Genomic DNA, 57,671 nt, shown 5'->3' on the forward strand with positions numbered 1-57,671 from the left:
TCACGTGCGCGAGCGCCGCAGCGGTCAGCAGATTCGTCGCGCCGGGTCCGATCGAAGTCGTGACCGCCATCATCCGGCGCCGGAAATGGGCCTTCGCGTAGGCGATCGCGCTGTGGGCCATCGCCTGCTCGTTGTGCGCGCGCAGCGTCGGCAATTCATGACGATGCTGGTACAGCGCTTCGCCTATTCCCGCGACATTGCCGTGGCCGAAGATCGCGAATACGCCGCCGAATAGCGGCTCGGTACCGCTACCGTCCTCGGTCGTCACGCGCTGCGCGGCCAGATAGCGGACCAGTGCCTGCGCGGTGGTAAGACGCACCGTGCCGGAGGCCGGCGCAGGCGCTGCCGTCCCGGACGCCTGCGGATCGTGATGCAAGATGCGCTGGTTCATGCAGCCTGCTCCTGGTGAACGTGATGTGGCTTAGTGCCGTGCGTAGCCGGATTGCCGCGCGTTGCGCGCCACGAAGCGATCAGCGCTTCAAACGTCTGTCGCACACGTGCGATGAGTTCGTCGTCGCGGATCGTCCCTGCGAGCCAGGCGTGGCTAGGCTCGTGGAAGATGGTCCGGCCAACGGTGAAGCCGCGGCAGGTCGCCGATTGCGCGGCAGCACGGAAGCCTTCGTTCAACTGTTCAACCGCCGCCGACAGTCCCAGCAATACTACGCCACGGCAGTACGGATCGCGTTCGGCGATCAGCGCGTCGATTGCCTGCCATTGCGCAGCTTCCATGGGCTCGAGCTTCCACCACTCCGGATAGATGCCGATGTTGTACAAGCGTTTCAATGCGCGATACACGGTGTCGGATCCGCACGGCAAATGCGCGTGCTTCGGCGGAATCACTTCGAGCAGCAGTTCATGGCCGCTCGCCTGGGTGGCATCGTAGAGCGCGCGCAATTGTGCTTCCTGTTCGAGCCGTTGTTCGATCGGCTCGTCGGGATGGTATTGCACGAGGCACTTCACCACATGCTCCTGCGGCCACGCAATCAGCGTGGTGCCGATGGAACGCCCGTGATCGAACACCAGCGGTACCGAACCCGGCAGTTCCACCGGTCGGCCGATCCACCAGCCGCGGCCCGTGGCGTCGTTCAACGCATCCTGGCCATAGCGGTCGTCGATCAGTACACCGATGCGTCCTTGCAGGCCGAGTGCGCTTTCGGTTTGCGCAACCGCCTCGACAAAGAGGCTCTTCAACCTCGCGATGCGTGCTTCGTCCGCGCCGGTCTGCTGGGCCAGATCGAAGAACTGGTTGCGGTGATCGAAGGCGAAACCGAGCACTTCGTCCCATTGCTTGCGGGCAGGGGAAACGCGGTGCAGCCGCGCGAGTTTCGCATCGCGATCCGGGCGGCGCATACGTTGCGGATCGGCCTTGGCCTCGCTCAGGAAGTACTCGAGCTCCGCGGGCGTCGGCATGGCCGGGGCGCACCCATGCCGAGAGACGACGAGCGCACCGCTCGCGTTCGCTGCACGCGCGCAAGCCTCGAGCGGCTGATCGCGTAGCCACCCAGACAAAAAGCCGGAGGCAAATGCATCGCCCGCGCCGAGCACATTCAATACTTCGACTTCGACACCACCGTGAATCGGCGCGTCGTCGAGCGAGGCCGGCACATCGCCGTCGATGATCTGGCAACCCAGCGGACCGCGTTTGACGACCAGAGTGGCCGGCGTCACCGCGCGAACCATCGCGAGCGCTTCGATCAGTTCATGCTTGCCGCCGGCAATGCGAAACTCTTCTTCGGTGCCGATCACCAGATCCATCAATGGCAGGATGCGCTGGATGTGCGCAGTGACGTCCTCACTGGCAACAAAGCGGGTTTCACCGTCGGCCTTGCCCGTGAGTCCCCACAGCACGGGGCGGTAGTCGATATCGAGCACCGTGCGCACGCCGTTGCGGCGGGCGTAATCGAGCGCCCTGCGGCTGGTGCGGTTCACCTGTTCGGTGGAAAAGTGGGTGCCAGTAATCAGCAGTGCTTTGGACGAGGCGATGTACGCCTCGTCGAAGTCCGCTTCGTCCACTGCCATATCGGCGCAGTTTTCGCGGTAGAAAATCAGCGGGAAGGTATCGCGATCCTTGAGACCGAGCAGCACGAGCGCAGTCAGGCGCTCATGATCGACGCGCACGTGGCTGACGTCGCAACCTTCCTTGGTGAGCGTTTCGGTGAGGAAGCGTCCCGGATGGTCGTTGCCGACACGCGCGAGCATCGATGACGCGAGCCCAAGCCGGGCGCAGCCGAAAGCGATATTGGCCGACGAGCCGCCGAGATACTTCGCGAAGCTCGTGACGTCTTCGAGCCGCGCGCCGACCTGTTGCGCGTAGAGATCCATCCCGAGGCGGCCGAGACAGATGATGTCGCGGCTGCGGCCCTGCGCAAAGCGGCTGGTGGTGCTGGCAACGGACGGCGTGGTTGTGCTGGTAAGAGCCATGGAATTTCCTGTATGTCCTGGTGCTTGACTGACGACGCGGGCCACACGACGTTGGCACGAAACGAGCGCCGCGTCGAAGGCGTGGCGCAATCAGATCGTCGCGCCTTCGAGTTCACCGATCATCTTCTGCATTTCGGCGCCGCCGGCCATCATGTCGAGTACTTCGTCCTTGCTGATGGTGTCCTTGGTGAAGGTCCCAAGCGACTTGCCGCGATTGAGCAGCGTGAACGAATCGCCGATCGGATAGGCGTGGTGTACGTTGTGCGTGATGAAGATGACCGAGATGCCTTTGGCCCGCGCGGTGTGGATCAGCTTCAGCACATTGAAGCTCTGCTTCACGCCGAGTGCTGCCGTCGGTTCGTCGAGAATCAGCACCCGCGCGCCGAAGTGAATGGCCCGTGCGATAGCGAGACACTGCTTCTCGCCGCCCGACATCGTGCCGATCGGTTGATGTGGGTCGCGCACGTTGATGCCCATTTCGGCGAGCTTGTCACGCGAGGCTGTCGCACAATGGTCGAGATCCATCACGTTGATAAAGCCGAACAGTTTTTTCTGCGGCTCGCGTCCCATGAAGAAGTTGCGCGCCACGGAAAGCAACGGCACCAGCGCGAGATCCTGATAGACGGTCGCAATGCCGAGATCGAGCGCGTCTTTGGGCGAGGTGAAACGCACCGGCTTGCCGTCGACAAGGTAGGTGCCTTCGCTCGGCTGATGCACGCCGGCCAGCGTCTTGATCAGGGTGGATTTGCCTGCGCCGTTGTCGCCGAGCAGGCAATGCACTTCGCCTCGTTTGAGCCGGATCGTGATGTCCTTCAATGCAATCACGTTACCGAAATAACGGCTGACGTTTTCGAGCGAGAGAATGTAGTCGCCCGTGGCCGGCTGCACGGCGGCTGCTGTCGTATTCTGGGTGGTATCCATCGTGAACTCCTCGTTTAGCGGGATGCCGCGACGCGGCTGCGCACGTAGTGGTTAAACAGCACCGCGAACAGCAGCATTGCGCCGAGGAACACGCGGAACCAGTCCGAATCGATGTTCGTGTAGGTGATGCCGATCTGCACGACGCCGAAGATCAGTGCACCAAACGATGCGCCCACCACCGAACCGTAGCCGCCGGTCAGCAGGCTGCCGCCGATCACCGCGGCGATGATGGCCTCGAATTCCGCCTGCAGGCCGCGGTCGGCTGCCGCCGAACCGATATCGCACACTTGCAGCACGGAATAGAGGCAAGAGCAGAAGGCAGTCAGGACGAACAGCGAGATCTTCACACGGCGTACCGGCACACCGACGTTCTTGGCCGCATTGGCGTCGCCGCCCACAGCGAAAATCCAGTTGCCGAATTGCGTCTTGGCGAGGACGAATGCGCAAACCGCGGCAAGTGCGAACCACCACAGAATGACTTTCGGAATCCCAGGGACGAGCGGCAGGCCGTTGTCGAGCATCTTCACGAGACCGATGTGTCCGAGCCAGGTAAACACGCCCTTGAAGGCGACGCCCTGGAACAGCGTATGCGCGATCCAGTCATGCGAGGCGACGTCGCCCACGCCGGAGATGATGGTGCGGTCGGCAAACATCACCGAGAGGGCGAGCGTGAGGCCGCGCAGGATAAACAGGAAGGCCAGCGTCACGATGAAGGAAGGCAGCCGCGTGCGCATCACGAGGTAGCCGTTCAGCGCGCCGAGCAGCATCGAACCGGCGAACGCGAACACGATCGACAGCGCAATCGGCCAGTGAAAATACATCGTAGGCAACGCGACCATCATGCCGGAGAAGCCGATCATCGAGCCGATCGAAAGATCGAACTCGCCGGCAATCATCAGCAGACAGGCGCCGACTGCGATGATCCCAAGATAGGCGGCAACCTGCGACCAGTTCATCACACCGTCGAGGTTGAACATGCCGGAGTTGCCGGCGGCAAGCCCGAACACCAGGAACACCATGACGGTGCCGGCGAGGGCGGCAAATTCAGGGCGGCTCAACAGATGTTTGAACCACGATTCGCGACGCACGCGTTCATCGGCTGAAGCGGTCCCGGCTGCTGCTGCGGCAGCGTCCTGCTCGGGACGGGGATGTTTGGCGTGGAAGGGGTTGGCGACGCCCATTGAAGCTCTCCTTGATGCGCCAGCGGATCGCGTCGTGGCGACGCGTCGCTTGAAGGCGCTGAATGCAAGTGAAGTGCAAGTGAAACCTTGCGAAGGGGAGCGCGTGCGGCCGGGCCAGTGGCGGCTGGCGGCACGCGCTTTCTTCATGCCTGCTGGGACGGTTTCCCGTGCCCGAACTCAATCAAACCTTGCTTAGCGGTACTGACCTGCGTACTTGATTACCTTGTCGATGTTTTCCTTCGTAATGAAGCCCGGACCAGAGCCAATGTTGCGCGGACCGTAGGAGGGGGCGAGACCATAGGTCGACAGACGAGCCTGGAACTTCGGGTTAGCCTGGAGAGCCTGGCGGATCTTCACGGGGTCGGTAGTGTGGTCGTGCTTGGCGATGGCCAGCACGGCGACGGCGATGTAACCCTGCAGGTACGGTTGCTGGTCGATGGCGAACTTGATCGTGCCGTCCTTGATGGCCTTGGCGATGTCGTCGTCAAAGTCGAACGTTGCGAACCAGAGCTTGCCGGCCAGCCCCATTTGCTGCAGCGCCTTGATCGTCGGCGCAGCCGAGAGCGGCCCGAGTGCGAGCACGCCGCCGGTGTCCGGGTGATTGCGCAGATACGCACTCACCTTCGACTGGATGCCAGTGGGGTCCGTGCCTGCATCGAGCGTGGAGGTCTTGAAGTCGACCCCAAGCGCATCGGCAAAGCCGCGGCAACGTTCGAACGACGCCGGGTTGGTCGCGTAGTGGTTTACGCACAGGAACGACTTGACGCCTGCGGCCTTCGCTTTTTCGCCTGCTGCTTTACCTGCCGCGTATTCAGGCTGGCCGATGTGCATGATCGCGCCCAGATCGGCGCTCTGCTGCTCGGTGCCCGAATTGATCGTGACTAACGGAATGTGCTTTTCGGTGACCTTGCCGATCGAGCCCTTCAGCACGTCGTAGTCGGCGATGGTAACGATCACGCCGTCGTAGTTGCGTGCGGCAGCCTGTTCGATCAGGCGGGCCATGTCGGCGATGTCGCCATTAGGCGGGTTGCGGTAGTCGGTCTCGACGTTGAAATCCTCGTCGGCCTGTTTGATTGCGTTCTTGATGGTGTTCCACCACGAATCGGAATCGGGTGCGTGGCTGATCAACACGAAGTGCGCATCGGCCGCGCGGGCCGCGGTTGTGGCGGCCAATCCCGCCGTCAGCGCCAGTGCTGCCACCAGAATCCTCAGCGTTGCCTTGCCATTGCAAAGTCTCATCGTCTCCACCTTTCTCGGTCTTCGTTATTGAAGGGAACGTATGGTGTTTCTTCATACCTGCGAGCCCTCTTCGCGTGAGCACGCATGCTCGCTACACCATCGCTCAGGACCAAGATTAGGCCATCTTTTGCCCACTTGCAATGAAAATTTCATGACAAAGAAAAATGGAAAATATGTTCCATTTGACGATGCGCCTGCCTATAATCGGCAACGTTAGCGTGGTGCGCAGAGCCTTGATGGGGGCCGTTTTGCAGCGCAATAAAGCATCAAAGGAAGAGCCATGGCGGAAGAGAGCACAGAAGAATTGCCCAGCGTCGAAGATTTGATGCAGCGCATCGCGGAAAACTACGACTCGTTGCCGCGTCAGTTGAAAAACGTCGCGACGTATATCGAGCAGCATCGCTCAAGCGTGATGGTGGATCGCACCAGCGACATCGCGGCGAGCTGCGGCGTGCATCCATCCGCCGTCGTGCGGTTTGCGCAGCGCTTCGGCTTCTCCGGCTTCTCCGATCTGCAGGCGGTGTTTCGCCAGGCTTATACGGGGCAGGGCACATCGTCGCCGAGTTATCAGCAGCGCATTCGCAAGCTGATCGACGAGAAGCCGGGTGCGTTGTCCGGCGGTTCCGTGGCGCGCGAATTCGTTGCGGCGTGCCGCGGCGGTCTAGATGAGCTCGAAGCAGGCCTCGACGACGCGCAGTTCGACGCCGCAGTGAAGATGCTGCAACAGGCCGACAACATCTACGTGGTGGGTGTGCGGCGTTCGTTTCCGGTGGCGAGCTATATCGTCTACGCGCTGCAGCACACGCCGAAGCGCGTGCACCTGGTGTCCGGTTTCGGCGGCATGTATCGCGAGCAGATCCGCAGCGTCAGGAAGGGCGACGTAGTGATCGCGATCAGCTTCGCACCGTACGGCAAGGAAACACAGTACTGCTTAAGGGTGGCGCATCATCACCAGGCAAAAACGCTGGTGATCAGCGACAGCCAGTTGTCGCCGCTCGCGCGCTACGCCACCACGCAACTTTATGTGAAGGAGGGGAGCGCGTTCGCGTTTCGCTCGCTCACCAGCACGATCTGCCTGTGCCAGGCGCTGTTCATCGCGCTCGCGTACAAGCTCGAATTGAACGTAGAAGAATCGAAAGACACTGGAGGATACGATGACTGACCTAGCAGGCGGCAAGACAATCGACGTAGCAGTGTTCGGTGCAGGGCGCATTGGCCGGATTCATGCGGCCAATCTCGCGCGGCAACCGGGCGTGCGGCTCAAGTACGTGGTGGACGTGAACAAGGATGCGGCGGCAGCGCTGGCTGCCTTGCACGGCGCGCAGGTCGCGGACATAGACGGCGCGATGGGCGACGCGTCGGTCGGTGCGACGGTGATCTGTTCGAGCACGGATACGCATGCAGACCTGATCCAGCAATCGGCCGCGCAGAAGAAGCACATCTTCTGCGAAAAGCCCGTGGATCTGACGCTCGAACGCGCGCGTGCCTGCGCGCAGGCAGTGGAACGCGCGGGCGTGGTGTGCATGATCGGCTTTCAGCGCCGTTTCGATCCGACCTTTGCCGCGTTGAAGGCGCGCATCGACGCTGGTGAAATCGGCACGCCGGAAATGCTGATTGTCACGAGCCGCGATCCGGGCGCACCGCCGGTTGACTACATCAAGCATTCGGGTGGGATCTTCAAGGACATGCTGATCCACGACTTCGACATCTTCCGCTGGATTCTCGACGATGAAGCTGAGACGCTGCACGCCACGGGCAGTTGCCTGAGCGACCCGGCGATTGCCGACGCGGGCGATATCGATTCGACAGCCGTGACGATTCGCACGAAGAGCGGGCGGCTCTGCCAGATCAACACGGCGCGGCGTGCAGCGTATGGCTACGATCAACGCTTCGAAGTGCTTGGCAGCGAGGGCATGCTGCAGGCCGGCAACGTGCGTCCTACCGAGGTGGTTGCCTATTCGAAGACGGAAGTCTCGAGTGACGTGCCCGAAGCGTTTTTCCTTGAGCGTTACCGCGCGGCGTACGCGGCGGAAATTGCACACTTCTTCGAGGCGGTCACGCAGGGCAAACCGGTTCGCACGACTGTCGCAGATGGCCTGAAGGCGCTTGAACTCGCGGATGCAGCGACGCGCTCGTGGCGTGAAGGCCGGCCGGTGCGTCTCGGGGAGAGTGCATGATGGCGACCACTGCTAATCGCAAACCCGTTCGTGTTGGCGTAGTCGGGCTTGGACGGCTCGGCAAGCGTCACGCGGAGAATCTCGCTTATCGCGTGCCGGGGGCCGTGCTCGTCGCTGCTTGCAGTCCAGTAGAAGAAGAGTTGGCGTGGGCCGCTGAGGCTTTGTCGTCGCCGCGTTTGTACAAAGACTATGCCGCGTTGCTCGAGGATCCTGAGGTCGATGCCGTCTGGCTCGTCACGCCGTCGTCGTTGCACGCGCAACAGATTATCGACGCGTTGCGGGCCGGCAAACATGTGTTCTGCGAGAAGCCGCTGTCGCTGGATCTGGCGGAGTGCGAGCGAGTGCTGGCGGAAGCGGAACAGCATCCGCATTTGCAGGCGACCATCGGTTTCATGCGCCGCTTCGATCCGAGCTATCGCGACGCGTTCGAGAAGATCGAAGCAGGCGTGATTGGCCGGCCGTTCATGGTGCGCTCGCAGAACACCGACAAGAACGACCCCGACGGCTTCTTTGTGCGCTTCGCGCCGACCTCGGGCGGGATTTTTCTCGACTGCACGGTGCACGACATCGACGTGGCTCGTTGGCTGCTCGGCAAACCGCGCGCCAAACGCGTGTTTGCGAGCGGGACGATCGCGTTGCACGAAGGGCTGCGCGAATTCGGCGATGTCGACAACGGCGTGGCGATCTGCGAATTCGACGACGGCAGCCTCGCGATGTTCTACGCGTCGCGCACCATGGCGCACGGCAACGATACCAGCAGCGAAGTGATCGGCACGGCGGGCGCGATGACGATTGGCCACAATCCGCGTTTGAATCGCGTCGAGATTTCGGACGCGAGCGGGATTCGCAACGAATGCACACCGACCTTCTTCGACCGTTTTGAAGACGCGTTCCTGTACGAAGCGCGGGCGTTTGTGGCGGCGGTGCAGGGTGGGGCGTCGGCGGGTGCGACGTTAGCTGATGCGTTGGAGGCGACGCGGATTGGCAGCGCGCTGCGGCAGTCTTTGCAGACGGGGCAGGCGGTGACGTTGTAAGGCTAATAAGGCCCCGGGGTTTGGCTTTGACGACGCGATGCCCGAAAAGGCGCCCCAGCGTGTTCCTGTGATGGTCGTCATATCGGCGCTTCCGGCGTGGATATGACGGCTGCTGTAGAATTTGACCCTCTGTCCGGCGTCGTTCGCGGCGCCTTATCCCGAAGGTCATCGTCGATGCAAATTCAGGTTCACAAGGAAGTCGATGCGCGCGGGCTCAACTGTCCGCTCCCCATTTTGCGCGCCAAAAAGGCGCTTGCCGATATGGAAAGCGGCCAGATCCTCAAGGTGCTCGCCACCGATCCCGGCTCGCAACGCGATTTCGCCGCGTTCGCCAAGCAGACGGGTAATGAAATCGTCGAGGTGTCGACGCAGGACAAGGTGTTTGTGTTTTTGATGCGGCGGCGGTAAGGCGCAGCGGATCGGAGCAGACACGCGAGGATCGACCTACGTCAGAACCGCAGCACTCAAAATAAAAGGCGCCGTGCCCGCGATCCGCGGAGCAACAGCGCCTTTTTAACATCTGCCGCGCGGTTTTCCGCGCTTCTATCCGTCCGCCAGCTTACCCTTCCAGCACCGGCGAGCGAGTCCGCAAATATTCTTCGAAATCCGCAGCCACTTCCGGGTGACGCAGCGCGAATTCCACCGTCGCCTTCAGATAACCCAGCTTGCTGCCGCAATCGAAGCGCGTGCCGTGATACTTGTACGCCAGCACCTGCTCATCGGCGAGCAGCGACTGGATCGCATCCGTCAGTTGCAACTCGCCTCCCGCGCCCGGCTTCAAGGCGCGCAGATGCTCAAAAATCCGCGGCTTCAGCACGTACCGGCCAACCACGCCGAGGTTCGACGGCGCCACTTCCGGAGCCGGCTTTTCGACGATGCCCGACATCTTGATGATCGAATCTTCCCACTCCTTGCCGTCGACGATCCCGTAGGACTTCGTCTCCGAGTGCGGGATTTCTTCGACGCCGATCACCGAGCTGTGATAGTGGTCGAACACCTCGATCATCTGCGCCATCACGGGCGGCTTGCCGTACAGCAAGTCGTCCGCGAGGATCACGGCGAACGGGTTGTCGCCCACCAGCTTTTCCGCGCACATCACCGCGTGGCCGAGGCCGAGCGCCTCGGGCTGGCGTACGTAGAAGCAGTCGACGTGGCTCGGCTTGATGCTGCGCACGAGTTCCAGCAGCTTGTCCTTGCCGCGTGCTTCGAGCTCCGCTTCGATTTCGTACGACTTGTCGAAGTGATCCTCGATCGCGCGCTTGCTGCGGCCCGTGACGAAGATCATTTCGGTGATACCGGCGGCCATCGCTTCTTCGACTGCGTACTGGATCAGTGGCTTGTCGACGATGGGCAGCATTTCCTTCGGGCTCGCCTTGGTGGCGGGGAGGAACCGGGTGCCAAGACCTGCTACCGGAAATACCGCTTTTGTAACTTTTAGCATGTAATTACCCCTGAATCCTGTGGTGGCTACGTCTGTGCGCAGGCGCAGACGTGGAGCGTCAATCAGGCTGGCAGGCGCGCAAGTTGCGCGTTCAGCTTGCCGATGGTCGTTTCGTATTCTGCCAGCCTTTTCTGCTCCTGCTCAACGACTGCGGGCGGGGCTTTCGCAACAAAGCTCTCATTTTGCAGCTTTGCATTGCATTTCGACACTTCGGCGCCCAATCTCGCAATCTCTTTTGACAAGCGTTCGCGTTCGGCTGCGACATCGATTTCCACCTTCAGCACCAGCTTGTCATTCCCTACGATAGCAATTGGCGCGCCATGTGTCTGAGCGTCGAGCGTAGCCTCGTCGGCGATGATCTGCACATCCGACAATCGGGCCAGCGCCTGGGCGTACGGTGCGAACGTGCGCAGGCGTTCCGCGTTGCCGGTTGCGAGCAGAGGCACCTTGACGGCCGGCGACAGGTTCATCTCGCCACGCAGGTTGCGGCAGGCGTCGATTACAGCCTTCAGATCAGCCACCCACTGTTCGGCCGCTTCGTCCAGCTTGCTGGGCTCCGCCACCGGATAACGCTGCACCATGATAGAAGCTTCGCCCTCGGCCATACCCTGCGGGTAACGGTCGGCAAGGGGCGCCACCTTCTGCCACAGCGCCTCGGTGATGAACGGAATCACCGGATGCGCGAGGCGCAGGACCGTCTCGAGCACACGCAACAAGGTGCGGCGAGTGGCGCGCTGCTGCTCCGGCGCGCCGTTCTGGATCTGCACCTTGGCCAGCTCGAGATACCAGTCACAGTATTCGTCCCAGACAAACTTGTATAGGGCGTTTGCCACATTGTCGAAGCGGTAGTCGGCAAAGCCCTTGGCCACTTCAGCCTCGACGCGCTGCAGGTGCGAGACGATCCAGCGGTCTGCCTGCGAGAAGTCGAGGTAGGCGCCCGGGCCGCAGTTGCCCTCGCCGTTCGGACCGCACGCATCGGCGGGCTTGCCGAAGCCGCAGTCGTGGCCTTCGCAGTTCATCAGCACGAAGCGGGTCGCGTTCCACAGCTTGTTGCAGAAGTTGCGATAGCCCTCGCAGCGCGCGAGGTCGAAGTTGACGTTGCGGCCGAGCGTGGCCATCGACGCCATCGTAAAGCGCAGCGCGTCGGTGCCGAACGCGGGGATGCCTTCGGGGAATTCCTTGCGGGTCTTTTTCTCGATCGACGCTGCCTGCTTCGGATTCATCAGGCCGGTGGTGCGTTTGGCGACCAGCGAATCGAGATCGATGCCGTCGACGATATCGATCGGATCGAGCGTGTTGCCTTTGCTCTTCGACATCTTCTGGCCTTCGGCATCGCGCACGAGGCCGTGCACATAAACGGTGTCGAAGGGCACCTTGCCGGTGAAATGGGTGGTCATCATGACCATCCGCGCGACCCAGAAGAAGATGATGTCGAAGCCGGTGACGAGCACGGACGACGGCAGGAACGCTGCCAGTTCCTTCGTCTCGTTCGGCCAGCCGAGCGACGAGAACGGCACCAGTGCCGACGAAAACCACGTGTCGAGCACGTCTTCGTCGCGTTTAAGGGCGCCGGTATAGCCCTTGGCAACCGCTTGCGCGCGGGCGTCTTCTTCAGTCTTGGCGACGAAGATTTCGCCGTTTTCGCCATACCAGGCCGGAATCTGATGGCCCCACCAGAGTTGGCGCGAGATACACCAGTCCTGGATGTTTTCGAGCCATTGATAGTACGTGGTGGTCCAGTTTTCCGGCACGAACCTGATCTGGCCGTTGCGGACCACGTCGAGCGCAGTTTCGGCGATCGACTTGCCGGGATTGTAGGTCCCTTCCGGCGCCGGTTTGCTCATGGCGACGAACCATTGGTCCGTGAGCATCGGTTCGAGCACGACGCCGGTACGGTCGCCACGCGGCACCATCAGCTTGTGCGGCTTGACGGACTCGAGCAGACCGATGGCTTCCAGATCCGCGACCACCTGCTTGCGCGCCTCGAAACGATCGAGACCGCGGTACTTCTCGGGCGCGTTGTCGTTGATCTTTGCTTCGAGCGTGAGGATTTCGATCTGCGGCAGCTTGTGGCGCTGGCCGACCTGATAGTCGTTGAAATCGTGTGCGGGGGTGACCTTGACGACACCGGTGCCGAATTCGCGGTCGACGTAATCGTCGGCGATGATGGGGATTTCGCGGTCGGCGAGCGGCAGCATCACGGTCTTGCCGATCAGGCTGGCGTAGCGTTCGTCTTCCGGATGGACCATGACGGCGACGTCGCCGAGCATGGTTTCCGGGCGGGTGGTGGCAACCGTCAGATGACCCGAACCATCGGTCAGCAGGTACTGGATGTGCCAGAGGTGGCCATTTTCTTCTTCGCTGGCGACTTCGAGGTCGGAGACGGCGGTCATGAGGACCGGATCCCAGTTGACGAGGCGCTTGCCGCGATAGATCAGGCCCTGTTCATATAGACGGACAAACACGTCGCGCACGGCGGCGGACATCTTGTCGTCCATGGTGAAGTATTCGCGCGACCAGTCGATGGAGGCGCCGAGGCGCCGGACCTGGCTGGTGATGGTCGAACCGGATTGCTGCTTCCATTCCCAGACACGTTCGACGAACTTTTCGCGGCCGAGGTCATGGCGCGAGACCTTCTGGGCGTCGAGTTGGCGTTCGACGACGATCTGGGTGGCGATACCGGCGTGATCGGTGCCGGGGACCCAGAGGGTGTTTTCGCCGAGCATGCGATGGTAGCGGGTGAGGCCGTCCATGATCGTCTGGTTGAAGGCGTGGCCCATGTGCAGGGTGCCTGTGACGTTAGGCGGCGGCAGCTGGATCGAGAAGTTTTTCGTGTTTTCCGCGAACGCTGGCGCGGCGTAGGCGCGTTTTTCCCACTCCGGGCCCCATTGGGCTTCGATGTTGTGGGGTTCGAAACTCTTGGCAAGCGTGTTGTCGCTCATTGTTCGTGGTCTGCTGGGATGCTGTGGAATCTTTGATTATAAGGGGTGAGGATGCCGGGGAGGGTTGCCTGCGGCGCCCCGGTTTGGCGGTTCACCCAAACCAGGGCGCCGCAGGCACAACAACCAGCCGAAGGCAAAAACCAAACCTACCCCCGAACCTTATAATGACGGACAAACCGCCGCCGACCCCTGGAAAATGCCCGAACTCCTCAGTAACCTGAACCCCGAACAACACGCAGCGGTAACGCTGCCAAACGAACCGGCACTGATTCTGGCCGGCGCGGGCAGCGGCAAAACCCGCGTCCTCATCACGCGCATCGCGTGGCTCATCCAGCAAGGCCTGGCGTCGCCCGCAACCATCCTCGCGGTGACGTTCACCAACAAGGCCGCCCGCGAAATGATGGCGCGCCTGCAAGCGCTCCTGCCCATCGACACCAGAGGCATGTGGATCGGTACCTTCCACGGCCTCTGCAACCGCATGCTGCGCGCTCACCATCGCGATGCCGCGTTGCCCGCTACCTTCCAGATTCTCGACACCGCCGACCAGCTCTCCGCGATCAAGCGTCTGATGAAGGGCCTGAACATCGACGATGAAAAGTACCCGGCGAAGAATCTCCAGTACTTCATCAACAACGCCAAAGAGCAGGGCCTGCGCCCCAAAGACGTCGACGCTACCGATAACTTCAACCGCAAATTCGTCGAGCTCTACGAGGCCTACGACCAGCAGTGCCAGCGCGAAGGTGTCGTCGATTTCCCCGAACTGCTGCTGCGCTGCTTCGAACTGCTCGCGCACAATCCGCCGCTGCGCGCCCACTACCAGGCGCGCTTCCGGCACATCCTCGTCGACGAGTTTCAGGACACCAACAAGCTGCAGTATGCGTGGCTCAAGCTGCTCGCCGGGCAGACCAATTCGATCTTCGCCGTCGGTGACGACGATCAGTCTATCTACGCGTTTCGCGGTGCAAATGTCGGCAACATGCGCGACTTCGAACAGGAGTTCAATGTCCGTCATCTGATCAAGCTCGAGCAGAACTATCGCTCGCACGGCCACATCCTCGATGCGGCCAATCAGTTGATCGCCAATAACTCGCGGCGTCTGGGCAAGAATCTGCGTACCGATGCGGGCCACGGCGAACCGGTGCGTGTCTATGAGGCCGCCACGGATACCCAGGAAGCCGGCTGGATCGTCGAGGAAATCAAGGCGCTTATCAGCACCGGCACCTCGCGCAGCGAAGTCGCCGTGCTGTACCGGAGCAATGCGCAGTCGCGCACCATCGAACATACATTGGTGAACGCGGGTATCGCTTACCGCGTGTATGGCGGCCTGCGCTTCTTCGAACGTCAGGAAATCAAGCATGCGCTCGCCTATCTGCGTCTGATCGACAACCCCAACGACGACACCGCGTTCTCCCGCGTCGTCAACTTTCCGACTCGTGGCATCGGGGCGCGCTCGATCGAGCAGCTCGCGGACGCCGCGCGTCTCTACAACTGCTCGATGGCCGCGGCGGTTCCGTACGTCGCCGGCAAGGCAGGGTCGAGTCTGGCCAGCTTCGCCAATCTGGTCGGCAAGATGCGCGCGGAAACGCAGCAGATGAGCCTGCCGGAAACGGTCGAATATGTCGTGCGCGCGAGCGGTCTGTCGGAGTTCTATCAGACCGAGCGCGAAGGTCAGGACCGCCTCGAAAACTTGCAGGAACTGGTCAACGCGGCCGCAGCGTTCGTCAGTGAAGAAGGCTACGGTCTCGATACGCCGGCGCGCTCCATTCCGTTGCGTCCGGGTGCGACGTCCGCGCCGGAGCTCGTGGCGGAAACGGACGACCCCAACATCGTCGTCCTCGATGCGCCGGACGTCACCGACCCCGCGCAAAACCCCGACACGATGACGCCGCTCGCCGGCTTCCTGTCGCACGCGTCGCTGGAGGCGGGCGACAACCAGGCGCAGGCGGGCCAGGAAGCCGTGCAGTTGATGACGGTCCACGCGGCCAAGGGCCTCGAGTTTACCGCGGTGTTCATCACGGGCCTTGAAGAAGGCCTGTTTCCGCACGAGAACAGCGCGATGGAAACCGATGGCCTTGAAGAAGAGCGTCGTCTGATGTACGTTGCGATTACGCGTGCGAAGGAGCGGTTGTACCTGTCGTTCGCGCAGAGCCGGATGCTGCATGGCCAGACGCGCTACAACATCCGCTCGCGTTTCTTCGACGAGTTGCCGCAGGAAACGCTCAAGTGGCTCACGCCCAAGGTCGAGGCGGGTTCGCGCTGGGGTGGCCGCTCCGATAACGCCGGCTATGGCCGCGACTGGTTTGCGCGGCCGGGTTACACGGGCCCGTCGTCTTCGACCTCGGCGCCGCTGCCGGCTTTCGCCAATGAAACGCGCGCGGCCGAAAGCGGTTTCCGGGTCGGCCAGCAGGTGTTTCACACCAAGTTTGGCGAAGGCACGATCATCGCGCTCGAAGGCGGTGGCGCCGATGCGAAAGCGCAGGTCAAGTTCAAGCGGCACGGCGAAAAGTGGCTGGCGCTCGCCGTCGCCAAACTGCAGGCGGTCGAATGAGCGCGGCGCAAACCGGAGCGGCGGGCGGTCGTCGTCCGCTCGGGGTGATGGCGGCGTTGCCGCAGGAACTCGGTGATCTGGTCGAGGCGATGCGGGCGGAGTCTGGTGTCCGTACGGTCACGCATGGGCGCCGTGACTATCACCTCGGCACTGTGCATGGCGCGCCCTGTGTCGTGACACTGGCGCGGATCGGCAAGGTGGCCGCCGCGGCAACGGTCAGCGCGCTGATTCATGCGTTCGATGTCGACGCAGTGGTGTTTACCGGTGTCGCTGGCGGCGTGGGGCGTGAAGTGCGGATTGGCGATGTAGTTGTCGCCGATACTCTGGTGCAACACGATCTGGATGCGTCACCGTTGTTTCCGCGTTTCGAGGTGCCGTTGCTCGGCATCGCGCGGTTCGCTGCGGATCAGGTGCTGGCGGATCAACTCGCGGCGGCGACGGAACGTTTTGTCGCGGAAGAGGGCGAGGCGGTCGCGGCACGCTTTGGCACGCAACTGCCTCAGGTGCACCGGGGCCTCATCATCAGCGGCGATCAGTTCGTTGCCAGCGCGGCGGCTGTCGAGGCGCTGCGCGAGGCATTGCCGGATGCGCTCGCGGTCGAGATGGAAGGCGCAGCGATCGCGCAGGTCTGTCACGAGTACGGCGTGCCGTGTGCGATCGTGCGCACGGTGTCCGATACGGCGGACGCCCATGCACCCGCGTCGTTTGCTTCGTTTTTGACCGAGATCGCCGGGACCTACTCGAACGGTATTCTCAAGCGGTTCTTGCAGGCGCGCGTTTAGGCCTTCCCACCCGCGCCCGCCGCCAGCGCGTCGCGCACCTGCTGCAATGCGCTCGCATCCTCGATAGTCGGCAGGTCGCCCGGATCGCGGCCTTCCGCCAGCGCCGAGATCGCGCGGCGCAGCAGCTTGCCTGAACGCGTCTTCGGCAGCATCGCTACGAAATGCACCCGCGCCGGCCGCGCAATGGCGCCGAGTTGACGGTCGACCGTCGAAACCAGCTCGGCCTCGAGTTTCAGGCGCGCCTTGTCCGCCGCATAACGGTCCGCATCGCGCAACACGACGAACGCCAGCGCCACCTGGCCCTTCAGCGGATCCGCGACACCCACCACCGCAACCTCAGCCACGGCCTTATGGCTCGAGATCGCTTCCTCGATCTCCCGCGTGCCGAGCCGGTGACCCGCGACGTTGATCACGTCGTCGGTGCGCCCGAGGATCGTCACGTAGCCGTCGTCATCCTGGATGCCCCAGTCGAAGGTCGAATAGATCTGCTGGTCCGGCACGCTCGACCAGTACGTACTGACGAAACGCCGGTCGTCTCCCCACACCGTCGACATGCAACCTGGTGGCAGCGGATAGCCGAGCGTGATGACGCCTTTCTCGCCTGTTGCGCAGACGTCGCCGGTCTGCTCGTTGCGCAGCGTCAGGTTGTAGCCGTACACCGGCACGCCCGGCGAGCCGAGCTTCGGCGGTAACGCCTCGACGCCGCGCTGGATGGCGAGCATCGGCCAGCCGGTCTCGGTTTGCCAATAGTTGTCGACCACTGGTTTGCCGAGCGCGTCGGAGATCCACGAGGCCGTGGGTTCGTCGAGCGGCTCGCCGGCCAGAAACAGCGTGCGCAGGCTCGACAGGTCGTACTTCTTCAGCAGTGCCGGGTCCTGCTTCTTGAGCACGCGCAAGCCGGTCGGCGCGGTGAACATCAGGTTGATCCGATGCTGTTCGACAAGCCGCCACCAGATGCCACCGTCCGGGCGGATCGGCGTGCCTTCGTACATGACCGTAGTCAGGCCCGCGATCAACGGTGCATAAATGATGTAGCTGTGACCGACCACCCAGCCAATGTCCGAAGCGGTGAACATCGTGTCGCCCGCGCGCCCCTCGTAGATGTATTCCATGGATGCCGCCAGCGCCACCGCATACCCGCCCACGTCACGCACGACGCCTTTCGGACGGCCGGTGGTGCCCGACGTGTACAGCACGTACGAGGGCTCGTTCGACTCCAGCCATTCGCATGGCACATGCGCGTCGAAAAACTGCTCGCGCAGCGGCTCGTAGTCGACGAGGTAGCTGGCGTTCAGACGCTCCGGTGCAAGCTGCCGGTCGATCCGCAGCACATGCGGCGGCTTGTGCTGCGCGCGGGCGAGCGCTTCGTCGACGAGCGGCGTGTAGTCGATCACCTTGCCGCCGCGCGCGCCGGCGTCGGCGGTCACGATCAGCGCCGGGGTTGCATCGTCGATGCGCGCTGCGAGACTCGGCGCCGCAAAACCGCCGAACACGACAGAGTGAATCGCGCCGAGCCGGGCACAGGCGAGCATCGCGAACACCGCTTCGGGGATCATCGGCAGATAGATCAGCACGCGGTCGCCACGCTTGACGCCCAGCGAGCGCATCACCGCGGCCATGCGGTTGATTTCGGCGTATAGCTCCGCGTACGTGTAGCGTCGCTCGATGCCGGTTTCCGTCGAGACATAGACGAGCGCATTTTGCTGGGCGCGTTCGGCGAGATGGCGGTCGACCGCGTTATGGCACAGATTGGTCCGGCCGCCGACGAACCAGCGCGCAAACGGCGGATTCGAGCGGTCGAGCACCATCTCGAACGGCGTTTCCCAATGGATGCGCCGCGCTTCGTTGCGCCAGAAGTCTTCAGGGGCTTCGATGGAACGGCGGTGGAACTCGCGGTAACGGGTCATCGGCGGCGATCCTTCCTGCGATATGTTGTGAGCGAGCGTGACGGTGCGTGTCCGCACAGCATAGAGCAGGCGTGCAGGCGCGGACAACGCGGGTTCACCATAGGCAGGGTGTTAGCAAACCCGGTGCCTCGATCGCAATGGTGTTTTGCCGGCTCGGCCCGCAAAACGAAAAAAGGCGCCGCAGCGCCTTTCTCCGTCCATCCTCACGTCGCACGAAACTCACGCCTTCGCGCGTTTTCCCTCGACATCGGGCAGGAACACCGTCAGCACGCCGATCAGCGGCAGGAACGAGCAGACCTTGTACACATAAGCGATGCTGGTCGCGTCGGCCAGTTGGCCGAGCACTGCCGCACCGATCCCGCCCATGCCGAACGCAAAGCCGAAGAACAGCCCCGCGACCATCCCGACCTTGCCTGGAATCAGTTCCTGCGCGTAGACGAGGATCGCCGAGAACGCCGACGCCAGCACCACGCCGATCACGACCGTGAGGACGCCGGTCCAGAACAGGTTGGCATACGGCATCAGCAGCGTGAACGGCGCGACGCCGAGGATCGACACCCAGATCACGTACTTGCGGCCAATCCGGTCACCCACCGGACCGCCGATGATCGTGCCCGCCGCGACCGCCGCGAGGAACACAAACAGGTGGATCTGCGCGGCCTGGACCGGCAGATGGAACTTGTCGATCAGATAGAACGTGAAGTAGCTGTTGATGCTGGCGAGATAGAAGTACTTCGAGAACACCAGCAGCATCAGCACGCTCATTGCGAACAGAACCTTGTTGCGCGACAGCGTCGCATGGCCGGCCTGCGCGCCCTTGGCCTTTTTGGTGGCCGGATGACGCTTGTACCAGCGGCCGATCTGCGTAAGCACGACGATCGCAACCAGTGCCGCCACCGAGACCCACGCGATGCTGCGCTGGCCGTGCGGAATGATGATCAGCGCGGCGAGCAGCGGGCCGAGCGACGAGCCGGCGTTGCCGCCCACCTGGAACAGCGACTGCGCGAGACCGTGCTGGCCGCCCGAGGCCATCCGCGCGACTCGCGACGACTCCGGATGGAACACCGACGAACCGCAGCCGACGAGTGCCGCGGCCACCAGCAGAATGCCGAAATTCGGCGCTACCGACATCAGCAGCAGGCCGGCCAGCGTAAAGCCCATGCCGACAGGCAGGGAATACGGCTTCGGATGTTTGTCGGTGTAGATGCCGATCAGCGGCTGCAGCAGCGACGCCGTGATCTGGTAGGTCAGCGTGATCAGGCCGATCTGCCCAAACGACAGCGAAAAGTTGTCCTTCAGCATCGGATAGATCGCGAGGATCAGCGACTGGATCATGTCGTTGATCAGATGCGAGAAGCTGATTGCGCCGAGCACCGAGTACACGGTGCGTTGGGCCTTGACGGCCAGAGGGGCAGCGGTGGGGATGCTTGAACCGCCGGCGAGGGCGTTTTTATCGAGGCTCGTTTCCATGCGCGTGAGAGAGGGGAGAAAGTGAGCGGGCCGGATCCGCTGGGTGACGATACCGTCTGCGCCATATCGTCACACTACGGGGAACTATCTGACGTTTCATGAAGTGTAATGTGGCTTGCATGAAATGTTCGGACAAGTTTTGTCGCGAATCAGACATCAAACGACGTAATGCTGGCACCACGGTGGGGCGATCTGCCGTGCGTCGGTCACAAAGACCGATCATTTGCAATGTTTCGGTGCGTTCTGTCAGGGGGAATTTTGGCTGTGTATAAAGCCGTCGCTGGCGCGCTGTTCATATAGTGGACGCGCAGTGGGGACGGAACACCGCACGACGGCGGCTCTAAAGATTGCTGCCGCTGGTGCCGTAGACCCGAAGAGATAACAAGGAATGCCGGAACCGACCTTTCCGGCTGGTCATACGTGAGGACCAAATATGAAAGCAGTTTCGCTGGGCAGCCAGCCGGGTGTCGGTTTCGTGGCGAGTGATGAACCGGCGGGCGGTCCGTCCGGCTCGCGCGCGCCGGTTGGGCGGCTCAAGGGTTTGTCCGTGAAGGCGACGCTCCGACTGGCTTTCGCCGCGGTGCTGATCGGTACGCTGGTGATCGGGGTGTTTTCGCTGGCGCAGATCAGCCGGCTCAACGGATCGGCGCAATCGATCTACGACCAGGGCCACGTAGCGAGCCGCGCGGCCGAAGAAGCGCGAGGTTATGTGCTGCGCGCGAGCCGTGCGCAGAAGATGCTGCTGACCGCGACGACGGCCAAGGAGCGCGACGAACTCGGCTCGGACATCGACAAGGGTCTCGCCGGCCTGTCGACGCAGATCAACACGCTGCAGCAGTATGTCGATCCCGCCGATGCGGATCAGGTGTCGCAGCAGAAGAAATTCGCCGCGGCGGTCGGGACGTGGAGCGGCCACCTGCGCGATTTCGTGAAGCTGGTGAAGGCACAGCCGCTCGATCTGTCGCAGATGAACTGGCAGGTGGGCATGCAGGATGTGTCCTTGCTGGTGGAGACCGAAAAGCTCGAGAAGATGGTGGACGCGCTGGTCGAGCAGCGCGGCGTGGCCGCGAAGGCGACCATCGACGCCTCGGCGTTCATCTACCACTCGTCGTACGTGACGATGGCGGCGATGACAATCGGCCTGATCGTGCTGGCGTTTGTGATCAGCGAATGGGTGGTGCGACGGCTGGCGCGTCAACTGGGTGGCGAGCCGGTGTACGCGAAGGAGATTGCGAGCCGGATTGCGGCGGGGGATCTGTCGAACCAGATTGCGCTGGCACGCAACGATCATTCGAGCATGCTATCGGCGCTGCATGACATGCAGAGCGGGCTCTCGACGACGGTGTCGGATATCGCGGCGAGTGCTGACGCGATTGCGACGGCATCGGGCGAGATTTCGATGGGTAATCTGGACCTGTCGCAGCGCACCGAGCAGCAGGCGATGGCGCTGGAGCGCACGGCGAGCAGCATGGAGCAGTTGACCTCGACGGTACGGCAGAACGCCGACAACGCCAGGCAGGCGAGCACGCTGGCGAATAATGCTTCGGAGATTGCGGAGAAGGGCGGCGAGGTAGTGAGCCGCGTGGTGTCGACGATGATCGAGATCAACGACAGCGCGAAGAGCATTGGCGACATCATTGGGGTGATTGAGGGCATCGCATTCCAGACGAACATTCTCGCTTTGAACGCGGCTGTCGAGGCCGCGCGCGCGGGGGAAGAGGGGCGCGGATTTTCGGTGGTGGCGGCTGAGGTGCGGAATCTGGCGCAGCGCAGTGCTGGCGCGGCCAAAGAGATCAAGGGGTTGATCAGCACGTCGGTGGAGCGGGTGGGGAATGGGTCGGCGCTCGCGCAGGATGCTGGGAATACGATGGATGAGGTGGTGAAGGCGGTCAAGCGGGTGACCGATATCATGGGGGAGATCTCGGCTGCTTCTGCCGAGCAGAGTTCTGGTATCGAGGAGATTAATCTCGCGGTTACGCAGATGGATGCCGGGACCCAGCAGAATGCCGCTCTGGTTGAGCAGGCTACTGCTGCTGCTCGGGCTCTGGATGATCAGGCTAAGGCTTTGAAGGGGATGGTGGGGAGGTTTAGGTTGAATGGGTGAGGTTGGGGTGCCTGCGGCGCCTTGGTTGTTTTTCTGGCGGCGTTTGCCTTTCCTTGCCACCGCCGTAAAGGCAACGTCGGCCTGAAAGACGGGGCAGGATCTACGAACGCCGACGTTATACGCGAACGCCTACCAGGTTCGCTTTTTCAGCGTATAGCCATACAGGCCGTACTGTGTATTGGTGGCGGGGTCGAAATAAACACCTTGCGTGATACCGTCATCGGTTTCGGTCCACGATTTGCCGTAGTCCTTGCTGGCAAACGTCATGTCGCGTGGCGCACCTTCGCCGGAGGCATCCGTTGCATACACAAGCAGTACGCCACGCTTGCCCACGCTGAGTCCGTCCAGCATCAGACGTGCATCGAAGGTATGGGGTTGCTCGACCGTCTGATTGCGACGGTTTCCCCATGTCGATAGCGCACCGGTCCGGTGCCCGTTGTCACTCAAGTCCTTCCAGTTGCGCGGCGCCCCGAGCCGGGATAGCGCATATATCGCATAGGCGTAATCGGGCGGTACCTGCTCGGACTGTAGCGAAACGACTACCTGATCAGGAAGCTTCACGTCAGGCTCGAACGCGTCGCTATCCCATTTCAGCCGCTCCACAATGCTTTCAGGTTGCATGTCCGCTATTTCTTCCGGCACGTAGTAGGCAACACGCAGCGTGCCGTCCGGACCAAGGTCCACGGCGTCAAAGGTCTTTCGGGGCACGTCGTCCTCGGTTGCGTAGAGCGGAACTGTGATTTCTTTCCATGTACGCCCGCCATCCGCCGTGCGCCAGACGCACGGTCCCCAGCCAACCGCGTATCCCCGGTCAGGATCAAGGAAAAGTAGCTGGCTGATATTCCGGCTTTCCAGCCAGTCGAGTTGCGTCCAGTTCTTGCCGCCATCGCGCGAGCGCCAGAGCTTCGTGATATGCGGTGTCAAGCCATTCTTTGGCTCAGGAATCTTGTAGTCCATCCAGTCCGTGCTGACATACTGCGTGGTCCAGTCCTTCGAATACCACCAGGCCGCATCCTGTCCCGGCTGCTGGAAGTGGCGTGTCAACCCTCCGTCGATGGTGCCGCGAAAAAAGCTAACGGTGCGCCGATTCAGCCGCTCGCTGGAATTATTCATCCATGCTTCGCTAGGCTCCGCGTAGTCCGGGTCGTTCCGCTGACTAACGGGCTTGAACGTGATTACCGGGTCAGCAATCTTGAGACTGATAACCTCGTTCCCATTGATCCGGGAGTCGCCGCCCCCATACGGTTTGTCATTTTTCATGAATGTTGCTGAAATGGTCTGCCAGCCTGGGGTCGTCATGCTGTGATATCCGTAAATTGCGATGGCGGCCAGAAGGCTGCCTAAAATGAGTGTCCTGCGCCTAGGCATCCGCATGTCACTTCGCATCCATTAGCCGCCCGAGCACTTTGCTCACCCGGTCATCGATATCGGCTTTCGCTATGTTCCGTGCGTCCCCGATGGTGTCGCCTGCAACCACCTTGCCGCTGTCCCATACCTGCTCGTAGGTTCGCCAGTCGCCCCATTCTTCGAGCGCGGGGCCACCCATGATTTTCATCATGTCCGGAAGCTGCAAACGGGCCAGTCCGTCATCAAGATAGGCGAGCGGGGGTGTCTTGAATGCAAAGCTCTTGAAAGTATCGCTTTCTAGTTCCAGCTTGTATTGAGAAACCGTCATTTTGAAGCGGCCGTTTCCCGGCGTGGCGTTGCTCATCTGGATTATGTTTCCTTGCATATTTTGGTTGAGCCCATCTTTCATATCCAACTGAAGATATCGCCTCGCAAGAACAGGCTGAAAGCGGTATCTGGACCATTTCCGGTGAACGGATGAAAGCGAAGGAGCCGCACCGCGTGCCGCTATCGGCTCCGCGCTCGCACTCGTCAAGACGCTGAAAGAGTAGAAGCAGCATGAGACATTGGTATCACCGAATCGATCTGATGGAACAGCGCGATCCGACGATGGAGGTATGGACCGCGCATGTAAGGTCGCAATCGTCGCTCCTTCTGGGGGACTAGCGAGAGCCCCGTCGGCGCGGGGCAGCAATCACCAGCACGGGAGCCAGGCGAACGCCTACCAGAGTCGCTTTTTCAGCGTATAGCCGTACAGGCCGTACTGTGTATTGGTGGCGGGGTCGAAATAAACACCTTGCGTGATACCGTCATCGGTCTCGGTCCACGATTTGCCATAGTCCTTGCTGGCAAACGTCATGTCGCGTGGCGCACCTTCCCCGGAGGCATCCGTTGCATACACGAGTAGTACGCCACGCTTGCCCACGCTGAGTCCGTCCAGCATCAGACGTGCATCGAAGGTATGGGGTTGCTCGACCGTCTGATTGCCACGGTTTCCCCATGTCGATAGCGCACCGGTCCGGTGCCCGTTGTCACTCAAGTCCTTCCAGTTGCGCGGCGGGCCGAGCCGGGATAGCGCATAAACCGAATAGGCGTAATCGGGCGGTACCTGCTCGGACTGGAGCGAAACGACTACCTGATCAGGAAGCTTCACGTCAGGCTCGAACGCGTCGCTATCCCATTTCAGCCGCTCCACGATGCTTTCAGGTTGCATGTCCGCTATTTCTTCCGGCACGTAGTAGGCCACACGCAGCGTGCCGTCCGGACCAAGGTCTACGCCGTCGAAGGTCTTTCGCGGTTCGTCGTCCTCAGTTGCTTGGAGCGGAACCGTGATCTCTTTCCACGTGCGGCCGCCATCCGCCGTGCGCCAGACGCACGGTCCCCAGCCAACCGCGTATCCCCGGTCAGGATCAAGGAAAAGTAGCTGGCTGATATTCCGGTTTTCCAGCCAGTCGAGTTGCGTCCAGTTCTTGCCGCCATCGCGCGAGCGCCAGAGCTTCGTGATATGCGGTGTCAAGCCATTCTTTGGCTCAGGAATCTTGTAGTCCATCCAGTCCGTGCTGACATACTGCGTGGTCCAGTCCTTCGAATACCACCAGGCCGCATCCTGTCCCGGCTGCTGGAAGTAGCGTGTCAAGCCTCCGTCAATCGTTCCGCGTAGAAAGCTAACTGTTGAGCGATTGAGCCGTTCGTTGGAATTGTCCATCCATGACTCTTCGGGAACGGCTTGCGCCGCGTTGTATCCTTTGTCCAAATCTACAACGCGATATCGTAGTTCGGGGCTAGCGACCTTTAGTGATATGACGTCCTTGCCACTAAAATGGCTATTTCCGCCGCCATACGGCTTGTCGTTCTTCATGAACGCTCTTGAAATGGTCTGCCAGCTTGGAGTCGTCATGCTGTGATGTCCGTAAGTTGCGATAGCGGCGAGGAGGAGGCCGCCGAAAATGAATGTCCTGCGCTTGAGCGTCCGCATGTCACTTCGCGCCCATCAGCCGCCCTAGCGCCTTGCTTACCGGGTCGTCAATATCGGCCTTCGTGGCATCCCACGCATCGCCGACGGTGTCGCCTGCAACCACCTTGCCGCTGTCCCATACCTGCTGGTAGGTTCGCCAGTCGCCCCATTCCTCCATCGCCGGACCACCCATGATCTTCATCATGTCCGGAAGCTGCAAACCGGCCAGCCCGCCATCGAGGTAGGCGAGTGGGTGTGTCTTGAACGCAAAGCTCTTGAACGTGTCGCTGTCCAGTTCAAGCTTGTATTGAGGAACCACCATTTTGAAGCTGCCGTTTCCTGGCTTGGCGCTGCTCATCTGGATTCTGTTTCCCTGCATATTTTGGTTGAGCCCATCTTCCATATCCAACTGAAGATATCGCCTCGCAAGAACAAGCCATGCTTGCCCAGCAGGGCTAAGCGTCGGAAACAATTTCGCACCATAGTTCGAACAGTAGAAGTAACCGTAGCTGACGTAATAGCTGGGCGGCTTATGCCCGCAGCCGATGTGCCGCATCATGAAGTTGCTATGCCGGGACCAGTCGGAAGAGGTACATTCGGGCTGGATTAGCGTCTGCCGCTGGTGCAGCAGACGGGCAGAGACTTCCTTGTCGGTCCACGGGTCCCAGGACGTGGCGAAGGCTTTTACGCTGGCCCATGCGCTGCCCGCCGTGACCTTCTCGACTGTTTCCGTGTATTCGCACTGCAACGGCCTGTAGTAGTACTCGCAATGTCCGATTATCGAATCCGCAGCAGGTGGGACATGATCGTCACAGGCGGTACGCTCCACGCGGGCACGCTTCGTGTATGACTTCAGCGTCATGTACGATTCCGCGTAACCCACATCCTTGTCTTCATCTGCCATTTTTAATTGCCCTTCAAGCGAATCGAAACGCCTTGGGGGACATGGCTCTGCGCCAGCGACGTTTCGCCATGTTCATTGGTTGTACCTTCGGCAATCAGCTTGCCCTCAGAGAACATCTGATAACGCGTATTGGCGACAGGAACTTCGGACCCGGCCCAATGCGCGACGAAAGCCTCATCAAACGCCCCCGTCGATTCCGGCAATGGCGGAACCGCGGTTGACAGTCTCTGCGCGCCTTTCTTCTGAATCGTAATGACCTTCAGAAAGAGGTCGAACGGGCCGCCTAACGTAATGCTGCCGTCCTTCATGTGGATAAAGGCACCGCCTGATTCGAGGGTGAGTTCCTTCTTCGCGCTGATGCGTACCGTGCCGTTGACGCTCTCCATCGTCAGATCCTGGGAGGCCAGCAGCGACATGGCATCATTCTGTGCCTGCACTTCGACCGGACCCTTTGCCGCAAAAATCCTGGCACCGAACTTCTGCGCGAACAGCGAAATCTTTTCACCCGCTGCGACCGTGAAGCGTTTCAGCACGCTCCAGTCGGCGTTCTTCCCGGCTACAGCGTTGATGCTGTCCTGCGCCGCGAACTGCACGCCGCCGGCCGCGACAACAGCCGCCGATGCCGGGGTGCTCATCAGCAGACCCGGCTTCTTCAGCCCGTCGAGATATTCCTTCGTCTGCTGCTGCGCATCAGTGTCGGCAGGCTCTGCCTTGGCGCTTTGTGCCGATGCTGCCAGCGCCTTCGCAGTCGCCAGCGCGCTTTCCAGTTGTGCGATGGTTTCCTGCATGTCGAGCTGCTTCCCGCTCGCGCCTGGACGGTCATATGCCGTGACCATCATTCCCTTACCTGCACGGCTCACTCCGTAGCCGGATGTGCGAAGCTCATAGCCTTCGCCGCGCTTTTCCAGTTTGTTGTCAACCAGGTAGCCGAGATTCAGTTGCGATTTGCCCGAGTGCTCCGTGCTGAGCTTGACGCCTTCCTGGCCCGCCCAGTCCTCAAAGCGGATCTTGTTGTTCGCCTGGGTGCGGATCACATTCCGTGAGAGCCAGCGCCGGTCATTCGTCACCAGGTCGCGCGCCTGGCTGTGATGGTGGAACGCAACGATTTCGGGCTTGTCCGGGTCGCCGTCGCGGCAGGTAATCACGGCTTCGGCATCGTCCAGCGCCGGGAAGTGCATGCCGGTTTGCAGCTTGCCCGCGAACGGCTTCGCGAGGCGCAGCGGAACACTTTCTCCGCCGTTGGGCCACGTTTCGAAGTCCGCATCAAAACGCACCGTATAGTGGCCGTTTGCGGTTATGTATGCGTATTTGTAGGAGTCCGGGCTGGTGACGCGTGCGCTGAGCGTGCCGGTCACTCTGGCCCAGGTTTGCGTCTCGAGCCTGAGACGGAAGCGCCGGTCAGCGGGGATTGCCTTGTAGCTGTTCGAGTAGGGCGTATCGCGCGCGCCGCTGTGCGTGACCTCGACAATCAACTGGCCTTTGGGCGCATCGGGTAAAACAAGATCTGTTTCCAGTACGCGCCCCGGCTGCAGGTTCAGCACGTTGCTGTCGCCTTCAAAGACTACCTGCCAGGCGATGGCCGCTTCGTGGCGAAGCTGCGCTTCCCACTTCGCTCCCGCCTGGTCCAGGTGGTGAGTGCCATAAATATAGGACTGGCCGTAAGTGGTGGGATCGCTGGGCGCAACGTTGGACGTATCGCGCAAACGCTCCCAGGCTTGCTCCGGGTTGTAATCCGCGACCATGAACGACTGCGGCACCGTCACGGTGTGGGTCTTTATCGCCGTCACCGCCTCGACGCCACCCGCCTCAAGTCCCGCTGCTTCGCGGTACGGCACGACGCGTTGCGGTTCGTCGTAAATGTAATGATCTACGTCGTCCCCGAACACCACCTGGTCGCCGTATTCTGTCTCCTGGATATAGCTGTAGATGCCCGATTTCTCCTGCAGCATATGCGCATAATTCTGGTCGCTCATGCCGTGCTGCATGCGAAAAGCATGCTTCGGATACTGGCGGCGTAGCCGGAAACTGAACTGGTGCTCAAGCATTCCGTGACCGCGCAACATCTCCGCCAGAATGTCGGGCGTTGAACCATGCTGGAAGATCCTGTTTCGGGTCACTGCTGCCAGCCGCCCGAAATGCGACTTCAACACGACTTCGTACTTGACGTAATCATTCGTGTTCTGGATCGTTGAGAAGCGCGCGATAAAGCCGGAGAATTTCCGGGGTGGTCCATCGTCCGGCACGATGACAAACGACGCGTCACGGCTCAGGTATTCGGAGCGCGCAAGCGGTTGCGGATGGGTCAATACGATACGCACCTCAGTCGGTGCACCCATCTTCTCGGTGGCCTCGAACGACACCACAGAGAGCGCCGCCGCGCTGTCCGTGCCGGGTACGTCGAGGTGGTACGCCTGTCGCCCCGGTAGGACCTGAAGTGCGCCCAGCAGGTCTGTCATTGGCCTGGCCTCCTTGCGATTGTTTGAGAGGAGCGGCCTGATTCAGCAGGACTACAAAGATTGGGAGGCCGCGATGCGGAGCTTATTTGGCTCCTAAGGGTTTTTACCCTGCGTGCCATCCCAATTCGTGCGGAAAATTCTGCAAATTGATCGTTGAAAGTCGAGGCGCAATCCGGCGGGCGAGCAATCCTGGCCGCCCGTGCAGACGGTATCCGCAAAAATATCCGTAATGTCCGTATTTCTGTTCGGATGCCGCGACCCTGGAACCCATCTGACGGACTTCGCCGGTCCGAGGTGCGAATTGCGGACAACGTTGCGGCCCTGGCTACGGCCACTTCGCGCTTGTTCGCGTCCGCATGGGAAACGGTCACGGGAAGAGGCCCCGGACCACTTGCAAAGGAGGTAACCGGTTGATTGCAGCGCCCCGGGCAGCAGGACGGATAAAACGCCTCATCCTGATGAACGAAGACTCATCAATATCGCTAGCATACCTAAATAACCAGCAGGATGGGTTATGCCCGACGGCGGGGCGCGTAGCGCGACGCTGGAGCTGATGATTACCTTGTCACTAACGGGTGTGGTGCGAAGGCAGTTCTCGTGTGCGGACCACTCCGACTTCATGTCAGTGGTGGACATCTACAGGCTAGCGGTTGCAAGCCCGCTTTCTTTGCTTACTTTCTTTGCGGCGGCAAAGAAAGTAAGTGCCGCCCCGCACAGGGGCATCGCTAATAGACCACTAAGAATGCAAGGAAAGGCCAACACCGCAAGAACAACCACCAAACCAAGGCGCCGCAGGCAAAAACCTCACCCAGCCTTAACAACAACAGTACAAGTAGTCCCAGCCGACAAAACGACCCCATCGGGGACATGATCAATCTGAATCCGGACGGGCACCCGCTGCGCCAACCTCACCCAGTTAAAAGTCGGATTCACATCAGCCAGCAGCTCGCGGCTCTGCGGATTATCGCGGTCGTAAATCCCCCGCGAAATGCTCTCCACGTGCCCCTGCAACACACCACCACTCATCAACCGCATCTCAGCCTTATCGCCGACATTCACGTGCGGCAGTTTCGTTTCTTCAAAGTAGCCATACACCCAGAATGAATGACTATCCACAATAGCGAGCTTCGCCGCGCCCGCGATGGCATAGTCCCCCTGGAACACGCTCAGATTCGTCACATATCCATCCACCGGTGACACCACGCGCGTGCGCTCCAGATTCAACTTCGCGGCATCCAGCGCGGCCAGCGCCTGCTCATATGCCGCTTCCGCAGCAGACGCCGTATGCGTCGCGTTTTCCTGACTCTCCTTCGACACCACCTGGCTGTCCATGTCCGCGCGGCGTTGCGCGTCGTCGCGGCGCATCTGCAACTCGGCCTTGCGTGCCGCGACGGCAGCCTGTGCCTGCTCGACCGCGATCTGGTAATGCGAGGGGTCGATCTGCATCAGCAAATCGCCTTTCTTTACCAGCTCGTTGTCGTGTACCGGCAGCGCCACCACCGCGCCCGAGACGTCCGGCGCAATGTTCACGACGTCCGCGCGCACCCGTCCGTCGCGTGTCCACGGCTCGTCCATGTAGTGGACCCATAAGGCGCGGCCTATCAGCAGCGCAACAATGAATACGACGGCTGTTGCCACAAAACCCAGAATATTTCGGATGGTCATGATTCGACTCTGATCAACGATAAACGGCGAGACCCAGCACGCCGCACACACATACGAGCAAGCTGGCCCGGAACAGGTTCGGATGCCACACCACGCGATACAGTCCCGTATAGGCAATCGCGCGATCCAACACCCAGGTAAGCACAGCGCCGGCAATGAACATCAACACAATGGCCGGCACGTAAGCGTCAAGCACAGCAACTTCACGTGGCATGGCGAACTCCTTCTTGTTTCCCGGTCCGCGAGCCCACCAGCGTCTCTAGTGGCGATTGCGGATCGAGCAGCGCGGTACGAATGAAATGCAGATGACTCAGGATGCGTTGCAGTCGATGATGCTCCTCACGCGGTGGTGTGAACGTCGACAGCACTTGCTGGACGGCCGCAGTAGCGTCGATCGTCGCTGCGAGCGCGGTGTCCATCCGTTGTGCGCTTGGCCGGTCGAAGAGCGCTGCGATTGCGTCGCGCATCTTGCGTTCAGCAACGCGCCACGGCATCGTTTTCGCGTAGCGGGCGTCCGGCGGCAGCGCGCCGATCTCGCGCCGCATATCGATGATCGCGTTGCCCACTTCGAGCACGGCGAACAGCCAGCGCAGGCTGTCGCGCTTGACCTCGGGTTCTGTCTCGGCGAGCGCGTTGATCTGGAACATCAGGTCGCGTGCGCCGCTTTCGAAGCGGGAGCGCAGGCGTGTCAGACGTGAGTTGCAGGCCGTCACGACATGGCGGCGCAGGTCGATCAACAGACGGTTGCGCATCCACGGCAGCGACGGCGGCAGGAGCAGCGCGAATGCGATCGAACACACGAGCATCGACAGGAACAGCGCCAGCCCATCGTTGATCACGCCGGTCGGATCGTAGTGGATCACGTTGTCCGGACCCGCGAGGAAGCAAAAGAAAATGCAGTAACCCACGCCGTAGCCGGCCAGCTTTGGGCGCGTCGTCATGAATACGCCGAGCAGCAGGAACGGCGCGAGCGCAACGCAAAGCAGCGGAAAACCGTCGACGCGCGGATACAGCCCGAATACGACAATCATCCCCATCAGCGACGACAGGAGCGTGCCGCCCGCCATCTGAAATGCCATGCGGGTAGGGTTCGGCGATGTGGACGCCAGAGCACAGGTCGCCGCGCCGACCGGCAGCAGCGTGACGCCGCTCGGCCACGCGCTCGCGATCCAGAACACGCCCAGCAGCGCGATCACGATCGTCGCGCGCATGCCGGCGACCCCTGCAAACAATGCGTTGGTCCGCGGCTCATAGCGGTCGATCCAGCGCTCGCGCTCGTGCGTATCGCTCGCCAGCGAGGCATACGTGGCCGCATACGCGTGCAGATCGTCGATGAAGCGGTAGAGCAGTTCGGCGGCGGTGTCGAAATCGAGCAGCGGCACGTCGGGGCGGGCTTCCAGCGCTTCGCGCGTTGCCCGCAGCCGGTTGGGCAACTCGGTCTTGTAGGTTTCCAGTTGTTCGGTCACGCGCACGGCATCGGCGGCGGTCAGAACCGGTTCGCCGGATTTGTCGAGGAGTGGCGCGATCTCCTTGAAGTACGGTTCGATGGCTTCGATAGCGGCAGACGCGCCGGCCTCATGCAGCCGGTTCATCAACTGATGCAAGGCGTGAAAGCGCGTCGATGCAGTCATGAACTCGCTGTTCAGGCGCGACAGGCGGCCGCCTCTCATCCGCGAGGCCGGGGTTTCGAACACGGCGACGCTGCGGATCGCTTCGAAGCCCACGATGTCTGCGACAAAGCGTGCGTTGGTGGCCTCGATCTGCGCGCGATCGACCTGGCCCGACAGCGACGCCGAAACGTATTCGACGAACGCACTAAAACGGCCGCGTATGGTGGTGCGCATCTGTTCGCCGGTGAATTGCGGGAACACCAGACCGCTGACTGCGCCGGAACAGACAATGCCGACCACGATTTCCGCGACGCGCGTCGTTGCGGAAATGAACGCGCCGTCTGGATGTTGTGCCGCCGGAAAGCCGATCAACGCGGCGGTGTAGCCGGCCAGCACGAAGCCATACGTGCGGAAATTTCGGTTGCGCGCGGCACCCGCGGTACAGATGCCGACCCAGATCGCCGTCGACGCGATGAAGAGTTCCGGCTGCTGCGCAAACCGGCCGATCAGCGCCAGCATGACGACGAGCCCGACCACCGTGCCGCAGATCCGGTAGAAGCTCTTCGCGAACACCATGCCGCTTTGCGGTTGCATCACGATGAAGACGGTCGTCATCGCGGTACGCGGTTGCGGCAGGTCGAGTTTCATCGCTACGTATAGCGAAAGAAACGCGGCAGCCAGCGCCTTGAAGATATAGATCCAGGTCAGGCCGTCGGTGCGGGCCCAATCGGCGGCGGCCGCGTAGAAGGCCGTCAAAGTGAGTGGCTGGCGCGGGGCTGAGGAGGGGGAGGTGGACATGATTCGCGGCCCTTACTGCACAGTGGGCGCGTAGGCCGAGGCTTGACCGCCAGTCATTGCGTTGGCGGTCGGCGGCGCCGCCGTCGCCGTTTTGCCCTTCCCATGCGCCGGCAGCGTTTCATCCGTCTTCGGGCCGTCAGCCGGATCGGCGAGGCCGCCACCGAGCGCCGTCATCAGAGAAGCATGCGCACCCAGCCGCTCGGCCTGCACACGTGCGACGCCTTCCTGCGCACGCAGCAACTGGTTCTGCGCCACCAGCACATTCAGATAGTCCGTCAGACCACGCCGGTAGCCTTCCTTCGCGAGGTCATAGTTCTTGTGTGCGGCAGCGACCGAGCGATCGGCATCGTTGGCCTGCGTCTCGAGAGAACGGATCCGCACCACCTGGTCCGCCACGTCCTTCAGCGCGCTGACGATGGTCTGGTTGTACTGCTCGACTGCCGTGTCATAACCGGCATCCGCGGCGCCCAGTTGCGAGCGCAGCCGGCCGCCGTCGAAGATCGGCAGCGACATCGCCGGTCCCGCGGTCCAGCCGCCGTTGGTCGCCTTCAGGAACTGGAACAGCGGACCGGCCGCAGCATAGCCGCCCATCGATGCCAGCAGATTGATGTCCGGATAGAAGTTGGCCTTGGCGACGTCGATACCGCGCGCCTGTGCCGCCACCGTCCAACGCGCCGCGACGATATCGGGACGATGGCCGAGCAGCTCGGCAGGCAGCGTCGAAGGCAAGCCTGCGGGCGCGTCGAGAGAAAGCGTTGGACGGGTGATCGAATCGCCCGCGCCGGGACCTTTGCCTGCCAGCGCCGCAAGCTGATTGCGGCCCAGCGCGATCTGCTCTTCGAGTGCGTCGATCTGGCGTTCGTATTCGGGCACAGGCGTTTCGGCCTGGCTCACTTCGAGCTGCGTGCCGAGACCACCTTTGAGACGGCGCGTGGCGAGATCGACGATCTGCTGTTGCTGTTGCAGCGTCGCCTGGGCGATGTCGAGCAGCGCGTAATTCATCGACATACCGATATACGCACGCACCACGTTCGCTTCGAGTTCGAGTTGCGCGGCGCGTTCGTCGGCTGCGCTGGCGTGAGCGGCGTCGAGCGCCTGCTCGGCGGCGTTCTTGTCCTTGCCCCACAGGTCAAGGTGATAGGACAGGCCGAGCGTGCCGGTGTTGTCGTAGGAGTTGGTGTTCGAGAGCGAACCCGGACCGTAATAGATATTGTCTGGCCAGTGCTGACGCTCGAGCGACAGATTGCCGTTGACCTGCGGCGAGAGCGCCGCGTGCGCCACGCCAGCCAGCGATTGCGCTTCGCGCACCCGTGCCTGCGCAACGGCGAGCATCGGATTGCCGGCCTGAGCCGCGTCGATCCACGCATTGAGCTGCGGATCGTTATAGACGCGCCACCAGTCCGCAGCGGGCCACTGCGCCTCGGCATCGGCGGCACGAATCGCCGCGCCGGCATCGAGCGAGGACGGATTCATTCCGCGTGCCTGAGGCGCGATGCCTCCGGTACTGGCGCAGCCGGCGATTATCATGGAGATCGTAAGAACCGCGATCGCGGTGATCCCTTTTTGTACCGGAGGCTGCACGATTTACTCCTTTATTGACTAAAGTACCTTGTGCGCCATTATATTTTTCGCTGTATTTACGAATAACCCGCAAAGATGTAAGGCATTTTTACGGAAATTGAGATAATCGCTCTTGCGAAGCGTGTAACAATCGCTTCGTCTCAGTGAGGATAGGTATGGATACGCTTCAAAACATGCGTGTTTTCACCCGCGTCGTCGAGGCGGGCAGCTTCACCGGTGCCGCGCAGCACCTCAATACGACCACGGCGTATGCGTCGCGCGCGGTCTCCGATCTCGAGGCGCATCTGCGCACCCGGTTGCTCAATCGCACCACGCGCCGCATTGCGCTGACCGAAGCCGGCGAGCGTTATCTGCAGCGCTGCGAACAGATTCTGGCCTACGTCGATCAGGCCGAAGCCGAAGCGGGCGATGCTCACGCAAAGCCGTCCGGCAAGCTGAAAGTCCACGCCATGACGAGTTTCGGCCAGCACTATGTGGTGCCGGCCGTCGGGCGTTATCAGCAGCGCTATCCGGAAGTACAGGTTGAATTGACGCTGGCGCAACGCATGCCCGACCTGCTCGACGAGGGCTATGACGTTGCGCTCGTGCTGGCGCACGATCTGCCGGACTCGGGGCTCGTTTCGCAGCGCCTGGGCAGCGCATTTAGCGTTGCCTGTGCGTCGCCTGCTTACCTTGAACGTAATGGCGTACCGCAGACGCCTTCGGATCTCAGCCGCCACACCTGTCTGCAGATGGTCACGCCGGTATTTCCGACAAACGAATGGACCTTCGACGGCCCGAATGGTCAGGAGACCCTGGCGCTGGGCGCGGCGACGTTTCAGGTGAATGTCGCCGAGGCGCTGGCGGTGGCGGTGCGCGAGGGCATGGGCATTGGCCTCATCCCGATCTATTCGGCGATCAGTGGCCTGCGTAGCGGCCAGTTGATGTGGGTGTTGCCGGAGTACACGTCCCAGGAGATGAACGTGTATGCGCTGTACCCGTCGCGCCAGTATCTCGACGCGAAGATCCGCACCTGGGTCGAATTTCTGCGTGACGAACTACCCTCGACGCTCGCCACCGATCAGGCCGAACTGCGTAAATTCATCCGCACGTGACGGCGGGTCCTGGCGCACGCCGTCCGCCGGTTCGCGTTGACTGACCGTTCTCGCCGTGCATCACAGGCTGTTACAGATCTTCGGCATCGCAACATTTCCTTACTTCTCCCGCCGATTTGATTTGATAACGTTGGGTCAACGCGCTGGCCGGACCGAGTGGGTTGCAGTCAGGAATCTGAATTTACTGGAACGAAGAGGGACTCATGGATACGCATCTGCTGATCGGCGTGGCCGTCATGCTGGGACTGATTGGAATTGCCGCCTCGCGCGATCTGTTGCGCAACCTGCGTGCGCAGCCGCAACTGGTGCCGATCCGCGCCGAACGTCGCGACGCAGCGGGATATCAGCGCCGCCGCTGAGCGTGTGCGGGTAGCGTCGATGACGCTGCCCGTGTCGGCTCAAGCATCTTATATTTCGACCACCCTGTCCCACGCAAACTGCGGATTTTCCGGCTGTCCAGTGCGGCGGTCGAGGTAGCCACGCGGATTGCACATGACCCGCGTGCCCTCAACGGTGTAGTCGAACGCCGTGTGAGTGTGACCGTGAATCCACAGCACAACCGGTGAGCGCACCAGCGTCGGCAGATGGCTGACGAAGCCGGCCGACACGCGGTCATCCGCGTAACGCTCGGCGAGACTCAACCGGTGCGGCGCGTGATGCGTGACCACGATGGTTTTCCCCGCGAATGGCTTGCTCAATTCCCGCTCTAGCCACGCGCGCGCCTGTGCATGTAGCGCGAGGGAGTCGGCAGGGGTGAAATCGCGTGTGGCAGTGGTGTTCGCCGCGGCCGAGACGTCGTGCGGCCACGTGAGCTGGATCAAACCTTTGAAGTCGAGCATGACGCGCTGGGCTGCTGCCGTCGAAATCGCCAGCGCCTCCTCGTCAGCGCCATAGAGCGTGAAGTCGGTCCACAAGGTGGTCCCAAGCACGCGCCATTCGCCAGCGGGATCCACCAGCGCAGCGTTATTCAGAAAGTGCACGTTCTCGACCGATGCTGCCGCATCGCGCATGGCCGCTTCCAGCGCGCCGAATTCTCCGTCGTAGTACTCGTGATTGCCTGGCACATAGACGACGGGCGCAGCCCCGTCGAACGTCTCGGCGGCCCAGCGCGCACCCGCTGCGTGATTGTGAATATCGCCGGCAAGCACAATCAGATCCGCCTGCGCATGCGGGATCACTTCCGGCTCGTCGCACTCCAGATGCAGGTCGGACAGCACACGGATCTTCACGAACGGCACTCCTTTGTGGATGGAAAGCCTGTACTCCTAGCGTAGCACCTTGCCGGGATTCATCAGGTTGAGTGGATCGAGCGCGCGTTTGACGGCTCGCATCAACTGCACTTCCACGTCCTGCTTGTAGTGCATCGCCTCGTCGATCTTCAACTGGCCGAGCCCGTGTTCCGCGCTGATGCTGCCGCGATGGCGATGCACGCTGTCGTAGACGATCTGGTTGATCGGGCTCTGGTACTCCGCGAGAAACGCTTTCGCATCGACGCCTTCGGGGGCTTGCACGTTGTAGTGCAGATTGCCGTCGCCAAGGTGACCGAACGTGACCATGCGTACGCCCGGCACGGCTTGCGCAATCGCGGCGTCCGTTTCTGTGATGAAGTGCCCGATGCGTGAGATTGGCACGGCGATATCGTGCTTGATGTTGAGACCTTCTTCGGCCTGCGCGAGCGGAATGTGTTCGCGCAGATTCCAGAAAGCCCGCGATTGCGCGAGGTTTTCCGCTACCACTGCGTCCTGCACCAGTCCTTCCTCGAGCGCCGTTTCCATCAGCCGTTCGAAGAGGGCGCGTGCGTGTTCTTCGCTTTCGCTGTCCGATAGTTCGAGCAGCACGACTTGCGCGTGCGGCTCGGCGAACGGATAGCGCATCTGAGCGAAATGCCGGTTAACGAGTCGCAGGCAGAAATCGGACATCAACTCGAAGCCGGTCAGAAGCGGACCGGCAAAGCGCTGCGTGAGTGCGAGAAAATCGAGCGCAGCGTGCGGCGAGGCGAGCGCGGCAAGCGCCGTGACGCGCGCCGCCGGCTGCGGATGCAGCTTCAGCACGGCCGCGGTGATGATGCCGAGCGTGCCTTCCGCGCCGATGAACAGGTCGCGCAGATCGTAGCCGGTGTTGTCCTTGCGCAGGCCACGCAGGCCGTCCCACAACTCGCCTTGCGGGGTCACCACTTCGAGACCGAGACAGAGTTCGCGCGTGTTGCCATAGCGCAGCACGCCGGTGCCGCCCGCGTTGGTGGCGAGATTGCCGCCGATCGTGCAACTGCCTTCGGCCGCCAGACTCAGCGGGAACAGACGGCCGGCTTCTTCCGCGCGGGCCTGCACGTCGGCGAGGATCACGCCCGCTTCGACGGTGATCGTGTTGTTGTGCGGGTCGATATCGCGGACGCGGTTTAGACGGCGCAGACTGAGCACCGCTTGTGCGCCGCCGGCATCCGGCGTGGCTCCGCCGACCAGGCCCGTGTTGCCGCCTTGCGGCACCAGTGCGACGCCATATTCCACTGCCAGCTTCACCAGAGCGGCAACCTCGGCGGGTGTCGCCGGACACAGTACCGCGCAGGCCGCGCCGGTGTAGCGGCGACGCCAGTCGGTGAGGTAGGAGGCGGTGTCGTGGGATTCGGTCAGAACGTGTGCTACACCGATAGCGTCGCGGCAGGCCGCGATGAAGGCATCGCCTGAGGCCAGGTTAGGTGCCGTTTGAGAAGCGGAATGGGTCATGATGGTCGGTCAGAAGAGAGAGGCGAACACGCGACGTCGCCTCGTCTACGGTTGATCTTTGGGAGCTGCGCGTTGCGGGCCGCAATCGGACAGGCGGCATAGGTGCATGGCTTTATGCGGCCCGTTTCGCACGCTTTGCCGCCCGTTTGAACGGGCCGACATACGCCAGCGCGCAAACGAAGAAAACGACAGCAAGCAACGTTTCGAGCCAGCCGAGCTGAGCGGAGAGGCCGCGCTCGCTCCAGCCGCGCACAATCCCTTCGGCGAAATACAGCAGGATCAGCATCGACGCCCATTGCAGCGTGTAAAGCCGTTGGCGCAGCACGCCGGGCAGGGCGAGCAGCAGCGGTATGGCTTTGAGAACGAGCGCGGTGCCGCCCGGACGCAGCGGCGCAAGCCACCATTCCCATGCGACCGAAAGCACGATCAGCGCGATCAGGGCCGCTGCTGAGCCGAGCGCCGCACCGCGCCGCCGCGCGGGCGTCGAAACTGAATCGGGCGTGCTCACGGACGTTCGCTCATGGCGGCGGCCGTGCGTGCGACGCGTGCCCCGAGCGCGACGGCAAGCGTTTTCTCATCTGCGGAAATACCGTGTTCCGCAGAATCGGCCCGCGCGAAATGCGATGCGCCGTAGGGCGTGCCGCCCGTCAGCGTGGTGGTCAGCGTGGTCTCGGTATACGGGATGCCGACGATCAGCATGCCGTGATGCAGAAGCGGCAACATCATCGATAACAGCGTGGATTCCTGGCCGCCGTGCAAACTGCCCGTGGACGTGAACACGCAGGCCGGCTTGCCGGCCAAGGCGCCGGATAGCCACTGCGGTGTGGTGCCGTCGAGAAAGTATTTGAGTGCAGCGGCCATATTGCCGAAGCGGGTCGGCGATCCGAGCGCGAGGCCCGCGCATTCTTCCAGATCGCGCAGCTCGACGTAGGGCGGGCCTTCCGCCGGAATATCGGGCTGGGTCGCCTCGCAGACGGTCGAGACGGGCGGCACGGTGCGCACGCGCGCCTGCATGCCGGGGACGCTGTCGACGCCGTGCGCGATCGCCAGCGCGAGCTCGCGCGTGGCGCCGTAACGGCTGTAATAGAGCACGAGAATGTCTTTCATAGGCCTGATCGAGTGAGCAGGTATTATAGGGGTTGGGTCCGCAGCACAGGCGGCTCGCGGGCAACCGGCGCGAGCCCTACACGGTTCATGAAGCAAGGAGGCAGGGTTTGTTGTCCAGGGTGCGTTTCGACCTCGATACGCTTAAACGTCTCGCGCAATTCGCCGCGAAGCGCAGCAGCGAAGATCGCATTCCCCAGGTGGCCGGCAGTCTGACGTTCACCACCATGCTCTCGCTCGTGCCGCTTGCGACGGTGGCGTTCGCCTTGTTCACCGCGTTCCCGATCTTCGGTTCGTTCCAGATGTCGCTGCAGGGTTTTCTGGCCGACCATCTGATGCCGTCGCAGATCAACGACCAGATTTTCAGGTACCTCAACGAATTCGCGGCCAAGGCCAAGGGCCTGACGACGATGGGCATGATCGTCCTGTTCGTCACTTCGGTGATGACGATGATGACCGTCGAATCCGCGTTCAATGTGATCTGGCGGGTGCGCAAGCCGCGGCCCTTTGCGCAGCGGGTACTGGTCTACTGGGCCGTCATCACGCTGGGGCCGATCCTGATTGGCGTGAGCCTGTCGATTTCTTCGTATCTGTTCACACGCTCGATGGCGTTCAGCGCCGCGCAGCACATCACGCCGCTGATCGATTGGGCGCTGACCGGAGCAGCGCTGCCGCTTACGGTGCTCGCTTTCACCATGCTCTACGTGTATCTGCCGAATTGCCGGGTGGAGTGGCGCGATGCAGTGGTTGGCGGCCTGGGCGCGGCCATCGCATTCGAACTGGCGAAACGTGGCTTCGGCTATTACATCCGGCGCATTCCGACCTATACGGCGGTGTATGGCGCGTTTGCGGCGGTGCCGATGTTCCTGCTGTGGATGTACCTGAGCTGGTTCATCACGCTGGCGGGGGCGATGGTGGCGTCGGCGCTACCGGCGATCCGCATAGGGCAGTTTCACCGGCCGCGCTTTGCGGGCAGCAATCTGTTCGATGCGCTCGAAATGCTCGCGCGGCTTTCCGAGGCGCGCGAAGCGGGCAAGCCTGGGTACACGTTGCAGGATCTCGCGCGCATGCTGCGCCGGGATATGGATACGACCACCCATTTGATTGATACGCTCGAGGAGATCGAGTGGATCGCGCGTCTGCAGGAAGACGGCTCGCGCCCGCGTTTCCTGCTGCTGGCCAATCCCGCCCAGGTGACAGTGGAACGGCTTTTCGACCTGTTCGTGATCGATCGCGCGGAGCTCGAATATCAGCTCAATCTGGAGTCCACGCGGGTGGACGGCGCGACGTTGCTCGCGGCGCTGGAGAACGACAAGCTGAGTGTGTCGCTCGCGTCACTGCTCGCCCTGCGGGCCTCAGCGCGTGCCGTGCGGGCAGCGGCCGAAGCCGAGGGACGGAATTCGTCAATGCCGCATCAGACGGCGTGAACGGCATGCCTTTGCGCTAAAGGGAAATCTTCCCGACGCAGATATCCTTGAACATCACCCAGTCGCCCATCAGGCTGTAGACGGGGTGCCGGAATGTGGCCGGGCGGTTCTTCTCGAAGAAGAAATGCCCGATCCATGCACACCCATAGCCACTGACGAGCGCAGCCGGCAACCACAGCCAATCGCCGGTGGCTAATGCCATGGCCAGACAGCCGATCACGCCCAGCGAGCCGACAAAGTGCAGGCGCCGCGAAACAACGTTGCGATGCTCCTCGAGGTAAAACGGATAAAACTCCGCGAAATTCGCGAAGCGTTCGGTATGAGCGGTTTGAGACATCTTGGCCTCCGTTTCGCTGCTCTCTTGTGGTCCATCCCCCGCCATGCCCGTTTATGCGGCATGGCGAACCCGGCCAGCGACAAGTGCATCGTTTGTGCGCCTGAAACCGGATGGGCCTGAATCATTGTGCGGCTATCGGCGGATGCGCGCAACCTGGCCATTCGGCCGATGGTGCGCGCCGCCGGGCGGCGCTATTGTCGAGCTTACAGAAGCGATTGAGCGGAACTGCATAGCTTTATGCGGATTGGCTGTCGAGGCCCGACGCAAAACTGAACAGCGCGTCCAGCGTTGCGTCCGGTTGCTCGGTCATCAGCGCGTGGCCGGCATCGAGCATTACCGTGGCGACCGTTGCACCGGCTTCTGCAAAAGCCTGAGCGAGCGCTTTCGTGGCGCGCGGCGGCGTCATGGCGTCGCGCCGTCCCACGATCAGCTGTACCGGGCAGCGCACCTGGGCTGCGCGTGCAAGGCCATCGGCGTAGGCATTGCAGGCCGTGAAGTCGGTGTGGAACAAACCGGGTTCGCCTTTGGCCGATAGCCGCTCCATCAGCCGCTGGTTCATGCCGTGCAGCCAGAAGCCCGGGCCGGGGCAGGATGGTTTCGCGGCCAGCGTCGAATGCGACCATTGATTGACCATGCCGATCGCCTCCGGCTCGCGGTTGAGCGCGGCGTCGAGCAGGGCGTCGGAGACGGCCATCGGCACGGCAGTGGCGACCAGCGCGAGACCGCTCGCACGTTCCGGATAGCGCGCGGCAAATTCGAGCGCGACGAGCGAGCCCATGCTGTGGCCAATCACGCAGGCGCGTGCCACGCCGGCTGCGTCCAGCAGCGCGGCGAGCCAGTCGGCCATGGAGGCGATATCGGTGAGCGCGGGGCCAGCGCTGCGATGATGGCCCGGCAGGTCGACGGCCAGCACACTGAAGCCGTGATGCGCGAAGTAACGGGTTTGCAGCGCCCACACGCTGTGGTCGTGCTCGGCGCCATGGATGAACACCGCGCAAGGCAGGCTGCAGTCGAACGGTTTGCCGCCGGTGTACGCGTAGGCCGCCTTGTTCTGGACCTCGAGGATCATGCGGACTCCCTGGGTGCGCCGCCGCTGGGGTTGCCGGAGCCTTGGGGACTGTTCTTTGGTTTGGCGGCGCTGCCGCTGGTGGGCTTCTGCGCGGCCTTGAGTGCGCGCTTGAGGTCGTCGATCAGATCGTCCGGATCCTCGAGGCCAATCGACAGGCGGATGGTGCCCTCGGCGATGCCCGCCGCGGCGAGTGCGGCGGCGTCCATGCGGAAATGGGTGGTAGAGGCGGGATGGATCACCAGCGAACGGGCGTCGCCGACGTTCGCCAGATGCGAGAACAGCGAGAGCGCTTCGATGAAGCGCCGTCCGGCGGCACGGTCGCCACGCAGGTTGAAGCTGAACACGGCGCCAGCGCCGCGTGGCAGCAGGCGCATGGCGAGCGCGTGATCCGGGTGCGAGTCCAGTTCGGGATACGCGACGGATTCGACCGCGGCGTGGGCAGCGAGAAATTCGACCACTTTGCGGGTGTTCGAAACGTGCCGGTCCATACGCAGCGGCAGCGTTTCGATCCCCTGCAGCAGTTGCCAGGCGGCTTGCGGATGCAGACACGCGCCGAAGTCACGTAGCCCTTCGCGGCGGGCGCGCAGCAGGAAGGGGGCAACGGTGCTTTCCTCGGCGAACACCATGCCGTGGAAACCCTCATACGGTTCGGTGAACTCGGGAAAGCGTCCGGACGCGTCGAAGTCGAAGGTCCCGCCGTCAACCAGCACACCGCCGATGGTAGTGCCGTGACCGCCGAGGAACTTGGTCGCCGAGTGGTAGACGAAATCCGCGCCATGCTCGAAGGGCTTGAGCAGGTACGGCGTCGTAAAGGTCGAATCGACCAGCAGCGGTACGCGGTGCTCATGCGCGATCCCGGCGACCGCGGCAATATCCAGCACGTCGAGCCCGGGATTGCCTAGGGTTTCGCCGAACAGCAGGCGGGTGTTCGGGCGCAGCGCGGCGCGCCAGCCGTCCAGATCGCCGGGTTTGACGAAAGTCGTTTCGATGCCGAAGCGGCGCAGCGTGTAGTTCAGCAGATTGTGCGAGCCGCCATACAGGGCGCCAGACGCGACGATGTGTGCGCCGGCGCCCATTAGCGTGGCGATCGCCAGATGCAGCGCGGCCTGGCCGCTGGCCGTGCCGATCGCGCCGGCGCCGTTTTCCAGCGCGGCGACGCGCTCTTCGAAGACGGCCACGGTCGGGTTCGAAATCCGCGAATACACGTGGCCGGCGCGTTCCATGTTGAACAGCGCGGCGGCGTGGTCGGTGTCGCGGAACGAGAACGAGGTGGTCTGGTAGATCGGCGTGGCGCGCGCACCGGTCGTGGGATCGGGGGCTGCGCCGGCATGCAGCGCAAGCGTATCGAAACGGTTGGCGGACATCCTGGGCGGCGGAGCCACGGGCAGCTCCGCGAAGGGTCAAAGTGGAGGCATCGTATCATCGGGGTTGACGGCTTCAAGTCCGATTTTCCCTGTATGGGGCGCTGCCACGCCCGTCCCGCCTTGGTGGGCGGCCCGCTTTCCTTTTACAGGCCTTTCCGCTAGGATCGAAATCAGTCATGTATTAACGGCTTCACCAGATTCCGCAATCACCCGTGCATGGGACCGCGAGTAGGCGCCAAAGCGCTAACCCCGGTCGACAAAGGAGACAATCATGCGAGTCAGCGACATTCTCAAGGTCAAGGGCAATACCCTGTTTACCGTCACGCCGGATACGCCGCTGCTCGACGCAGTCAATGCGATGGCCGAGCACGACATCGGCTCGCTGGTAGTCATGGAATATGGCGATCTGGTCGGCATGCTGACGTTCCGGGAAATCATCCTGACACTCAGCAAACATCACGGCAGCGTCGGCACCGCGACTATCCGTAAGGTCATGGACGACCATCCGCTCACGTGCACGCCGGAAACGGATGTGAACGAAGTGCGCCGCATGATGCTCGAGCACCACGTGCGCTATCTGCCGGTCATGGAGAGCCGCACGCTGATGGGCGTGATCTCGTTCTACGACGTGGCAAAGGCCGTGGTCGAGGAGCAGGGCTTCGAAAACCGCATGCTCAAGGCCTATATCCGCGACTGGCCGGAAGAGCGGGAGCAACAGACGGGCTAAATGCCCGGCGATGACCGTGTTGGCCGGGTCCGGTCGCAGCGGCCATCAAGTTGCCACAAGCCTGAGGTATAGGTCCAGGGGCGTGCGCGAAAGCGCGCGCCTTTTTTGCATCCGCGCGGTCCTTTCTCCTATTTCCCAACTACATGAGCGATCGTCCGATACCCGCCGCCCGCCGCGCAACCCGCACTAGCGACGCACACGAATCCCAGTTCCGCCTGCTCAGCGAGCGACGCTTTGCGCCGTTTTTCTGGACCCAGTTCCTGGGCGCCATGAACGACAACGTGTTCAAGATCGGCTTTACGTCGCTCGTAACGTATCAGACGGCGCGCTTTTCCGGGGTCGATGCGAAGACCGCGGCGTTCCTGATCTCGGCGATCTTCATCCTTCCGTTCGTGCTGTTGTCGGCCACCTCCGGCCAGATCGCGGACAAGTACGACAAGGCGATGCTGACGCGCTTTGTGAAGACGTTCGAGATCGCTGTGATGCTGATCGGCGGCACGGGTTTCTGGCTGCATAGCGCGCCGCTGCTGTATCTGTGCACGTTTCTGATGGGTGTCCATTCCACCGTGTTCGGCCCGGTCAAGTATTCGTACCTGCCCCAGCATCTGGCGAAAACGGAACTGGTCGGCGGCAACGGCATGGTCGAAATGGGCACCTTCGTCGCGATCCTGATCGGCACGATTATCGGCGGAGAAGCGGCGGGCTTCGTCGAACATGGCGCCGTGGTGCTGGCCTGCGCCTGCGTCGGGATTGCGCTGGTGGGGCGCGTCGTGTCCATGTTTGTGCCCGCTACGCCGGCGCCGCAGCCCGATCTGCAGATCAACTGGAATCCGGTCAGCGAAACGTGGCGCAATCTGAAAATCGCCCACGAAAACCGCACGGTGTTTCTGAGCCTGCTGGGTATTTCGTGGCTGTGGTTTGTCGGCGCGACGTTTCTGTCGTCGTTTTTCAATTTTGCCAAGGACGTGCTGTCGGCCAATCCCGATGTCGTCACCGTGCTGCTCGGCACGTTTTCCATCGGCATCGGGCTCGGTTCGCTAATGTGCGAACGGCTCTCGAAGCGACGCATCGAAATCGGCCTCGTGCCGCTCGGCTCGATCGGTATGAGCGTGTTCGCCATTGATCTGTTCTTTGCAAGCCACGCGTTACCGCCGGCAGCGCATTTGCTGAGCGTCGGCGAATTCCTCACGATGCCCGCCAACTGGCGCGTGCTTGCCGATCTGTTCCTGCTCGCCGTGTTCGGCGGCCTTTATAGCGTGCCGCTGTATGCGCTGATCCAGAGCCGCAGCCAGCCGAGCCATCGTGCACGCATCATCGCAGCCAACAATATTCTCAACTCGCTGTTCATGATCGTCTCGGCGCTGATGGCGATGGCCTTGACCACCGCGGGCGTCAGCATTCCGGGTCTTTTCCTGGTGACTGCCCTGCTCAACATCGTGGTGGCCACCTACATCTACTCGCTGGTGCCGGAATTCCTGCTGCGCTTTATCGCATGGGTGCTGGTGCATACGTTCTACCGGATCCGGCTCGTGCATGCCGAGCGCATTCCGGAGGAGGGCGCGGCGGTGCTGGTGTGCAATCACGTGAGCTATGTGGACGCGATCGTCATCATGGCCGAAAGCCCGCGTCCGATCCGCTTCGTGATGGATCACCACATCTTCAGGTCGCCGTTTGCCGGCTGGGTGTTTCGTCACGCGAAGGCTATTCCGATCGCGCCGTCGCACGAGGACCCGGAAATGCTAACGCGGGCCTATGAAGCCTGCGCGCGGGCGCTCGCTGAGGGTGACCTGGTGTGCATTTTCCCGGAAGGCAAGCTGACCAGGACCGGTGATCTGAACCCGTTCCGTCATGGCGTGACCGAGATCATCCGTCGCACGCCGGCGCCGGTGGTGCCGATGGCCCTGCGCGGGCTGTGGGGCAGCGTGTTTTCACGTGGCGCCGAGACGCGCTGGCCGCGACCGGTGCAAAAAGGTGTGATGAGCCGGCTGACGCTGGCGGTCGGCGAGCCGCTCGATCCGGCGCAGGTGACGCCGGAGGGGCTGCAGCAGATCGTGACGGAGTTGCGCGGGGCGCGGAAGTAGGGACTGCTGCTCTGCTACCCTGAGTTGCTGTGCTGTGCTGTGCTGTGCCTCGCTAGCGCGCGCCGACCCGCGTGGCGGGCGGCGACTTGCGTGGGCCGCCGTCACTTGTCCGTTCGGCCAACGCCCGTCTGGTGCGGCCCTCGCCTTAGACGAGGCTGGCATAATAGCGGTTTCCCCGCATCTCTTTGGACGACGCTCATGTCCGGCAATACGCTTGGTACGCTTTTCACTGTCACGACCTTTGGCGAATCGCATGGTCCCGCTATCGGCTGTGTGATCGACGGTTGCCCGCCGGGAATGACGCTGGTCGAAGAAGATATCCAGGTCGAACTGGACCGCCGCAAGCCGGGCACCTCGCGTCACGTCACGCAGCGCAAGGAAGAGGACAAGGTCGAGATCCTGTCGGGCGTGTTCGAAGGCGTCACCACCGGTGCGCCGATTGCGCTCCTGATTCGCAACACGGACCAGCGCAGCAAGGACTACGGCAACATCGCGGATACGTTCCGTCCGGGCCATGCTGATTACACCTACTGGCAGAAATTCGGTATCCGCGACTATCGTGGCGGCGGCCGTTCGTCGGCGCGTCTGACGGCGCCTACTGTTGCGGCTGGCGCCGTGGCCAAGAAGTGGCTGCGCGAGCACTTCGGCACCGAGATTCGCGGCTACATGGCGACGCTTGGTGAGATCGAAGTGCCGTTTGTCGACTGGTCGCACGTGCGCGAAAACCCGTTCTTCGCGGCGAACGCCGAGGTGGTGCCGCAGCTCGAAGAGTACATGGACGCGCTGCGCAAGGATGGCGATTCGATCGGCGCGCGCATCAACGTGGTTGCCTCGGGCGTGCCGGTCGGGCTCGGCGAGCCGCTGTTCGACCGCCTCGACGCCGATATCGCGCATGCCATGATGGGCATCAATGCGGTGAAGGGCGTCGAGATCGGTGCGGGCTTTGCCAGCGTCGCCCAGCGCGGCTCGGTGCATGGCGACGAACTGACTCCGGAAGGCTTTGTCGGCAATCACGCGGGCGGCGTGCTCGGCGGGATTTCGACGGGGCAGGACATCACGGTATCGATCGCCATCAAGCCGACCTCGAGTATCCGTACGCCGCGGCGCTCCATCGACAAGGCTGGGCAACCGGCCATCGTCGAGACCTTTGGGCGTCATGATCCTTGCGTCGGTATTCGTGCGACGCCTATCGCCGAGTCGATGCTGGCGCTGGTGCTGATCGACCATGCGCTGCGCCATCGCGCGCAGTGCGGTGATGTGGTCGTTACTACGCCGAAGATCGCGGCGAGCGCGCCGTAAGTCGCGTTCCGCGCGACTTATCGTCTGTGTCGGAATTCCGCAATGATCGACCCGAATCCCCGTGCAGCCGACGGCGCGGACGCGCTGTCGCAGTTGCGTGCGCGAGTCACCACGCCGCAAGCGAGCGCCACGGACTGGCTGGCGTTCGGCCAAGCCTTGCTGCAGGCGGCAGGGCGTAACCGGGACCAGCAGCGCGAAGCGCTTGTCGCACTGGTGCAGGCCTATCAGCTCGATCCCGCTTGCGATCCGACGCTGCTTCACATCATTGCTCAAACCGGATTTATGCTGCGCGACTGGCCTTTGGTCGACTCGGCGACGTCGTTGCTGCTTGCGCGCAACGCGGAAGATGCTAACGCGCTCGTCTGGCGCGCCGCCGCCATCCAGCAACGCGACGATTTCGACGAAGCTGAGCGTCTGTTGCGCGAGGCCGTGCGGGTGGTGCCGGGTAATCCGGTCGCGCTGCACAAGCTCGCGTTGTGCATCAAGGAACAGGCTCGCTTTGCCGAAGCCGAGACACTGTTGCGGCGTGTGCTCGAACTGTCGCCGAACAACGCGCACGCGACGTTCGATCTGTCGGAGCTGGAAATACGCTCCGGCCGCTATGACGACGGCTGGGCAAACTACGAATCACGCATCGCATTTGGCGACGACCTGAACGACGCACATCGTGCGCTCGCCGAGATCAGCAGCTACTGGCAGGGTGAGTCGTTGGCCGGCAAGACGCTGATCGTGTACGGCGAGCAAGGCAACGGCGATTGCCTGTGGGCCGTGCGCTTTTTGCCGCTGCTCGCTGAGCGGGCACGGCGCGAGGGCGGCCGGGTGATCTTTGGCCACGACGGGCCGCTGCGGCACCTGTTCGAGCGCATGTTGCCCTCCGATGTGGCGCTCGAAACCAGCCTCATCACCCAGCCGGATTTCCACTGTGGGCTGATGAGCTTGCCGTTACGGCTCGGCATCTTCGATTCGGCAGGCTGGGGACGCCCCTATCTGAGTGCCGACTCGGCTCGCGCCGGGCTGTGGCGCGAGCGTGTCGGGCAGACGGCAGTGAGTGGTGGGCCTAAAGTCGGGCTGGTGTGGAACGGCAATCCGCAGCACATTCGTGATGCGCGCCGCTCGGTGCCAGTCGACCAGCTGGAGCCGCTCCTGATGGTGCCAGGCATCACCTGGTTCGCGCTGTCGCCAGGGCGTTCTGCGACGATCGAGCAATGGCGCGAGCACGGCATTCAGATTGTCGATCCCACGCCGCATTTCGAGGCTGGTTTCGATGACGTCGCGGCGCTACTCGCCAATCTAGACCTTGTCGTGACCATCGACAGCGGTCCTGCTCATCTGGCCGGCGCGCTTGGTGTGCCGACGTGTCTGATGATCGATCATGTGTCGGCGTGGTTTTGGGGCGACCAAACGACGCAACGCACGCCATGGTATGACTCGGTCGAGCTGTTTCGTCAGCCGGCGATCGGTGCGTGGGCGCCTGTGCTGGCGAGCGTACGCGAGAGACTGGAAGCGCTGGTACGGTTGCCAAGGCATTGAACCGGGGCGGTATCGTTACAGCGTTTCAGCAAGCCCCAACCCCGCAGACGAAAAAAAACGCCGCTCATCCATCATGGCGAGCGGCGCTTTTGCGTCCTGTGACTCCGCGCTAATGTGCTAACACCCCAGCGCCACCAGTCGCATCACATATTCGGATAGTTCGGCCCACCGCCGCCTTCTGGCGTGACCCACACGATATTCTGCGTCGGGTCCTTGATATCACAGGTCTTGCAGTGCACGCAGTTCTGCGCATTGATCACCAGACGCTCGCTGCCATCGTCGTTCTTCACGAACTCATACACCGCTGCCGGGCAATACCGCGATTCCGGCCCCGCATACGTGCTCAGGTTCACGTTCACCGGCACGCTTGGATCTTTCAGCGTCAGGTGGGCCGGCTGGTTCTCCTCGTGATTGGTGTTCGAGATGAACACCGAGGACAGCCGGTCGAACGTCAGCTTGCCATCCGGCTTCGGATACACGATCGGCTTGCACTGCGACGCCGGTTTTAGCATCTCGTGGTCCCAATGCTGGTGGTGCAGAGTCCACGGCACATTGCCGCTCAGTAGCTTCTGCTCGATGCCCACCATCAGCGTGCCCAGGTACAGGCCCTTGCTCATCCACTGCTTGAAGTTGCGTGCGCGGTACAACTCCGTGTGCAGCCAGGAGGTTTTGAACGCCTCCGGATACGCCGTGAGTTCATCGCTCGTGCGGCCGGCCTGCACGGCATCGAACGCGGCGTCGGCGGCCAGCATGCCGGTCTTGATCGCGGCGTGCGAACCCTTGATGCGCGAGGCGTTCAGGAAGCCCGCGTCGTCGCCCACCAGGGCCCCACCCGGGAACACCAGCTTCGGCAGCGACAGCAGGCCGCCGGCGGTGATCGCGCGTGCACCGTAGGAGACGCGCTTGCCGCCATCGAGGAACGCGCGGATCGACGGATGCGTCTTGTAGCGCTGGAATTCCTCGAACGGCGACAGGTACGGATTGGTATAGCCGAGGCCCACCACGAAGCCGACCATCACCTGGTTGTTGTCCAGGTGATAGAGGAACGAGCCACCGTAGGTGTCGGATTCGAGAGGCCAGCCTGCCGTATGGATCACCAGACCCGGCTTGTGCTTGGCCGGATCGATTTCCCACAGTTCCTTGATGCCGATACCGTAGACCTGCGGATCGGCGCCGTCGCGCAGTTTGAATTTATCCTGCAACTGCCGCCCCAGATGGCCGCGCGCGCCTTCGCAGAACAGCGTGTACTTCGCGTGCAGTTCCATGCCGAGCTGGAAATTCTCGGTCGGCTGGCCGTCCTTGCCGATACCCAGGTTGCCGGTGGCGACACCTTTGACCGAGCCGTCGTCGTTGTACAGAACCTCGGCCGCCGGAAAGCCCGGGAAAATCTCCACACCCAGCGCCTCGGCCTGCTGGCCGAGCCACCGCGTGACGTTCGCGAGGCTGATAACGTAGTTGCCGTGATTCTTGAAGTTGTCAGGCAGCGCCCAGTTGGGCACGCTCTTCGAACCGCTTTCGGAGAGAAACAGGAAGCGGTCTTCGGTCACTTCAACGTCCAAAGGCGCGCCTTTTTCCTTCCAGTCGGGGATCAGTTCGTTCAGCGCGCGAGGGTCCATGACCGCGCCGGAGAGGATGTGCGCCCCGATCTCCGAGCCCTTTTCCAGTACGCAGACGCCGATTTCGACGCCTTTTTCCGCTGCCAGCTGCTTCAGACGGATCGCCGCGGACAGGCCAGCGGGGCCGCCGCCGACGATCACCACGTCGTATTCCATCGACTCGCGCGGGCCGTACTGCTCAATGAGACTTGCGGGGGTCATTGATGCTCCTCTTACCGTTAGAATGCTTTTTTCGGGATCGTATTGTGGGCGAACGGTTCCGGCGCCGCAACCCAATGAATAAAGATTAGCACGATCGTTCTATTTATGTGATACGGTAGCGGCCCGGCGTTTCACCGGGTATGCCCCAGGTATTCACGAAGTTCCGCGGCCTCGCCGCGCGTGTAACCCCAACCGAACAAGGTAAACACAATGGGCCGTTCGATCAATCTGGAAGGCAAGGTTGCGCTGATTACGGGCGCCTCGAGCGGGCTGGGCAAACGCTTCGCTCAGGTGCTGTCGCAGGCTGGCGCGAAGGTCGTGCTGGCCAGCCGCCGCACCGAACGCCTGAAAGAATTGCGCGCCGAAATCGAAGCCTCCGGCGGCGCTGCGCACGTGGTGTCGCTCGACGTCACCGATTACCAGAGCATCAAGTCGGCCGTGGCGCATGCCGAGACGGAGGCGGGCACCATCGATATTCTGGTGAATAACTCGGGCGTCTCGACCACGCAGAAGCTAGCGGAAGTCACGCCCGCCGATTTCGAATACGTGTTCGACACGAACACGCGCGGCGCGTTCTTCGTGGCCCAGGAAGTCGCCAAGCGCATGATCATGCGTGGCAACGGCGGTCAGAAGCCGTCGTACCGGATCATCAATATCGCTTCGGTGGCGGGTCTGCGTGTGTTGCCGCAGATTGGCCTCTACTCGATGAGCAAGGCCGCGGTCGTTCATATGACGAAGGCGATGGCGCAGGAATGGGGACGCCACGGCATCAACGTGAACGCGATCTGCCCGGGCTATATCGACACCGAAATCAATCATCACCACTGGTCCACCGACCAGGGGCAGAAGCTGGTTTCGATGCTGCCGCGTCACCGTGTCGGTCAGCCTGAAGATCTCGACGGCTTGCTGCTTTTGCTGGCCGCTGATGAATCACAATTCATCAACGGCTCGATCATTTCCGCCGACGATGGCTTTGGGCTTTCCTGATTGGGCGTGGGTTTGAGCCTCAGTTGTGTCTAAGAACCGCGCCCCGTTTCAACCTGTAGAAAAAGTACGATGAGCGAACACCACCCCGTTTTTGAAATGTCCATGCCGATCCGCTGGGGCGACATGGACGCATTCGGCCATGTGAACAACACGGTCTATTTCCGCTACATGGAGCAGGTGCGGATTTCCTGGTTCGAGCAACTGGGTATTCTCGGCGGCAATGAGGAAGGGCAGGGGCCAGTGATCGTCAACGCATCGATGGAGTTCCTCAAGCAGCTCCATTATCCTGGCGACGTGATTGGCCGGATGTCGGTCGGCACACCAGGCCGCAGCAGTTTCGACACCGGTTTCGAACTGAGGCGCGCCGATGACCCGTCGACCGTCTATGCACGGGGCGCCGCGCGTTGCGTGTGGATCGACTACGCGGCGGGCAAGTCGGCGCCGATTCCCGATCTGCTGCGCTCGACTATCGAAAACGCGGTGCTCGTCAAGCCGGTTTGAGGCGGCTCCGCTGTCGGCCAGAGTTCGCGTTTTAGCGCATTCGTCCGGTTTCGTGCAGAGCGGCTCCATGTAGCGAACCTGCTGCAAGCTCTTGCGCAACCGTCAATGCCCGAGCAGCCTCTGCAGCAGTTCCGTCGCATTGCCCGTATCGTATTTACGCATCAGCCGCGCCCGGTAGACGTCCACCGTGCGTGAGCTGATGTCCAGCACGCGCCCAATCTGCTTGCTGGTCTTGCCCGTCACCAGTTGCGCGGCGATTTCCCGCTCGCGCGGAGTCAGCTCGATAGCGACGCGCCGTGTCGCGCTCAGATCCTCGAAAGTCCACACGCCCGCGGCATGCGGGTTAGCGCGCTCGAGCGAGCGGCCCGTCACGTGACACCAGAACAATTCCCCATTGGCGCGCCTCATGATCCGGTCGTCGGCGTAGCTGCCGTGCGCGGTCATGATGGGCGGAATGCGTTCGCCAATCCGCTCGAACTCGTCCGCCGACGGGTACAGCACCTGAAACGACTGCCCCAGCAGCGACTCGCGCGGACAGCCGAAGATCGACGCCAACTGGTCGTTGCAGTCTTCAATGAAGCGCTCGCGCGACAGCACGAGGCCGATCGGCGCGAGGTGGAAGGCGGTTTGGTAATCCAGTGCGGGCATGAAAGGTGCGCAAGCAGGTGCGGAAGCGGAAAATCACTTATGTATTTTTGCGTATTGTGCCGTATGGCCCGCGCATCGTACCCTTTCGGGCAAATCATACGGCTGCAGCGAGGCCGCGGGTGAAGGGTCTGCCGGGCCGGCTGTGCGATGTCGACGCAAGGCTGGCTGCGGATGACTAGAATGACGTTCTGGGCTCAACCCGCATCACCACGCATCACCACGCATCGCACCAATCCGGCGGCCGGCGTACCGGATTTTCGGGTTTCCATAAAGGAAGGGACACACTGATGAACAAGGTCTATCCAGACGCGGCTACCGCGCTCAAGGACATCGTCAAGGACGGCCAGACATTCGCCGTCGGCGGCTTTGGCCTGTGCGGCATCCCTGAGGCGCTTATCTCGGCGCTGCGCGATTCGGGCGTCAAAGGCATCACCTGCATCAGCAATAACGCGGGTGTGGACGGTTTCGGCCTTGGCCTGCTGCTCGAAACACGCCAGGTCAAGAAGATGATCTCGTCGTATGTGGGCGAAAACAAGGAGTTCGAGCGCCAATACCTGGCCGGCGAACTCGAGCTCGAATTCACGCCGCAAGGCACGCTTGCCGAGAAGCTGCGCGCGGGCGGCTCGGGCATTCCAGCGTTCTTCACCAACACCGGCTACGGCACGTTGATTGCCGAGGGCAAGGAAACCCGCCAGTTCGGCGAAAACCATTACGTGCTGGAGCATTCGCTGACGGCCGACGTCGCGCTCGTCAAGGCGTGGAAGGCCGACAAATCGGGCAACCTGATCTATCGCCGCACGGCGCGCAACTTCAACCCGATGTGCGCGATGGCGGGCAAGATCACCGTGGCGGAAGTCGAGGAAATCGTGGAAGTGGGCGAGCTCGATCCGGACGCCATCCATACGCCGGGCATCTTCGTGCAGCGCATTGTGCTCAATGCGCATCCGGAGAAACGCATCGAACAACGCATCGTCCGCGCGAAAGGAGCGTAATCATGGCATGGACTCGTGACGAAATGGCCGCGCGCGCGGCGAAGGAATTGCAGGACGGCTTCTACGTGAACCTCGGCATCGGCTTGCCGACGCTGGTGGCGAACCACGTGCCGGCGGGTGTCGAAGTGTGGCTGCAGTCGGAAAACGGCCTGCTTGGCATCGGCCCGTCGCCGACTGAAGAGGAAGTGGATGCTGACCTCATCAACGCCGGCAAGCAGACAGTGACGACGCTGCCGGGTTCGTCGATCTTCTCGTCGGCGGACTCGTTCGCGATGATTCGCGGCGGCCACATCAACCTCGCCATTCTGGGCGCCATGCAGATCAGCAAGAAGGGCGATCTGGCGAACTGGATGATTCCGGGCAAGATGATCAAGGGCATGGGCGGTGCGATGGATCTGGTGGCGGGCGTCAAGCGCGTCGTCGTGCTGATGGAGCACGTCGCGAAGGGCGACCAGCACAAGATCCTCGAGGAATGCACGCTGCCGCTGACGGGTGTGGGCGTGGTCGATCAGATCATTACTGACCTCGGCGTGATCGAAGTGACCGCGGACGGTCTGAAGCTGACGGAGCTGGCGCCGGGCGTGACGGTGGATGAGATCAAGGCCAAGACCGGTGCGCCGCTCGATGTGAGCGCTGTGGGCTGATTGGGCGGGTGTGCGGCACGGTTGAGTGGATGCAGGGTTGCAGTTGAGTCCTGCTGAAGCACGGCCGATGTGAAGAATGCTGCGAAGGATGCAGTAAAGCGGGCGAGACGGGTTGGGTCTTCGCCCGCTTTGTTTTGGGCGTTGGCTTGGCGCATTTGCTTATGTCTTCAGGACGATCCTTGGCACGCGGCAAAGCGGTTTACAATCGTCTTCACTAGTTAGTGCTCGCCAAGGAAATCTGATGACCGTCACGTCCCCAGCTCTGCATACTGCCGCCGGCACGGCTACGCCCCGCCAACGTTTCGTGCAGTGTGCGAGCCCCGGTGGCTTGCATCGTGTTGCCTACACGGAATGGGGCGACCCGGCGAATCCGCGGGTGCTGGTGTGCGTGCATGGCCTCACGCGCTCAGGGCGTGATTTCGACCGGTTGGCAGCGTCGTTTTCGGACAGATATCGCGTGATTTGTCCGGATGTGGTCGGCCGCGGTCTTTCATCGTGGCTGAACGTCCCCAACTACTATGCCGTGCCGCACTACGTCGCGGACATGGTCACGCTGATCGCGCGGCTCGACGTGGAAAAGGTGGACTGGTTCGGCACCTCGATGGGCGGCCTGATCGGGCTGGGTCTCGCGGGCCTGCCGGGCTCTCCGATCGAGAAGCTGCTGCTGAACGACGTCGGTCCACATCTCGAACCGGCCGCGGTGAAGCGAATCGGCGATTATCTCGGCAAGCCCATGCAGTTCGAAACGCTGCAGCAGGGCATCGATTACGCCGCCTTGCTGGCGCAATCCTTCGGCCCGTTGACCCCGGAAGAATGGCGCGAAATCAACACGCCGCTGCTGCAGGAGCGCGACGGTGCCTGGTATTTCCGCTACGACCCCCGCATCGGCCAACCGTTCGCTGCTATTACCGACGAAGTGGCGGCGGGTGGAGAGGCTGCATTGTGGGGCGCGCTAAAGGCGATTCAGGGACCGGTGCTGGTAGTGCGCGGAGAAAAGTCCGACCTGCTGTCGCGTGAAACGGTCGAGAAGATGATTGCCGAGGGCAACAAGGTGTCGAGCGTGGAAATCCCCGGTGTGGGTCATGCGCCCGCGTTTCTCAGCGCCGAGCAGATCGGGATTGCGCGCCGCTTCTTCATCGGACCTGGCGCTGACGCGTCATAATATGGGGTTGTGCGGCGCGCCTCTTTCGAGCGACCCGCCGCGGAACGCAGGATCGTTCAACCGCATTGTTCAATCTTAACCATCATCAGGAATTGCCATGGCAGTCATTCGTCATCACGTCGGCAAGCGACTCTCCGAAATCGCTGTGCATAACGGCACCGTGTACCTCGCCGGCCAGATTGCCGAGGACGCGGATCAGGACATCACCGGTCAGACCCGTGAAGTACTTGGCCATATCGACCGTCTGCTCGCTGAAGTGAACAGCGACAAGTCGCATCTGTTGTCGGTGCAGATTTACATCGCCGACATGGTTCACTTCGCTGGCATGAACGCTGTGTGGGACGAGTGGGTCGCGCAAGGCGAAACCCCGCCGCGAGCGACGGTCGAAGCGAAACTTGCGAACCCGAAGTGCCTGGTTGAAGTGGTCGTCGTGGCCGCACAGCGCAGCTAGGTCCGCATCTGAAACTGTTGTTGAATCCCTGTTGATCCGTCTGGCCCGTTGGGCCGTCGCACCATGAATACCGATACCGTTACGACCGTCCCGATTCCGCTGCCTTCCTTCGAAGAAGCGATGGCATTCGTGCGGGAGCATGCGGGTGAGGTGCGGCTGTCATCGGGCGAATTGTTGGCCGATCATGCGGCGGGCACTGCAGCGATCATGCGCACGCTCAATGTCGACCCGCCGGCGGTGCTGGCGGCGGCCTTGTTCGCGCTGACGCCGCATCTGCAAGACCCGGAGCGCGTGATCGCCGATAACTTTGGCGAAGAGGTCGCGCAACTCGTGGGCGATGTGCGCAAGTTGCTGCGTTTGGGTACCGTCAGTTTGCGCGCGGCGCAGAACGCCATTCCCGAAGCGGGACGCGACGCCCAGGCGGCGCGGCGTGCGCAGGTCGAGGCGTTGCGCAAGATGCTGCTTGCCTTTGCGCAGGACATTCGCGTTGTGCTGATCCGGCTCGCATCGCGGCTGCAATCGATGCGTTACTACGCGGCGGCCAAGATGACGCCGTCTCCCGACGTAGCGCGCGAGACGCTCGATATTTACGCGCCGCTCGCAAACCGTCTCGGCATCTGGCAGGTGAAGTGGGAACTCGAAGACCTCGCGTTGCGCTTCGAAGAGCCTGCCACGTATAAGCGCATCGCGAAGCTGCTCGACGAGAAGCGCGTGGAGCGTGAGAGTTATGTGGCCGCGGCTATCGCGCGTCTGCAGCATGAGCTGGCTGCCGCGCATATTCGCGCCGAAGTGAGCGGGCGGCCAAAGCACATCTATAGCATCTGGCGCAAGATGCGCGGCAAGGACCTCGATTTCTCCGAGCTGTACGACGTGCGCGCGTTTCGCGTGATCGTGCCGGACATCAAGGACTGCTATACCGTGCTCGGTATCGTGCACAACCTGTGGCAACCGGTGCCCAAGGAATTCGACGACTACATTTCGCGGCCGAAGCCGAACGGCTACAAGTCGCTGCATACGGTGGTGATCGGCGATGACGGGCGCGCGTTCGAAGTGCAGATCCGTACCCAGGAGATGCATCAGTTTGCCGAGTACGGCGTAGCGGCGCACTGGCGCTACAAGGAGGCCGGCACGCGCGGCTACGGCGGCCAGGTCACGGCGAGCGAGAAGTACGACGAGAAGATTGCGTGGCTGCGCCAGTTGCTGGCGTGGAAGGATGAAGTGTCCGAGGGTGAGCA

At 62.2% G+C, this 57,671-nt stretch carries 48 protein-coding genes (2 of these 48 running past the window's edge); 21 read left to right on the forward strand and 27 right to left on the reverse strand.

Translation table 11 applies throughout. The annotated features are described in order from the left end of the window. The 5 genes from iolD to BUS06_RS08845 form a co-directional block, all read right to left on the reverse strand. Positions 1–391 carry the 5' portion of a 3D-(3,5/4)-trihydroxycyclohexane-1,2-dione acylhydrolase (decyclizing) gene (iolD, locus tag BUS06_RS08825; RefSeq protein ID WP_074263925.1) on the reverse strand. It extends 1,559 nt beyond the left edge of the window, so the window shows 391 of its 1,950 coding nt (coding positions 1–391); its start codon is at positions 389–391; the stop codon falls past the left edge of the window. Further along, positions 388–2,421 carry a bifunctional 5-dehydro-2-deoxygluconokinase/5-dehydro-2-deoxyphosphogluconate aldolase gene (locus tag BUS06_RS08830; protein WP_074263926.1) on the reverse strand — a complete coding sequence of 678 codons (2,034 nt, stop codon included), beginning with the start codon at positions 2,419–2,421 and terminating at the stop codon, positions 388–390. The genes iolD and BUS06_RS08830 overlap by 4 nt, the downstream gene beginning before the upstream one ends. 90 nt (positions 2,422–2,511) lie before the next feature. Further along, a complete protein-coding gene (locus tag BUS06_RS08835; RefSeq protein WP_074263927.1) occupies positions 2,512–3,342 on the reverse strand; it encodes an ATP-binding cassette domain-containing protein in 831 nt (276 codons plus the stop codon). 14 nt (positions 3,343–3,356) lie between these two features. Beyond that, positions 3,357–4,523 (reverse strand): ABC transporter permease, encoded by a 1,167-nt coding sequence (locus tag BUS06_RS08840; RefSeq protein ID WP_074263928.1) that lies wholly within the window; start codon positions 4,521–4,523, stop codon positions 3,357–3,359. A gap of 192 nt (positions 4,524–4,715) precedes the next feature. Beyond that, entirely contained in the window at positions 4,716–5,762 is a 1,047-nt protein-coding gene (locus tag BUS06_RS08845) for a sugar ABC transporter substrate-binding protein (RefSeq protein ID WP_074263929.1), read from the reverse strand. A gap of 280 nt (positions 5,763–6,042) precedes the next feature. On the opposite strand from BUS06_RS08845, the gene BUS06_RS08850 reads away from it, so the two are divergent. The 4 genes from BUS06_RS08850 to BUS06_RS08865 all read left to right on the forward strand — a co-directional run bounded on the left by BUS06_RS08850 (position 6,043) and on the right by BUS06_RS08865 (position 9,381). Next, on the forward strand, positions 6,043–6,924 hold the full coding sequence (locus BUS06_RS08850; protein ID WP_074263930.1) for a MurR/RpiR family transcriptional regulator: 882 nt from the start codon (positions 6,043–6,045) through the stop codon (positions 6,922–6,924). Next, positions 6,917–7,939 carry an inositol 2-dehydrogenase gene (iolG, locus tag BUS06_RS08855; RefSeq protein WP_074263931.1) on the forward strand — a complete coding sequence of 341 codons (1,023 nt, stop codon included), beginning with the start codon at positions 6,917–6,919 and terminating at the stop codon, positions 7,937–7,939. The genes BUS06_RS08850 and iolG overlap by 8 nt, the downstream gene beginning before the upstream one ends. Further along, positions 7,939–8,973 carry a Gfo/Idh/MocA family oxidoreductase gene (locus tag BUS06_RS08860; RefSeq protein WP_429288323.1) on the forward strand — a complete coding sequence of 345 codons (1,035 nt, stop codon included), beginning with the start codon at positions 7,939–7,941 and terminating at the stop codon, positions 8,971–8,973. The genes iolG and BUS06_RS08860 overlap by 1 nt, the downstream gene beginning before the upstream one ends. A gap of 180 nt (positions 8,974–9,153) precedes the next feature. Further along, on the forward strand, positions 9,154–9,381 hold the full coding sequence (locus tag BUS06_RS08865) for a sulfurtransferase TusA family protein (protein WP_074265982.1): 228 nt from the start codon (positions 9,154–9,156) through the stop codon (positions 9,379–9,381). Positions 9,382–9,532: 151 nt separating this feature from the next. Here the strand turns inward: BUS06_RS08865 and galU are convergent, their stop codons facing one another. Together galU and BUS06_RS08875 are read right to left on the reverse strand one after the other, a co-directional pair. After that, positions 9,533–10,414 (reverse strand): UTP--glucose-1-phosphate uridylyltransferase GalU, encoded by an 882-nt coding sequence (gene galU / locus BUS06_RS08870; RefSeq protein WP_074263933.1) that lies wholly within the window; start codon positions 10,412–10,414, stop codon positions 9,533–9,535. Between the two features lie 62 nt (positions 10,415–10,476). Continuing rightward, complete coding sequence (locus BUS06_RS08875; RefSeq protein WP_074263934.1) at positions 10,477–13,356, reverse strand: valine--tRNA ligase; 2,880 nt, start codon at positions 13,354–13,356, stop codon at positions 10,477–10,479. A gap of 196 nt (positions 13,357–13,552) precedes the next feature. Between BUS06_RS08875 and BUS06_RS08880 the strand changes: the two genes are divergently transcribed. Both BUS06_RS08880 and BUS06_RS08885 read left to right on the forward strand, forming a co-directional pair. Then, positions 13,553–15,904 (forward strand): UvrD-helicase domain-containing protein, encoded by a 2,352-nt coding sequence (locus BUS06_RS08880; protein ID WP_074263935.1) that lies wholly within the window; start codon positions 13,553–13,555, stop codon positions 15,902–15,904. Then, positions 15,901–16,686, forward strand: coding sequence for a 5'-methylthioadenosine/adenosylhomocysteine nucleosidase (locus BUS06_RS08885; RefSeq protein WP_074263936.1), 786 nt, complete (start codon positions 15,901–15,903; stop codon positions 16,684–16,686). The genes BUS06_RS08880 and BUS06_RS08885 overlap by 4 nt, the downstream gene beginning before the upstream one ends. Here BUS06_RS08885 and BUS06_RS08890 read toward each other — a convergent pair. Together BUS06_RS08890 and BUS06_RS08895 are read right to left on the reverse strand one after the other, a co-directional pair. Then, positions 16,683–18,650 carry a propionate--CoA ligase gene (locus BUS06_RS08890; RefSeq protein ID WP_074265983.1) on the reverse strand — a complete coding sequence of 656 codons (1,968 nt, stop codon included), beginning with the start codon at positions 18,648–18,650 and terminating at the stop codon, positions 16,683–16,685. The two genes, BUS06_RS08885 and BUS06_RS08890, sit on opposite strands and share 4 nt — an antisense overlap. 162 nt (positions 18,651–18,812) lie before the next feature. Then, complete coding sequence (locus BUS06_RS08895) at positions 18,813–20,063, reverse strand: MFS transporter (protein WP_074263937.1); 1,251 nt, start codon at positions 20,061–20,063, stop codon at positions 18,813–18,815. 433 nt (positions 20,064–20,496) lie between these two features. Between BUS06_RS08895 and BUS06_RS08900 the strand changes: the two genes are divergently transcribed. Then, positions 20,497–22,167 (forward strand): methyl-accepting chemotaxis protein, encoded by a 1,671-nt coding sequence (locus tag BUS06_RS08900; RefSeq protein WP_074263938.1) that lies wholly within the window; start codon positions 20,497–20,499, stop codon positions 22,165–22,167. A 129-nt stretch (positions 22,168–22,296) separates the two neighbouring features. On the opposite strand, the gene BUS06_RS08905 is transcribed toward BUS06_RS08900, so the two are convergent. The 9 genes from BUS06_RS08905 to BUS06_RS08945 all read right to left on the reverse strand — a co-directional run bounded on the left by BUS06_RS08905 (position 22,297) and on the right by BUS06_RS08945 (position 34,482). Then, the gene (locus BUS06_RS08905) at positions 22,297–23,553 is read right to left on the reverse strand and encodes a WD40/YVTN/BNR-like repeat-containing protein (RefSeq protein ID WP_254368788.1); all 1,257 of its coding nucleotides are present in this window, start codon (positions 23,551–23,553) and stop codon (positions 22,297–22,299) included. After that, the gene (locus tag BUS06_RS08910) at positions 23,543–23,878 is read right to left on the reverse strand and encodes a hypothetical protein (protein WP_174567506.1); all 336 of its coding nucleotides are present in this window, start codon (positions 23,876–23,878) and stop codon (positions 23,543–23,545) included. Before BUS06_RS08910 ends, BUS06_RS08905 begins: the two co-directional genes overlap by 11 nt. Positions 23,879–24,235: 357 nt before the next feature. Continuing rightward, a complete protein-coding gene (locus BUS06_RS08915) occupies positions 24,236–25,372 on the reverse strand; it encodes a WD40/YVTN/BNR-like repeat-containing protein (protein WP_254368798.1) in 1,137 nt (378 codons plus the stop codon). Positions 25,373–25,490: 118 nt separating this feature from the next. After that, the gene (locus BUS06_RS08920) at positions 25,491–26,372 is read right to left on the reverse strand and encodes a hypothetical protein (protein ID WP_074263940.1); all 882 of its coding nucleotides are present in this window, start codon (positions 26,370–26,372) and stop codon (positions 25,491–25,493) included. Between the two features lie 2 nt (positions 26,373–26,374). Further along, positions 26,375–28,828, reverse strand: coding sequence for a type VI secretion system Vgr family protein (locus BUS06_RS08925; protein ID WP_074263941.1), 2,454 nt, complete (start codon positions 28,826–28,828; stop codon positions 26,375–26,377). Between the two features lie 804 nt (positions 28,829–29,632). Continuing rightward, positions 29,633–30,493, reverse strand: a complete 861-nt coding sequence (locus BUS06_RS08930; protein WP_074263942.1) for an efflux RND transporter periplasmic adaptor subunit — start codon at positions 30,491–30,493, stop codon at positions 29,633–29,635. Between the two features lie 13 nt (positions 30,494–30,506). After that, a complete protein-coding gene (locus tag BUS06_RS08935; protein WP_074263943.1) occupies positions 30,507–30,707 on the reverse strand; it encodes a DUF1656 domain-containing protein in 201 nt (66 codons plus the stop codon). Then, complete coding sequence (locus tag BUS06_RS08940; protein ID WP_074263944.1) at positions 30,697–32,901, reverse strand: FUSC family protein; 2,205 nt, start codon at positions 32,899–32,901, stop codon at positions 30,697–30,699. The genes BUS06_RS08935 and BUS06_RS08940 overlap by 11 nt, the downstream gene beginning before the upstream one ends. 12 nt (positions 32,902–32,913) lie before the next feature. Further along, positions 32,914–34,482, reverse strand: a complete 1,569-nt coding sequence (locus BUS06_RS08945; RefSeq protein WP_074263945.1) for an efflux transporter outer membrane subunit — start codon at positions 34,480–34,482, stop codon at positions 32,914–32,916. 155 nt (positions 34,483–34,637) lie between these two features. Here BUS06_RS08945 and BUS06_RS08950 point away from each other — a divergent pair, with 155 nt between their 5' ends. Then, complete coding sequence (locus BUS06_RS08950) at positions 34,638–35,576, forward strand: LysR family transcriptional regulator (protein ID WP_074263946.1); 939 nt, start codon at positions 34,638–34,640, stop codon at positions 35,574–35,576. Between the two features lie 203 nt (positions 35,577–35,779). After that, positions 35,780–35,935, forward strand: coding sequence for a hypothetical protein (locus BUS06_RS37800; RefSeq protein ID WP_167379378.1), 156 nt, complete (start codon positions 35,780–35,782; stop codon positions 35,933–35,935). A gap of 48 nt (positions 35,936–35,983) precedes the next feature. Here BUS06_RS37800 and BUS06_RS08955 read toward each other — a convergent pair whose 3' ends face one another. From BUS06_RS08955 to wrbA, 4 genes are all read right to left on the reverse strand, one after another. Next, positions 35,984–36,805 carry a metallophosphoesterase gene (locus BUS06_RS08955; protein WP_074263947.1) on the reverse strand — a complete coding sequence of 274 codons (822 nt, stop codon included), beginning with the start codon at positions 36,803–36,805 and terminating at the stop codon, positions 35,984–35,986. A 36-nt stretch (positions 36,806–36,841) separates the two neighbouring features. Next, on the reverse strand, positions 36,842–38,296 hold the full coding sequence (locus BUS06_RS08960) for an FAD-binding oxidoreductase (RefSeq protein WP_083611371.1): 1,455 nt from the start codon (positions 38,294–38,296) through the stop codon (positions 36,842–36,844). Between the two features lie 112 nt (positions 38,297–38,408). Continuing rightward, entirely contained in the window at positions 38,409–38,804 is a 396-nt protein-coding gene (locus BUS06_RS08965) for a DUF2069 domain-containing protein (protein WP_074263948.1), read from the reverse strand. Beyond that, positions 38,801–39,403: an NAD(P)H:quinone oxidoreductase gene (gene wrbA, locus BUS06_RS08970; RefSeq protein ID WP_074263949.1), complete on the reverse strand. Its 603-nt coding sequence runs from the start codon at positions 39,401–39,403 to the stop codon at positions 38,801–38,803. The genes BUS06_RS08965 and wrbA overlap by 4 nt, the downstream gene beginning before the upstream one ends. Positions 39,404–39,510: 107 nt before the next feature. Here wrbA and BUS06_RS08975 point away from each other — a divergent pair, with 107 nt between their 5' ends. After that, on the forward strand, positions 39,511–40,827 hold the full coding sequence (locus BUS06_RS08975; protein ID WP_074263950.1) for a YihY family inner membrane protein: 1,317 nt from the start codon (positions 39,511–39,513) through the stop codon (positions 40,825–40,827). A gap of 16 nt (positions 40,828–40,843) precedes the next feature. Here the strand turns inward: BUS06_RS08975 and BUS06_RS08980 are convergent, their stop codons facing one another. The 3 genes from BUS06_RS08980 to BUS06_RS08990 form a co-directional block, all read right to left on the reverse strand. Then, the gene (locus BUS06_RS08980) at positions 40,844–41,164 is read right to left on the reverse strand and encodes an Mpo1-like protein (protein ID WP_074263951.1); all 321 of its coding nucleotides are present in this window, start codon (positions 41,162–41,164) and stop codon (positions 40,844–40,846) included. A gap of 235 nt (positions 41,165–41,399) precedes the next feature. Beyond that, positions 41,400–42,233, reverse strand: coding sequence for an alpha/beta fold hydrolase (locus BUS06_RS08985; protein WP_074263952.1), 834 nt, complete (start codon positions 42,231–42,233; stop codon positions 41,400–41,402). Next, positions 42,230–43,597, reverse strand: a complete 1,368-nt coding sequence (locus BUS06_RS08990) for an O-acetylhomoserine aminocarboxypropyltransferase (protein ID WP_074263953.1) — start codon at positions 43,595–43,597, stop codon at positions 42,230–42,232. The genes BUS06_RS08985 and BUS06_RS08990 overlap by 4 nt, the downstream gene beginning before the upstream one ends. 271 nt (positions 43,598–43,868) lie before the next feature. On the opposite strand from BUS06_RS08990, the gene BUS06_RS08995 reads away from it, so the two are divergent. From BUS06_RS08995 to BUS06_RS09010, 4 genes are all read left to right on the forward strand, one after another. Next, positions 43,869–44,324, forward strand: a complete 456-nt coding sequence (locus tag BUS06_RS08995; RefSeq protein WP_074263954.1) for a CBS domain-containing protein — start codon at positions 43,869–43,871, stop codon at positions 44,322–44,324. 143 nt (positions 44,325–44,467) lie between these two features. Continuing rightward, complete coding sequence (locus BUS06_RS09000) at positions 44,468–46,405, forward strand: MFS transporter (protein WP_074263955.1); 1,938 nt, start codon at positions 44,468–44,470, stop codon at positions 46,403–46,405. A 198-nt stretch (positions 46,406–46,603) separates the two neighbouring features. Beyond that, the gene (gene aroC, locus BUS06_RS09005; RefSeq protein ID WP_074263956.1) at positions 46,604–47,704 is read left to right on the forward strand and encodes a chorismate synthase; all 1,101 of its coding nucleotides are present in this window, start codon (positions 46,604–46,606) and stop codon (positions 47,702–47,704) included. A 42-nt stretch (positions 47,705–47,746) separates the two neighbouring features. Next, positions 47,747–49,234, forward strand: coding sequence for a tetratricopeptide repeat protein (locus BUS06_RS09010; protein ID WP_074263957.1), 1,488 nt, complete (start codon positions 47,747–47,749; stop codon positions 49,232–49,234). Between the two features lie 143 nt (positions 49,235–49,377). Here the strand turns inward: BUS06_RS09010 and BUS06_RS09015 are convergent, their stop codons facing one another. Further along, positions 49,378–51,051: an electron transfer flavoprotein-ubiquinone oxidoreductase gene (locus tag BUS06_RS09015; RefSeq protein ID WP_074263958.1), complete on the reverse strand. Its 1,674-nt coding sequence runs from the start codon at positions 51,049–51,051 to the stop codon at positions 49,378–49,380. A 210-nt stretch (positions 51,052–51,261) separates the two neighbouring features. Here BUS06_RS09015 and BUS06_RS09020 point away from each other — a divergent pair, with 210 nt between their 5' ends. After that, positions 51,262–52,038 (forward strand): SDR family oxidoreductase, encoded by a 777-nt coding sequence (locus tag BUS06_RS09020; RefSeq protein ID WP_074263959.1) that lies wholly within the window; start codon positions 51,262–51,264, stop codon positions 52,036–52,038. A gap of 69 nt (positions 52,039–52,107) precedes the next feature. Next, complete coding sequence (locus BUS06_RS09025) at positions 52,108–52,539, forward strand: acyl-CoA thioesterase (protein WP_074263960.1); 432 nt, start codon at positions 52,108–52,110, stop codon at positions 52,537–52,539. Positions 52,540–52,641: 102 nt separating this feature from the next. On the opposite strand, the gene BUS06_RS09030 is transcribed toward BUS06_RS09025, so the two are convergent. Continuing rightward, the gene (locus BUS06_RS09030; RefSeq protein ID WP_074263961.1) at positions 52,642–53,187 is read right to left on the reverse strand and encodes a LuxR C-terminal-related transcriptional regulator; all 546 of its coding nucleotides are present in this window, start codon (positions 53,185–53,187) and stop codon (positions 52,642–52,644) included. Between the two features lie 287 nt (positions 53,188–53,474). Here BUS06_RS09030 and BUS06_RS09035 point away from each other — a divergent pair, with 287 nt between their 5' ends. The 5 genes from BUS06_RS09035 to BUS06_RS09055 all read left to right on the forward strand — a co-directional run. After that, a complete protein-coding gene (locus BUS06_RS09035; RefSeq protein WP_074263962.1) occupies positions 53,475–54,179 on the forward strand; it encodes a CoA transferase subunit A in 705 nt (234 codons plus the stop codon). A 2-nt stretch (positions 54,180–54,181) separates the two neighbouring features. Next, the gene (locus tag BUS06_RS09040) at positions 54,182–54,823 is read left to right on the forward strand and encodes a CoA transferase subunit B (RefSeq protein WP_074263963.1); all 642 of its coding nucleotides are present in this window, start codon (positions 54,182–54,184) and stop codon (positions 54,821–54,823) included. 241 nt (positions 54,824–55,064) lie between these two features. Next, complete coding sequence (locus BUS06_RS09045) at positions 55,065–55,985, forward strand: alpha/beta fold hydrolase (protein WP_074263964.1); 921 nt, start codon at positions 55,065–55,067, stop codon at positions 55,983–55,985. Positions 55,986–56,082: 97 nt separating this feature from the next. Continuing rightward, the gene (locus BUS06_RS09050; RefSeq protein WP_074263965.1) at positions 56,083–56,436 is read left to right on the forward strand and encodes a RidA family protein; all 354 of its coding nucleotides are present in this window, start codon (positions 56,083–56,085) and stop codon (positions 56,434–56,436) included. A gap of 63 nt (positions 56,437–56,499) precedes the next feature. Continuing rightward, positions 56,500–57,671 carry the 5' portion of a RelA/SpoT family protein gene (locus BUS06_RS09055; RefSeq protein ID WP_074263966.1) on the forward strand. 1,072 nt of this gene lie beyond the right edge of the window, so 1,172 of the gene's 2,244 nt are visible here — the first part of the coding sequence; its start codon is at positions 56,500–56,502; the stop codon falls past the right edge of the window.

It is taken from the genome of Paraburkholderia phenazinium (assembly GCF_900141745.1).
Taxonomy (GTDB): Bacteria; Pseudomonadota; Gammaproteobacteria; order Burkholderiales; family Burkholderiaceae; genus Paraburkholderia; species Paraburkholderia phenazinium_B.

Excerpts from the sequence above, each read along its gene's own strand:
- BUS06_RS08830 (WP_074263926.1), bottom strand. The coding sequence starts at position 2,421 with ATGGCTCTTACCAGCACAACCACGCCGTCCGTTGCCAGCACCACCAGC.
- BUS06_RS08835 (WP_074263927.1), bottom strand. The coding sequence starts at position 3,342 with ATGGATACCACCCAGAATACGACAGCAGCCGCCGTGCAGCCGGCCACG.
- BUS06_RS08840 (WP_074263928.1), bottom strand. The coding sequence starts at position 4,523 with ATGGGCGTCGCCAACCCCTTCCACGCCAAACATCCCCGTCCCGAGCAG.
- BUS06_RS08845 (WP_074263929.1), bottom strand. The coding sequence starts at position 5,762 with ATGAGACTTTGCAATGGCAAGGCAACGCTGAGGATTCTGGTGGCAGCA.
- BUS06_RS08850 (WP_074263930.1), top strand. The coding sequence starts at position 6,043 with ATGGCGGAAGAGAGCACAGAAGAATTGCCCAGCGTCGAAGATTTGATG.
- iolG (WP_074263931.1), top strand. The coding sequence starts at position 6,917 with ATGACTGACCTAGCAGGCGGCAAGACAATCGACGTAGCAGTGTTCGGT.
- BUS06_RS08860 (WP_429288323.1), top strand. The coding sequence starts at position 7,939 with ATGGCGACCACTGCTAATCGCAAACCCGTTCGTGTTGGCGTAGTCGGG.
- galU (WP_074263933.1), bottom strand. The coding sequence starts at position 10,414 with ATGCTAAAAGTTACAAAAGCGGTATTTCCGGTAGCAGGTCTTGGCACC.
- BUS06_RS08875 (WP_074263934.1), bottom strand. The coding sequence starts at position 13,356 with ATGAGCGACAACACGCTTGCCAAGAGTTTCGAACCCCACAACATCGAA.
- BUS06_RS08880 (WP_074263935.1), top strand. The coding sequence starts at position 13,553 with ATGCCCGAACTCCTCAGTAACCTGAACCCCGAACAACACGCAGCGGTA.
- BUS06_RS08885 (WP_074263936.1), top strand. The coding sequence starts at position 15,901 with ATGAGCGCGGCGCAAACCGGAGCGGCGGGCGGTCGTCGTCCGCTCGGG.
- BUS06_RS08895 (WP_074263937.1), bottom strand. The coding sequence starts at position 20,063 with ATGGAAACGAGCCTCGATAAAAACGCCCTCGCCGGCGGTTCAAGCATC.
- BUS06_RS08900 (WP_074263938.1), top strand. The coding sequence starts at position 20,497 with ATGAAAGCAGTTTCGCTGGGCAGCCAGCCGGGTGTCGGTTTCGTGGCG.
- BUS06_RS08905 (WP_254368788.1), bottom strand. The coding sequence starts at position 23,553 with ATGCGAAGTGACATGCGGATGCCTAGGCGCAGGACACTCATTTTAGGC.
- BUS06_RS08910 (WP_174567506.1), bottom strand. The coding sequence starts at position 23,878 with ATGAGCAACGCCACGCCGGGAAACGGCCGCTTCAAAATGACGGTTTCT.
- BUS06_RS08915 (WP_254368798.1), bottom strand. The coding sequence starts at position 25,372 with ATGAAGAACGACAAGCCGTATGGCGGCGGAAATAGCCATTTTAGTGGC.
- BUS06_RS08920 (WP_074263940.1), bottom strand. The coding sequence starts at position 26,372 with ATGGCAGATGAAGACAAGGATGTGGGTTACGCGGAATCGTACATGACG.
- BUS06_RS08925 (WP_074263941.1), bottom strand. The coding sequence starts at position 28,828 with ATGACAGACCTGCTGGGCGCACTTCAGGTCCTACCGGGGCGACAGGCG.
- BUS06_RS08930 (WP_074263942.1), bottom strand. The coding sequence starts at position 30,493 with ATGACCATCCGAAATATTCTGGGTTTTGTGGCAACAGCCGTCGTATTC.
- BUS06_RS08935 (WP_074263943.1), bottom strand. The coding sequence starts at position 30,707 with ATGCCACGTGAAGTTGCTGTGCTTGACGCTTACGTGCCGGCCATTGTG.
- BUS06_RS08940 (WP_074263944.1), bottom strand. The coding sequence starts at position 32,901 with ATGTCCACCTCCCCCTCCTCAGCCCCGCGCCAGCCACTCACTTTGACG.
- BUS06_RS08950 (WP_074263946.1), top strand. The coding sequence starts at position 34,638 with ATGGATACGCTTCAAAACATGCGTGTTTTCACCCGCGTCGTCGAGGCG.
- BUS06_RS37800 (WP_167379378.1), top strand. The coding sequence starts at position 35,780 with ATGGATACGCATCTGCTGATCGGCGTGGCCGTCATGCTGGGACTGATT.
- BUS06_RS08960 (WP_083611371.1), bottom strand. The coding sequence starts at position 38,296 with ATGACCCATTCCGCTTCTCAAACGGCACCTAACCTGGCCTCAGGCGAT.
- wrbA (WP_074263949.1), bottom strand. The coding sequence starts at position 39,403 with ATGAAAGACATTCTCGTGCTCTATTACAGCCGTTACGGCGCCACGCGC.
- BUS06_RS08980 (WP_074263951.1), bottom strand. The coding sequence starts at position 41,164 with ATGTCTCAAACCGCTCATACCGAACGCTTCGCGAATTTCGCGGAGTTT.
- BUS06_RS08985 (WP_074263952.1), bottom strand. The coding sequence starts at position 42,233 with ATGATCCTCGAGGTCCAGAACAAGGCGGCCTACGCGTACACCGGCGGC.
- BUS06_RS08990 (WP_074263953.1), bottom strand. The coding sequence starts at position 43,597 with ATGTCCGCCAACCGTTTCGATACGCTTGCGCTGCATGCCGGCGCAGCC.
- BUS06_RS08995 (WP_074263954.1), top strand. The coding sequence starts at position 43,869 with ATGCGAGTCAGCGACATTCTCAAGGTCAAGGGCAATACCCTGTTTACC.
- BUS06_RS09000 (WP_074263955.1), top strand. The coding sequence starts at position 44,468 with ATGAGCGATCGTCCGATACCCGCCGCCCGCCGCGCAACCCGCACTAGC.
- aroC (WP_074263956.1), top strand. The coding sequence starts at position 46,604 with ATGTCCGGCAATACGCTTGGTACGCTTTTCACTGTCACGACCTTTGGC.
- BUS06_RS09010 (WP_074263957.1), top strand. The coding sequence starts at position 47,747 with ATGATCGACCCGAATCCCCGTGCAGCCGACGGCGCGGACGCGCTGTCG.
- BUS06_RS09015 (WP_074263958.1), bottom strand. The coding sequence starts at position 51,051 with ATGACCCCCGCAAGTCTCATTGAGCAGTACGGCCCGCGCGAGTCGATG.
- BUS06_RS09020 (WP_074263959.1), top strand. The coding sequence starts at position 51,262 with ATGGGCCGTTCGATCAATCTGGAAGGCAAGGTTGCGCTGATTACGGGC.
- BUS06_RS09025 (WP_074263960.1), top strand. The coding sequence starts at position 52,108 with ATGAGCGAACACCACCCCGTTTTTGAAATGTCCATGCCGATCCGCTGG.
- BUS06_RS09030 (WP_074263961.1), bottom strand. The coding sequence starts at position 53,187 with ATGCCCGCACTGGATTACCAAACCGCCTTCCACCTCGCGCCGATCGGC.
- BUS06_RS09035 (WP_074263962.1), top strand. The coding sequence starts at position 53,475 with ATGAACAAGGTCTATCCAGACGCGGCTACCGCGCTCAAGGACATCGTC.
- BUS06_RS09040 (WP_074263963.1), top strand. The coding sequence starts at position 54,182 with ATGGCATGGACTCGTGACGAAATGGCCGCGCGCGCGGCGAAGGAATTG.
- BUS06_RS09045 (WP_074263964.1), top strand. The coding sequence starts at position 55,065 with ATGACCGTCACGTCCCCAGCTCTGCATACTGCCGCCGGCACGGCTACG.
- BUS06_RS09050 (WP_074263965.1), top strand. The coding sequence starts at position 56,083 with ATGGCAGTCATTCGTCATCACGTCGGCAAGCGACTCTCCGAAATCGCT.